Source organism: Pseudomonas sp. KBN10P06128 (assembly GCF_037574945.1).
Classification (GTDB): domain Bacteria; phylum Pseudomonadota; class Gammaproteobacteria; order Pseudomonadales; family Pseudomonadaceae; genus Pseudomonas; species Pseudomonas aeruginosa.
Genome location: NZ_JBBELR010000001.1, coordinates 1,418,244 through 1,475,914, shown reverse-complemented (window position 1 = coordinate 1,475,914; position 57,671 = coordinate 1,418,244). Strand labels below are relative to the sequence as shown.

General features: G+C 66.6%; 40 protein-coding genes, 2 tRNA genes and 3 rRNA genes (2 of these 45 cut by a window edge). 17 read left to right on the top strand and 28 right to left on the bottom strand.

All coding sequences use genetic code 11. The annotated features are described in order from the left end of the window. The 3 genes from vreR to vreA form a co-directional block, all read right to left on the bottom strand. A protein-coding gene (gene vreR / locus VQ065_RS06825) for an anti-sigma factor VreR (RefSeq protein ID WP_003106396.1) crosses the window boundary here: on the bottom strand, positions 1-434 show its start. 526 nt of this gene lie to the left of the window's left edge; only the first 434 of its 960 coding nucleotides appear in the window; the start codon lies at positions 432-434; the stop codon falls past the left edge of the window. A gap of 69 nt (positions 435-503) precedes the next feature. After that, positions 504-1,049 carry an RNA polymerase sigma factor VreI gene (gene vreI / locus VQ065_RS06820; RefSeq protein ID WP_003085329.1) on the bottom strand — a complete coding sequence of 182 codons (546 nt, stop codon included), beginning with the start codon at positions 1,047-1,049 and terminating at the stop codon, positions 504-506. Continuing rightward, the gene (vreA, locus tag VQ065_RS06815; RefSeq protein ID WP_009315209.1) at positions 1,046-1,762 is read right to left on the bottom strand and encodes a TonB-dependent outer membrane receptor VreA; all 717 of its coding nucleotides are present in this window, start codon (positions 1,760-1,762) and stop codon (positions 1,046-1,048) included. The genes vreI and vreA overlap by 4 nt, the downstream gene beginning before the upstream one ends. A gap of 165 nt (positions 1,763-1,927) precedes the next feature. Here vreA and VQ065_RS06810 point away from each other — a divergent pair, with 165 nt between their 5' ends. Beyond that, complete coding sequence (locus VQ065_RS06810; RefSeq protein WP_003085325.1) at positions 1,928-2,248, top strand: hypothetical protein; 321 nt, start codon at positions 1,928-1,930, stop codon at positions 2,246-2,248. 116 nt (positions 2,249-2,364) lie between these two features. Here the strand turns inward: VQ065_RS06810 and pigA are convergent, their stop codons facing one another. Beyond that, positions 2,365-2,961, bottom strand: coding sequence for a biliverdin-producing heme oxygenase PigA (gene pigA, locus VQ065_RS06805; RefSeq protein ID WP_003085321.1), 597 nt, complete (start codon positions 2,959-2,961; stop codon positions 2,365-2,367). Between the two features lie 251 nt (positions 2,962-3,212). Here pigA and imuA point away from each other — a divergent pair, with 251 nt between their 5' ends. From imuA to dnaE2, 3 genes are read left to right on the top strand one after another with little or no spacing between them, the layout of a single operon-like run. Then, on the top strand, positions 3,213-3,818 hold the full coding sequence (imuA, locus tag VQ065_RS06800; RefSeq protein WP_031627677.1) for a translesion DNA synthesis-associated protein ImuA: 606 nt from the start codon (positions 3,213-3,215) through the stop codon (positions 3,816-3,818). A gap of 7 nt (positions 3,819-3,825) precedes the next feature. Next, positions 3,826-5,241, top strand: coding sequence for a Y-family DNA polymerase (locus VQ065_RS06795; RefSeq protein ID WP_003085289.1), 1,416 nt, complete (start codon positions 3,826-3,828; stop codon positions 5,239-5,241). Further along, positions 5,217-8,312 carry an error-prone DNA polymerase gene (dnaE2, locus tag VQ065_RS06790; protein WP_023657756.1) on the top strand — a complete coding sequence of 1,032 codons (3,096 nt, stop codon included), beginning with the start codon at positions 5,217-5,219 and terminating at the stop codon, positions 8,310-8,312. The genes VQ065_RS06795 and dnaE2 overlap by 25 nt, the downstream gene beginning before the upstream one ends. Positions 8,313-8,666: 354 nt before the next feature. On the opposite strand, the gene rrf is transcribed toward dnaE2, so the two are convergent. From rrf to VQ065_RS06765, 5 genes are all read right to left on the bottom strand, one after another. Next, a 5S ribosomal RNA gene (gene rrf / locus VQ065_RS06785) occupies positions 8,667-8,782 on the bottom strand. Between the two features lie 143 nt (positions 8,783-8,925). After that, a 23S ribosomal RNA gene (locus VQ065_RS06780) occupies positions 8,926-11,816 on the bottom strand. Between the two features lie 225 nt (positions 11,817-12,041). Then, positions 12,042-12,117, bottom strand: a tRNA-Ala gene (locus VQ065_RS06775). A gap of 28 nt (positions 12,118-12,145) precedes the next feature. Continuing rightward, a tRNA-Ile gene (locus VQ065_RS06770) sits at positions 12,146-12,222 on the bottom strand. Between the two features lie 64 nt (positions 12,223-12,286). Next, positions 12,287-13,822 (bottom strand): 16S ribosomal RNA (locus tag VQ065_RS06765). The 16S, 23S and 5S rRNA genes sit together here with 2 tRNA genes alongside, the layout of an rRNA operon. A gap of 671 nt (positions 13,823-14,493) precedes the next feature. Here VQ065_RS06765 and VQ065_RS06760 point away from each other — a divergent pair. Both VQ065_RS06760 and VQ065_RS06755 read left to right on the top strand, forming a co-directional pair. Next, complete coding sequence (locus tag VQ065_RS06760) at positions 14,494-15,723, top strand: exonuclease SbcCD subunit D C-terminal domain-containing protein (RefSeq protein WP_014603579.1); 1,230 nt, start codon at positions 14,494-14,496, stop codon at positions 15,721-15,723. Between the two features lie 8 nt (positions 15,724-15,731). Further along, complete coding sequence (locus VQ065_RS06755) at positions 15,732-19,367, top strand: AAA family ATPase (RefSeq protein ID WP_003093775.1); 3,636 nt, start codon at positions 15,732-15,734, stop codon at positions 19,365-19,367. A 21-nt stretch (positions 19,368-19,388) separates the two neighbouring features. On the opposite strand, the gene recD is transcribed toward VQ065_RS06755, so the two are convergent. The 5 genes from recD to VQ065_RS06730 all read right to left on the bottom strand — a co-directional run bounded on the left by recD (position 19,389) and on the right by VQ065_RS06730 (position 30,527). Continuing rightward, positions 19,389-21,554 carry an exodeoxyribonuclease V subunit alpha gene (recD, locus tag VQ065_RS06750; protein ID WP_003093778.1) on the bottom strand — a complete coding sequence of 722 codons (2,166 nt, stop codon included), beginning with the start codon at positions 21,552-21,554 and terminating at the stop codon, positions 19,389-19,391. Beyond that, the gene (gene recB, locus VQ065_RS06745) at positions 21,551-25,288 is read right to left on the bottom strand and encodes an exodeoxyribonuclease V subunit beta (protein WP_003093781.1); all 3,738 of its coding nucleotides are present in this window, start codon (positions 25,286-25,288) and stop codon (positions 21,551-21,553) included. The genes recD and recB overlap by 4 nt, the downstream gene beginning before the upstream one ends. After that, entirely contained in the window at positions 25,285-28,800 is a 3,516-nt protein-coding gene (gene recC, locus VQ065_RS06740) for an exodeoxyribonuclease V subunit gamma (RefSeq protein ID WP_023098820.1), read from the bottom strand. The genes recB and recC overlap by 4 nt, the downstream gene beginning before the upstream one ends. A gap of 40 nt (positions 28,801-28,840) precedes the next feature. Further along, positions 28,841-29,524, bottom strand: coding sequence for a lipoate--protein ligase family protein (locus tag VQ065_RS06735; RefSeq protein ID WP_003110110.1), 684 nt, complete (start codon positions 29,522-29,524; stop codon positions 28,841-28,843). Positions 29,525-29,636: 112 nt separating this feature from the next. Further along, positions 29,637-30,527 (bottom strand): DMT family transporter, encoded by an 891-nt coding sequence (locus VQ065_RS06730; protein ID WP_003093799.1) that lies wholly within the window; start codon positions 30,525-30,527, stop codon positions 29,637-29,639. 99 nt (positions 30,528-30,626) lie between these two features. Here VQ065_RS06730 and VQ065_RS06725 point away from each other — a divergent pair, with 99 nt between their 5' ends. After that, positions 30,627-31,430: an AraC family transcriptional regulator gene (locus tag VQ065_RS06725; RefSeq protein WP_003093801.1), complete on the top strand. Its 804-nt coding sequence runs from the start codon at positions 30,627-30,629 to the stop codon at positions 31,428-31,430. A 54-nt stretch (positions 31,431-31,484) separates the two neighbouring features. Further along, positions 31,485-32,690 (top strand): chromate efflux transporter, encoded by a 1,206-nt coding sequence (gene chrA / locus VQ065_RS06720; RefSeq protein ID WP_003093803.1) that lies wholly within the window; start codon positions 31,485-31,487, stop codon positions 32,688-32,690. On the opposite strand, the gene VQ065_RS06715 is transcribed toward chrA, so the two are convergent. Next, a complete protein-coding gene (locus tag VQ065_RS06715; protein ID WP_003093807.1) occupies positions 32,687-34,303 on the bottom strand; it encodes a methyl-accepting chemotaxis protein in 1,617 nt (538 codons plus the stop codon). The genes chrA and VQ065_RS06715 overlap by 4 nt on opposite strands. 433 nt (positions 34,304-34,736) lie before the next feature. Between VQ065_RS06715 and VQ065_RS06710 the strand changes: the two genes are divergently transcribed. The 4 genes from VQ065_RS06710 (at position 34,737) to VQ065_RS06695 (ending at position 37,890) form a co-directional block, all read left to right on the top strand. Beyond that, positions 34,737-34,988, top strand: coding sequence for a hypothetical protein (locus VQ065_RS06710; protein ID WP_009315976.1), 252 nt, complete (start codon positions 34,737-34,739; stop codon positions 34,986-34,988). Between the two features lie 143 nt (positions 34,989-35,131). Further along, the gene (locus VQ065_RS06705) at positions 35,132-36,601 is read left to right on the top strand and encodes an inorganic phosphate transporter (RefSeq protein WP_003093821.1); all 1,470 of its coding nucleotides are present in this window, start codon (positions 35,132-35,134) and stop codon (positions 36,599-36,601) included. Positions 36,602-36,674: 73 nt separating this feature from the next. Further along, positions 36,675-37,073, top strand: a complete 399-nt coding sequence (locus VQ065_RS06700; protein WP_003092458.1) for a YbaY family lipoprotein — start codon at positions 36,675-36,677, stop codon at positions 37,071-37,073. Between the two features lie 136 nt (positions 37,074-37,209). Then, positions 37,210-37,890, top strand: a complete 681-nt coding sequence (locus VQ065_RS06695; RefSeq protein ID WP_003092461.1) for a DUF4197 domain-containing protein — start codon at positions 37,210-37,212, stop codon at positions 37,888-37,890. Between the two features lie 40 nt (positions 37,891-37,930). Here the strand turns inward: VQ065_RS06695 and mexK are convergent, their stop codons facing one another. Further along, on the bottom strand, positions 37,931-41,008 hold the full coding sequence (gene mexK / locus VQ065_RS06690) for a multidrug efflux RND transporter permease subunit MexK (RefSeq protein ID WP_003092464.1): 3,078 nt from the start codon (positions 41,006-41,008) through the stop codon (positions 37,931-37,933). 4 nt (positions 41,009-41,012) lie between these two features. After that, entirely contained in the window at positions 41,013-42,116 is a 1,104-nt protein-coding gene (mexJ, locus tag VQ065_RS06685; RefSeq protein ID WP_003092466.1) for a multidrug efflux RND transporter periplasmic adaptor subunit MexJ, read from the bottom strand. A 95-nt stretch (positions 42,117-42,211) separates the two neighbouring features. Here mexJ and mexL point away from each other — a divergent pair, with 95 nt between their 5' ends. Beyond that, entirely contained in the window at positions 42,212-42,850 is a 639-nt protein-coding gene (gene mexL / locus VQ065_RS06680; protein ID WP_003092468.1) for an efflux system transcriptional repressor MexL, read from the top strand. Between the two features lie 6 nt (positions 42,851-42,856). On the opposite strand, the gene VQ065_RS06675 is transcribed toward mexL, so the two are convergent. From VQ065_RS06675 to ppc, 9 genes are all read right to left on the bottom strand, one after another. Beyond that, entirely contained in the window at positions 42,857-44,134 is a 1,278-nt protein-coding gene (locus tag VQ065_RS06675) for a cytochrome P450 (RefSeq protein WP_003092470.1), read from the bottom strand. Between the two features lie 28 nt (positions 44,135-44,162). Then, positions 44,163-44,948, bottom strand: coding sequence for a class I SAM-dependent methyltransferase (locus VQ065_RS06670; RefSeq protein ID WP_003092472.1), 786 nt, complete (start codon positions 44,946-44,948; stop codon positions 44,163-44,165). Between the two features lie 55 nt (positions 44,949-45,003). Then, positions 45,004-45,699 (bottom strand): extensin-like domain-containing protein, encoded by a 696-nt coding sequence (locus VQ065_RS06665; RefSeq protein WP_003092475.1) that lies wholly within the window; start codon positions 45,697-45,699, stop codon positions 45,004-45,006. A 4-nt stretch (positions 45,700-45,703) separates the two neighbouring features. Further along, on the bottom strand, positions 45,704-46,528 hold the full coding sequence (locus VQ065_RS06660; protein ID WP_003129903.1) for an isocitrate lyase/PEP mutase family protein: 825 nt from the start codon (positions 46,526-46,528) through the stop codon (positions 45,704-45,706). Positions 46,529-46,599: 71 nt separating this feature from the next. Then, positions 46,600-47,466, bottom strand: a complete 867-nt coding sequence (locus tag VQ065_RS06655; RefSeq protein WP_003092480.1) for a DUF72 domain-containing protein — start codon at positions 47,464-47,466, stop codon at positions 46,600-46,602. A gap of 18 nt (positions 47,467-47,484) precedes the next feature. After that, complete coding sequence (locus VQ065_RS06650) at positions 47,485-47,832, bottom strand: hypothetical protein (RefSeq protein WP_003098661.1); 348 nt, start codon at positions 47,830-47,832, stop codon at positions 47,485-47,487. A gap of 73 nt (positions 47,833-47,905) precedes the next feature. Continuing rightward, positions 47,906-48,586 carry a tRNA (adenosine(37)-N6)-threonylcarbamoyltransferase complex dimerization subunit type 1 TsaB gene (gene tsaB, locus VQ065_RS06645; protein ID WP_003092483.1) on the bottom strand — a complete coding sequence of 227 codons (681 nt, stop codon included), beginning with the start codon at positions 48,584-48,586 and terminating at the stop codon, positions 47,906-47,908. A gap of 103 nt (positions 48,587-48,689) precedes the next feature. After that, positions 48,690-49,337, bottom strand: coding sequence for an adenylate kinase (gene adk / locus VQ065_RS06640; RefSeq protein WP_003092485.1), 648 nt, complete (start codon positions 49,335-49,337; stop codon positions 48,690-48,692). Positions 49,338-49,497: 160 nt separating this feature from the next. Continuing rightward, the gene (ppc, locus tag VQ065_RS06635) at positions 49,498-52,134 is read right to left on the bottom strand and encodes a phosphoenolpyruvate carboxylase (protein ID WP_003092487.1); all 2,637 of its coding nucleotides are present in this window, start codon (positions 52,132-52,134) and stop codon (positions 49,498-49,500) included. Between the two features lie 207 nt (positions 52,135-52,341). On the opposite strand from ppc, the gene VQ065_RS06630 reads away from it, so the two are divergent. Then, positions 52,342-52,686: a hypothetical protein gene (locus tag VQ065_RS06630; protein WP_003092488.1), complete on the top strand. Its 345-nt coding sequence runs from the start codon at positions 52,342-52,344 to the stop codon at positions 52,684-52,686. Between the two features lie 8 nt (positions 52,687-52,694). On the opposite strand, the gene cadR is transcribed toward VQ065_RS06630, so the two are convergent. After that, positions 52,695-53,165, bottom strand: coding sequence for a Cd(II)/Pb(II)-responsive transcriptional regulator (gene cadR / locus VQ065_RS06625; RefSeq protein WP_003092490.1), 471 nt, complete (start codon positions 53,163-53,165; stop codon positions 52,695-52,697). A gap of 113 nt (positions 53,166-53,278) precedes the next feature. Between cadR and VQ065_RS06620 the strand changes: the two genes are divergently transcribed. The 3 genes from VQ065_RS06620 to VQ065_RS06610 all read left to right on the top strand — a co-directional run bounded on the left by VQ065_RS06620 (position 53,279) and on the right by VQ065_RS06610 (position 57,141). Further along, a complete protein-coding gene (locus VQ065_RS06620; RefSeq protein ID WP_340080374.1) occupies positions 53,279-55,501 on the top strand; it encodes a heavy metal translocating P-type ATPase in 2,223 nt (740 codons plus the stop codon). Between the two features lie 401 nt (positions 55,502-55,902). Continuing rightward, a complete protein-coding gene (locus VQ065_RS06615; RefSeq protein ID WP_003092495.1) occupies positions 55,903-56,307 on the top strand; it encodes a DUF4398 domain-containing protein in 405 nt (134 codons plus the stop codon). A 48-nt stretch (positions 56,308-56,355) separates the two neighbouring features. Then, positions 56,356-57,141, top strand: a complete 786-nt coding sequence (locus VQ065_RS06610) for an OmpA family protein (protein ID WP_003092499.1) — start codon at positions 56,356-56,358, stop codon at positions 57,139-57,141. 74 nt (positions 57,142-57,215) lie between these two features. Here the strand turns inward: VQ065_RS06610 and VQ065_RS06605 are convergent, their stop codons facing one another. Then, positions 57,216-57,671, bottom strand: partial view of an O-acetyl-ADP-ribose deacetylase gene (locus VQ065_RS06605; protein WP_003092502.1) — the 3' portion only. It continues 66 nt past the right edge of the window; only the last 456 of its 522 coding nucleotides appear in the window; its start codon lies beyond the right edge, outside the window; it ends in the stop codon at positions 57,216-57,218.

Below are 57,671 nucleotides of genomic sequence, written 5' to 3'. Positions count from 1 at the left end.
CGCACGTTCAGGCGGGTGCGGGTGTTCATCTCGATCCGCGTCTCGCCGCTCACCTGCACCTGGCGTTGCTCGCCGACCGCCGTGACATAGTCGGCGCCGCCCAGGCCATGGTCGAGCAGCGACGGGCGCAAGACGAACAACGCCACCGAGGCGGCCAGCGCACCGCCGACGAACCAGCGACGACCGAAACGCCTCGGCGCGATCTGCGCCACGGCCGGCGGCTCCAGCGGCAGAGCGGCGGCACTGCCGAGTGCCTGCCAGAGATCGCGCGCCTCGACGAACGCTCGCAGGTGTTGCGGGCTGCGCGCACACCACTGGCGGAAGGCCCGCGCGTCGCCCTGGGTGACGCGTCCGGAGGTCAGGCTGATCACCCAGGCGTGCGCTTCGTGGCGAAGGTCGCCGGTTTCATCGGCGGCGGAGTCTGAGGCTGTCATGACTGTGCTGTACGGACACCGGAATGGCTCATGGGATGGATATGGCGGCGGTTTTCCACCTGCTTATGCTTATGACGGTTTTCCGGCCCCGGGACCGAACCTCTGGATGACTTTTCTTTCCAGGCGCTCCGCGCAGAACCACAGGGCGGCCTTGAGTTCCTTCTCCACGGTGCGGGTGGAAATGCCGAAGCGACGGGAGATTTCCGCATGCGGCGTCTCTTCCAGGCGCGAGGCGATGAGAATCTGCCGACGCCGCGCCGGCAGTTCGCAAAGCGCCTCCAGCAGGCGACGGATCTCGGCGTGACCGCCGACGATGCGCTCCGGGTCGAGGCCTTCGTCGGCCACCTGCAACAGCTCCGCCACCTCCTCCCCGGTGAGCAGGCGGGCGTCGCCCTCGCGGCGGTCGGCGGCAATGTTCAGGGCAATACGGAACAGGTAGGCCTGGGGCTTCTTGACCTCCAGGGCATCATCCAGCCGGTCGACTCTCAGGTAGGTTTCGTGCAGCACGTCGCACGCCAGGTCCTCGGAGCCCAGGCGCCGTTTCAGGCGCGCCTTGAAGTCGTCGTAGGAGGCGAGGAACAGCTTCACCATCGCGCTTTGCCGCGAATCGCTCATGACCCTCCCATTCCCTCCGTCAGCTTGCATTCCATGGCCTTGCCCGTCGTCTTCGGCAGCAACAGGATGGTCAGCGGCTGGGCCAGCGTAGCGGGCGTCGCCTGCATCACCCGCACGCCGCGCAGGCTTTCCACCAGGGCGCTGTCCCGCTGCGGGTCGCCGGTCGAGCCGAGCAGGCGACTGTGGCGAACCTCGCCGAAGCGACCGATCCAGAGTTGCAGCACCGCGCGATAGGTACCCGGACGAGTGCGCGGCGAGCGGCACAACTGTTCTTCCAGCGCCGCCTGGACCGCTCCCGCGTAGCGGCGATCCAGCGGCTGCTCGACCTTCGGCATCTCTGCCGGCAGCGGCGCAGCATTCCTGACGGCCTGCGCCGGCAGCAGGGTGAACGCTTCCTGGCTGGTGTAGCGCGCCATCAGGCCGGTTCCGCCGAGCAGTCGGGTCAGGGCGTCGCTGGCGGTGAAGCGCCCCTGCAAGCGGGCCGAGCGCCGTCCACGGGCCAGCTCGCCATCCACCAGAACCGCCATTCCCGTCACCCCGCTGTAGGTCACCAGCGCCGATGCCAGGCTCTGCGGAGGAATATCGAACGCGTGCACCGCCAGGCGCAACGGCGGCCTGCCGCCATCGCCCGGCACGGCGCCGGACGCCGGCAGCAGCATGCCGAGACCGAGCAACGACACTGCGCACGACCTTGCCACCCCGAGGATCGACATCAACGGATTCCAGTCCGAACTACCCGGTTCAGGCCAGATGGCCATCACCCAGGAGGGACATCCTGATGGCACTGTGTGACTGTGGTGTGACGGTACCTGCGGTGACATGTTTTCACCGATTGCCGTATAAGCGGGAAACCACCATCCCAGCGCGGGAGAATCGCCATGCACCGTTCATCGCAGGTTCTGCCGGCCCTGATCCTGGGCCTGGCCATGAACGCCACCCTGGCCGACGAGCCGACGCCGCCGGCGAACTGCATCAACACCGAGGTCAACGGCTACCAGGCTTTGTCCTATGAATGCCTGAGCCAGCAGATGACCGATCCTGACAGCGCGGCCAGGGCCCGCCGCGAACAGGAGCTGGATTCCGCCGCCATCGTCCGGCGTCCGCCAAACCAGCTCGGCCTGTACAACCAATCGGCGACGCGCATTCGCCTGGGCACCTCGTTCGGCAACTCAGTGGAAGCGCAGCGGCCGCCTCGCTAAGGGCCTCCGCAGGTCCGCGTTCCTGGCCGGCGGCGCAAGACAGAAAACCCCGGCAACCAGGCCGGGGCAATCGTCGTCGGCGAGGTTGGCCGCCGATCAATGGACAAGGAACGCCCTCAGGCGAAGGTGCGCTCCAGCAGGTCGCCGAAACGATTGAAGGCATCGCTGGCGCCCTTGGCGGCCAGGCGCTCTTCTTCCTCGTTCAGCTCGATGCCGTCGAGGATCGCCACGAAGCTCTTCCAGCCTTGCGCGCGGCCGCCTTCCGGCTCGGCCAGATGGCGGGCGCCGAAGTTCTCGTCGAGTTCGAGCGCGGCGGCTTTCTTGAACAGGAACGCAGCGCCCAGCTTCGAACCTTCGGAAACGAACAGCCAGCCCAGTGCCTCGGCCAGGCTCAGGTCGGCCTCGCGCACGCTCTGGTCGCCCTCCGGCACCGGATGGCCGAGGTCCGCCAGGTCTGCACGAGCGGCGTCGTCGCGGGCGCGGGAAGCCAGGCCGGGGAACAGGCGGGCCAGCGCTTCGTTGCGATAAAGCGGCTCCAGGTCATGCTGGAAGAGGTACTGGGCGGCGACGAAGCGGGCGAAATTGTCCCGGCTGGCGAAGGGTTCCTTGCTCTTCACCAGGCTCTCCAGGCGCTGGTGCGGCTCGTTGGTCAGCAGGTTGAGGCGTTGCGAACGCAGGTTTTGCCGAGTGGATTCAGGGGCCAGGGTATCCATAGGGGAATTCCTTTCGAGGGACGGAACGCACTGGGCCGACATAGCGTGCCCAGGATCAATAACGATTCTCAATTATATTCGTTATTGAATCTCAATGTCACAGGAAAGGATGCCGACCGACTGCCATTGACCAGAAAAGGACTACAGCAAATACTGTATTTACATACAGTGTTCGAGTTATTTCCTTGGCCTCCCTTTCATCCGTAGCCGACATCACCCCACCCGCAGCCGTCGCCGGACGAGGCAATGGCATAGCGCTGAGTGCTCTGCTCGACGCACGTAGGATCTGGAAAGGCCAGTCCGCCGTGCCGGCCGGCGCTTCCCTGCCCACCGGGCATGCGCGCCTGGACGCACTGCTGCCCGGCGGCGGTTGGCCGGAGCATGCCCTGAGCGAAATCCTCCATGCCCGCGACGGTGTCGGCGAACTGCAACTACTGATGCCGACCCTCGCTCGCCTGACCCAGGCGCAACGTCGCGTCGTACTGGTCGGCGCACCCTACGTACCCTATCCGCAGGCCTGGCTGGCCGCCGCGGTCGACCTGCGCCACCTGGTCCTCTTGCAGGCCAGCGGACGCGACGCCTTGTGGGCTGCCGAACAGTGCCTGCGCTCGGGCAGTTGCGCCGCTGTGCTGTGTTGGCCGCAACAGGCCGACGACCGCGCCCTGCGCCGCCTCCAGGTTGCCGCCGAAAGCGGTCAGGCCCTGGGTTTCGCCTATCGTCCCCTGCGCGAAGCGGTCAACCCTTCGCCGGCAGCGCTACGCCTATGCATCGAAACCCGCCCCCCACGCCTGCGCATCCTCAAGTGCCGGGGCGGCCTCGCGCCGGCGACCGCCCTGCCAGCCAGCGCCTGGCAATGAGGCGGCCATGCTCTGGGCTTGCATTCTCCTGCCGCAACTGGCCATGGACAGCGCGCTGCGTCAACGGAGCAATCCCGACGCACCGCTGGCGCTGCTCGGCGGCCCAGCGCAGCGCCGGCAGTTGCAGGCGGTCAACCCAGCGGCACGCGCGCTCGGCCTGAGGCCCGGTCAATCGCTGATCGCCGCCCAGGCCCTGAGCCGGGACTTCGCCACGGCGGAATACGACCTCGCCGCCGTGGAGCGCTGGCAGGCCTTCCTCGCCGCCTGGGCCTACGGTTTCAGCTCGCAGGTCAGCCTGCACTATCCGCGCGCGCTGCTGCTGGAAGTGCAGTCCAGCCTTGCCCTGTTCGGCCCCTGGCCACGCTTCGAGGCCCGCTTGCGCAAGGAACTCACGGCGCTGGGCTTCCGCCATCGCCTGTGCCTGGCGCCGAACCCGGTGGCGGCGAGGGTCCTGGCGAACAGCCACGACGGCCTGGCCATCGAGGACGAGACAGCGCTGCAACGCCAGTTGTCCGCCCTTCCGCTGGACCGCCTGGGACTCTCGCGGGAGCTGGCCGTCGCCCTCGGACGCATGGGACTGCGCCATCTGCGCCAGGTCCTCGAGTTGCCGCGCGCCGCCCTGGCCCGTCGCTTCCCGGCCGAACTGCTGTTGCACATCGACCGCCTCTGCGGCCGCAGCCCGCTGGCGCTGGAGCACTACCGGCCGCCGGACACCTTCGACCTGCGCATCGAACTCAATTTCGACGTGGAATCGCACCAGGCCCTGCTCTTCCCCCTGCGACGGCTGAGCGCCGATCTCGCCGCCTTTCTCGCCGGACGCGACAGCGGCGTGCAGCGCTTCACCCTGCATCTGGAGCATCACGGGCGCGCCGACAGCCAGGTCACGGTCGGCCTGCTCAGCGCCGAACGCGAGGCGGCCATGCTCTTCGAACTGACCCGCGGCCGTCTCGAACAGCTGCAACTGCCCGCCCCCGTGCATGCCGTGCGCCTGGAGGCCCGCGAGCTGCCTCCTTTCACGCCGCAGCACCGCGAACTGTTCGACGAGCGCCCACAGCAGTATCTCGGCTGGGAACAGTTGCGGGAACGCCTGCGCGCGCGGCTGGGCGACGAGGCGGTACAGGGCCTGAGCGCCGTCGCCGAACACCGTCCGGAGCGAAGCTGGCGGCCGCACAGCTGCGACAGGGCGCAATCGCCGGCAGCCTGCGGCCTCCGCCCCGGCTGGCTGCTGGCGGAGCCACGCCCCCTCGGCGAGGCCTTGCCCACCGTGCTGGCCGGCCCGGAGCGGATCGAGTCGGGCTGGTGGGATGGCGAAGACATCCGCCGCGACTATTATCTGGTGGAAACCCGCAGCGGACAACGTGCCTGGGTCTATCGCGAGGTCGGCAGCGAAGGGCCGCTGTGGCTGCATGGCTGGTTCGCATGAGCGCCTACGCCGAACTGCATTGCCTGTCCAACTTCAGTTTCCAGCGCGGCGCCTCCAGCGCCGCGGAACTCTTCGCCCGTGCAGCGCGCCTGGGCTATCGGGCCCTGGCGATCACCGACGAATGCAGCCTGGCCGGTATCGTGCGGGCCTGGCAGGCGGCGCGGGAGCATCAGGTACAACTGATCGTCGGCAGCGAAATCCGCCTCGAACAGGGGCCCAAGCTGGTCCTCCTGGCGGAGGACCTGGAGGGCTACCAGAACCTCTGTCGCCTCATCACCCGCGGCCGGCGACAAGCCGACAAGGGCCACTACCGGCTGCTGCGCGAAGACCTGCAACAGCCGCTCGCCGGCCTGTTGGCGATCTGGTTGCCGAACGACCATGAGGACGAGCAGGCTGCCTGGCTCCGCGAACGCTTCCCCCAGCGCCTTTGGCTGGGCGTCGAGTTGCATCGCGGCGCCGATGACGATGCCCGCCTGGACAAACTGCTCGCGCTCGCCTCGCATCTCCGGCTACCGCCCGTGGCCTGCGGCGACGTCCACATGCACGCCCGCGGCAGGCGAGCCCTGCAGGACTGCATGACAGCGATCCGCAACCATCTGCCGGTCAGCGAGGCCGGCGCCTATCTCTTCCCCAACGGGGAACGCCACCTGCGTACCCTGGAGGCCCTGCTGGGGATCTACCCGCAAGCCCTGCTGGCGGAAACCCTGAAGATCGCCGAACGCTGCCGGTTCGATCTGGAACAGCTGAAATACCAGTATCCACGCGAATTGGTACCGGCCGGACACGACCCGGCGTCATGGCTCCGCCATCTCACCGAACAGGGCATCGCCAGGCGCTGGCCGAACGGCGCGAGCGCCAAGGTCCGCAAGCAGATCGAGAGAGAACTCGAGCTGATCGCCGAACTGGGCTATGAAAGCTATTTCCTCACCGTGCAGGACATCGTCGCCTTCGCCCGGGGCCGAGAAATCCTTTGCCAGGGCCGCGGCTCGGCGGCCAATTCAGCAGTGTGCTTCGCCCTCGGCATCACTGAGTTGGACCCGGACCGGACCAACCTGCTGTTCGAGCGCTTCCTTTCCCGCGAGCGCAACGAACCACCGGACATCGACGTGGATTTCGAACACGAGCGCCGCGAGGAGGTCATCCAGTACGTTTTCACACGCTACGGACGCCAGCGCGCGGCGCTGACCGCGGTGGTCAGCACCTACCACGGCGCCGGCGCGGTGCGCGACGTAGCCAAGGCCCTGGGTCTGCCGCCCGAGCAGGTCGACGTCCTGGCCAACTGCTGCGGCCGCTGGAGCGACCAGGCCCCCAGCGCCGAACGCCTGGAAGAGGCCGGCTTCGATCCGCAGAGTCCGATCCTGCGCCGGGTGCTGGCCCTGACCGGCGAGTTGATCGGTTTTCCGCGCCACCTCTCGCAGCACCCCGGCGGCTTCGTCATCTCCGAGCAGCCATTGGACACCCTGGTCCCGGTGGAGAATGCGAGCATGGCCGAACGCACGGTGATCCAGTGGGACAAGGACGATCTCGACGCGGTCGGCCTGCTCAAGGTCGACGTCCTCGCCCTGGGCATGCTCAGCGCCCTGCGCCGCAGCTTCGACCTGATCCACGCGCTGCGCGGCGGCAAGCGGTTGAGCATCGCCAGTATCCCGAGCGAAGACCCGGCTACCTACGAAATGATCAGCCGCGCCGATACCATCGGCGTGTTCCAGATCGAGTCGCGCGCCCAGATGGCCATGCTGCCACGCCTGCGCCCGCAGAAGTTCTACGACCTGGTGATCCAGGTCGCCATCGTCCGCCCAGGGCCGATCCAGGGCGACATGGTGCATCCTTATCTGCGCCGGCGAAACGGAGAAGAGCCGGTGGCCTATCCGTCAGCCGAACTGGAGGAAGTCTTCGAACGAACCCTGGGCGTCCCGTTGTTCCAGGAACAGGTCATGGAACTGGCGATCGTCGCCGCCGACTACACACCGGGCGAGGCGGACGAACTGCGTCGCTCGATGGCCGCCTGGAAGCGTCATGGCGGCCTGGAACACCACCGCGAGCGGCTGACCCGGGGCATGCTCGCCAACGGCTACGAGGCCGACTTCGCAGCGCGCATCTTCGAGCAGATCAAAGGCTTCGGCAGCTACGGTTTCCCTGAATCCCACGCCGCCAGCTTCGCCCTGCTCACCTACGCCAGCAGTTGGCTGAAACGTCACGAGCCGGCGGCCTTCGCCTGCGCCTTGATAAACAGTTGGCCGATGGGCTTCTACAGCCCCGACCAGTTGCTCCAGGACGCCCGCCGCCACGCCCTGCAGACACGCCCGGTGGATGTCCGCCACAGCGGTTGGGATTGCAGCCTGGAGCCGTTCGGCCAGGCGCAACCGGCCATACGCCTTGGCCTGCGGATGATCCGAGGCTTTCGCGAGGAGGATGCCAGGCGTATCGAGCAGGTCCGGGAGGCCCAACCGTTCCTCGACGTGCACGATCTTGGCCGACGCGCCAGGCTCGACGCCCGGGCCCTGGAGTTGCTGGCCGATGCCGGCGCCCTGCGCGGTCTCGCCGGACACCGGCACAAGGCGCGCTGGGCCGTCGCCAGCGTCGAGCCGCAATTGCCGCTGTTCGCCGAAGGGACCGTCATCGAAGAGAGCACGGTCAGCCTGCCACTGCCTTCGCGCGGCGAGGAACTGCTGAGCGATTACGCTCTCCTCGGCACCACCCTCGGCCCGCATCCGCTGAAACTCTTGCGTGGAAAGCTCAAGGCCCGCCGCTGCCGCGACTCCCGCGAACTGGCGAAACTGGGACATGGGCGACCGATACGGGTCGCCGGCCTGGTGGTCGGCCGGCAGCGCCCACAGACCGCCAGCGGCATCACCTTCATCACCCTGGAAGACGAGTTCGGCATGGTCAACGTGGTGGTCCGACACGACCTTGCCGAACGGCAGAGGCGGCCATTCCTCGAGTCCCGGCTGCTGCAGGTGGAGGGCATCCTGGAGTCCTCCGGCGAGGTGCGCCACGTCATCGCCGGGCGCCTGCATGACCTGAGCCCTCTACTCACCGGCCTGGACGTCCGCAGCCGGGATTTCCATTGAGACAAAGAAAAAGGCAGCTCGAGAGACGAGCTGCCTTGGGATGGCCAACAGGGATGGCCACGAAGGGGGGAGCGCTCAAGATACTGTTTATTCATACAGTAAGTCAAGCGATTCCCTTCATCGGAAGCCACCTTTTGTCTTTCTCCTCGAAGCGAGGCTCTAACTCGCGGATCGGGATCGGTACGGCGAACGCAAGAGCGCCAGCGCCATGCGGATCCGCCCGGTCTCTCGCTACGCTAGACGCGAAAGAGGACATGCCAGGAGGGGTTCGGCAAGGTGAACAGGAAGCACGCCTTTTTCCGCGCGCAAAAGCAAAACCCCTGGTCATCGCTAACCAGGGGTTTTGGGATAGGAGCTTGACGATGACCTACTCTCACATGGGGAGACCCCACACTACCATCGGCGATGCGTCGTTTCACTTCTGAGTTCGGGAAGGGATCAGGTGGTTCCAACGCTCTATGATCGTCAAGCAATTCGGTTGGATATCCGTTCGCTTGGGCTTACGTTTATCCGAATTCAGGTATGTGATTTCAAGGTGTTTGCGGTTCATGCGAACTTTCGGTTCGTCGACTTCACCTTACAACACACAATCATCAGATTGTTTGGGTGTTATATGGTCAAGCCTCACGGGCAATTAGTACTGGTTAGCTCAACGCCTCACAACGCTTACACACCCAGCCTATCAACGTCGTAGTCTTCGACGGCCCTTCAGGGGAATCAAGTTCCCAGTGAGATCTCATCTTGAGGCAAGTTTCCCGCTTAGATGCTTTCAGCGGTTATCTTTTCCGAACATAGCTACCCGGCAATGCCACTGGCGTGACAACCGGAACACCAGAGGTTCGTCCACTCCGGTCCTCTCGTACTAGGAGCAGCCCCTCTCAAATCTCAAACGTCCACGGCAGATAGGGACCGAACTGTCTCACGACGTTCTAAACCCAGCTCGCGTACCACTTTAAATGGCGAACAGCCATACCCTTGGGACCGGCTTCAGCCCCAGGATGTGATGAGCCGACATCGAGGTGCCAAACACCGCCGTCGATATGAACTCTTGGGCGGTATCAGCCTGTTATCCCCGGAGTACCTTTTATCCGTTGAGCGATGGCCCTTCCATACAGAACCACCGGATCACTAAGACCTACTTTCGTACCTGCTCGACGTGTCTGTCTCGCAGTCAAGCGCGCTTTTGCCTTTATACTCTACGACCGATTTCCGACCGGTCTGAGCGCACCTTCGTACTCCTCCGTTACTCTTTAGGAGGAGACCGCCCCAGTCAAACTGCCCACCATACACTGTCCTCGATCCGGATTACGGACCAGAGTTAGAACCTCAAGCATGCCAGGGTGGTATTTCAAGGATGGCTCCACGCGAACTGGCGTCCACGCTTCAAAGCCTCCCACCTATCCTACACAAGCAGGCTCAAAGTCCAGTGCAAAGCTACAGTAAAGGTTCACGGGGTCTTTCCGTCTAGCCGCGGATACACTGCATCTTCACAGCGATTTCAATTTCACTGAGTCTCGGGTGGAGACAGCGCCGCCATCGTTACGCCATTCGTGCAGGTCGGAACTTACCCGACAAGGAATTTCGCTACCTTAGGACCGTTATAGTTACGGCCGCCGTTTACCGGGGCTTCGATCAAGAGCTTCGCTTGCGCTAACCCCATCAATTAACCTTCCGGCACCGGGCAGGCGTCACACCCTATACGTCCACTTTCGTGTTTGCAGAGTGCTGTGTTTTTAATAAACAGTCGCAGCGGCCTGGTATCTTCGACCAGCCAGAGCTTACGGAGTAAATCCTTCACCCTAGCCGGCGCACCTTCTCCCGAAGTTACGGTGCCATTTTGCCTAGTTCCTTCACCCGAGTTCTCTCAAGCGCCTTGGTATTCTCTACCCGACCACCTGTGTCGGTTTGGGGTACGGTTCCTGGTTACCTGAAGCTTAGAAGCTTTTCTTGGAAGCATGGCATCAACCACTTCGTCATCTAAAAGACGACTCGTCATCAGCTCTCGGCCTTGAAACCCCGGATTTACCTAAGATTTCAGCCTACCACCTTAAACTTGGACAACCAACGCCAAGCTGGCCTAGCCTTCTCCGTCCCTCCATCGCAGTAACCAGAAGTACAGGAATATTAACCTGTTTCCCATCGACTACGCTTTTCAGCCTCGCCTTAGGAACCGACTAACCCTGCGTCGATTAACGTTGCGCAGGAACCCTTGGTCTTTCGGCGTGGGTGTTTTTCACACCCATTGTCGTTACTCATGTCAGCATTCGCACTTCTGATACCTCCAGCAAGCTTCTCAACTCACCTTCACAGGCTTACAGAACGCTCCTCTACCGCGTCACTTACGTGACACCCGCAGCTTCGGTGTGTGGTTTGAGCCCCGTTACATCTTCCGCGCAGGCCGACTCGACTAGTGAGCTATTACGCTTTCTTTAAAGGGTGGCTGCTTCTAAGCCAACCTCCTAGCTGTCTAAGCCTTCCCACATCGTTTACCACTTAACCACAACTTTGGGACCTTAGCTGGCGGTCTGGGTTGTTTCCCTTTTCACGACGGACGTTAGCACCCGCCGTGTGTCTCCCATGCTCGGCACTTCTGGGTATTCGGAGTTTGCATCGGTTTGGTAAGTCGGGATGACCCCCTAGCCGAAACAGTGCTCTACCCCCCAGAGTGATACATGAGGCGCTACCTAAATAGCTTTCGAGGAGAACCAGCTATCTCCGAGCTTGATTAGCCTTTCACTCCGATCCACAAGTCATCCCCTACCTTTTCAACGGGAGTGGGTTCGGTCCTCCAGTCAGTGTTACCTAACCTTCAACCTGCTCATGGATAGATCGCCCGGTTTCGGGTCTATACCCAGCGACTAAACGCCCTATTAAGACTCGCTTTCGCTACGCCTACCCTATACGGTTAAGCTTGCCACTGAATATAAGTCGCTGACCCATTATACAAAAGGTACGCAGTCACCTAACAAGTAGGCTCCCACTGCTTGTACGCATACGGTTTCAGGTTCTATTTCACTCCCCTCTCCGGGGTTCTTTTCGCCTTTCCCTCACGGTACTGGTTCACTATCGGTCAGTCAGTAGTATTTAGCCTTGGAGGATGGTCCCCCCATGTTCAGACAAAGTTTCTCGTGCTCCGTCCTACTCGATTTCACTTCAAAGATCCTTTCGCGTACGGGGCTATCACCCACTATGGCCGCACTTTCCAGAGCGTTCCGCTAAAATCAATGAAGCTTAAGGGCTAATCCCCGTTCGCTCGCCACTACTAAGGGAATCTCGGTTGATTTCTTTTCCTCAGGGTACTTAGATGTTTCAGTTCCCCTGGTTCGCCTCTTGCACCTATGGATTCAGTACAAGATACCTAGGTTATCCTAGGTGGGTTCCCCCATTCAGAGATCTCCGGATCAAAGTCTGTTTGCCGACTCCCCGAAGCTTTTCGCAGGCTACCACGTCTTTCATCGCCTCTGACTGCCAAGGCATCCACCGTATGCGCTTCTTCACTTGACCATATAACCCCAAGCAATCTGGTTATACTGTGAAGACGACATTCGCCGAAAATTCGCGCTTGAACTCGCAAATTTTACCTTGACTTGAATGATCACCAGTGAAAGAGATCATTCAGTCTTACTTCTATCACATACCCGAATTTTTAAAGAACAGTTCTGGTGCAAAGACCAGAAATCAATGTTCATTCACGAACATTCATTTCTGAGCTTTCGACGATTGTTTGGATGGTGGAGCCAAGGAGGATCGAACTCCTGACCTCCTGCGTGCAAAGCAGGCGCTCTCCCAGCTGAGCTATGGCCCCGTATCGGATCACGCAGCACACCAACAATTGGTGGGTCTGGGCAGATTCGAACTGCCGACCTCACCCTTATCAGGGGTGCGCTCTAACCAACTGAGCTACAGACCCAATCGTCTAACCAGTGAATCAAGCAATTCGTGTGGGAGCTTATGAAGAAGCTGAGATCTTCGATTAAGGAGGTGATCCAGCCGCAGGTTCCCCTACGGCTACCTTGTTACGACTTCACCCCAGTCATGAATCACTCCGTGGTAACCGTCCCCCTTGCGGTTAGACTAGCTACTTCTGGAGCAACCCACTCCCATGGTGTGACGGGCGGTGTGTACAAGGCCCGGGAACGTATTCACCGTGACATTCTGATTCACGATTACTAGCGATTCCGACTTCACGCAGTCGAGTTGCAGACTGCGATCCGGACTACGATCGGTTTTATGGGATTAGCTCCACCTCGCGGCTTGGCAACCCTTTGTACCGACCATTGTAGCACGTGTGTAGCCCTGGCCGTAAGGGCCATGATGACTTGACGTCATCCCCACCTTCCTCCGGTTTGTCACCGGCAGTCTCCTTAGAGTGCCCACCCGAGGTGCTGGTAACTAAGGACAAGGGTTGCGCTCGTTACGGGACTTAACCCAACATCTCACGACACGAGCTGACGACAGCCATGCAGCACCTGTGTCTGAGTTCCCGAAGGCACCAATCCATCTCTGGAAAGTTCTCAGCATGTCAAGGCCAGGTAAGGTTCTTCGCGTTGCTTCGAATTAAACCACATGCTCCACCGCTTGTGCGGGCCCCCGTCAATTCATTTGAGTTTTAACCTTGCGGCCGTACTCCCCAGGCGGTCGACTTATCGCGTTAGCTGCGCCACTAAGATCTCAAGGATCCCAACGGCTAGTCGACATCGTTTACGGCGTGGACTACCAGGGTATCTAATCCTGTTTGCTCCCCACGCTTTCGCACCTCAGTGTCAGTATCAGTCCAGGTGGTCGCCTTCGCCACTGGTGTTCCTTCCTATATCTACGCATTTCACCGCTACACAGGAAATTCCACCACCCTCTACCGTACTCTAGCTCAGTAGTTTTGGATGCAGTTCCCAGGTTGAGCCCGGGGATTTCACATCCAACTTGCTGAACCACCTACGCGCGCTTTACGCCCAGTAATTCCGATTAACGCTTGCACCCTTCGTATTACCGCGGCTGCTGGCACGAAGTTAGCCGGTGCTTATTCTGTTGGTAACGTCAAAACAGCAAGGTATTAACTTACTGCCCTTCCTCCCAACTTAAAGTGCTTTACAATCCGAAGACCTTCTTCACACACGCGGCATGGCTGGATCAGGCTTTCGCCCATTGTCCAATATTCCCCACTGCTGCCTCCCGTAGGAGTCTGGACCGTGTCTCAGTTCCAGTGTGACTGATCATCCTCTCAGACCAGTTACGGATCGTCGCCTTGGTAGGCCTTTACCCCACCAACTAGCTAATCCGACCTAGGCTCATCTGATAGCGTGAGGTCCGAAGATCCCCCACTTTCTCCCTCAGGACGTATGCGGTATTAGCGCCCGTTTCCGGACGTTATCCCCCACTACCAGGCAGATTCCTAGGCATTACTCACCCGTCCGCCGCTGAATCCAGGAGCAAGCTCCCTTCATCCGCTCGACTTGCATGTGTTAGGCCTGCCGCCAGCGTTCAATCTGAGCCATGATCAAACTCTTCAGTTCAATACTGCTTGGGTTTTGAGAAAACCCTAAACTTGGCTCAGCAATCGCATTCTCTTAAAAAGAGATAAAACTCTCGAATTCACGAGTGTTACTTGCGTTGCTGATAATCTTGCGATCACCAGTCTTACATCACAAGCACCCACACGAATTGCTTGATTCGACTTGTTAAAGAGCAGTTGGTCAAGGCTTTCGTCTCAACCGAGGCCGCGCATTCTACAGCAACCTCTCGTTCCGTCAAGCGTTATTTTCGAAAATTTTCTTTTCTACTCAACCGCTTGCGCCGACCTTCAAACCATCTTCCGGTCAGCGGGAGGCGCATTCTACAGCGTTCAAATTCGCTGTCAAGCACCTCGATGAAGCTTCGTTTCGAGCCCCTTTCGGGACCGAACCGCTGCGGCGAACAACCTGCCGGAGCGCTTCACCACCCCTAGGGGAGAATCCGTAAATCCTTGATTTTCAAGCATTTACTCTTCGTCGTCGCCGGGAGTGGTGCGCATTATAGGGAGATAGAAATTGGCGTCAACACTTATTTGAAACTTTTTAACCCAAAGGTCAGGAAGCCCAGAGGACGCTCCATTCCTCCTTTATAGGCTGGCTTGCCCCGCCCTCTCCTTCTGTTGCCTCATATAAGGAATGCGAGCCACGGCTCCGCCGCTTTCGACGAGTGTTCCATGCGCCTCATACATACCTCCGACTGGCACCTGGGTCAGACCCTGCACGGCCAGGACCGCGATCATGAACACGCGCGCTTCCTCGACTGGCTGCTACGCCAGCTGGAAGAGCAGCGCGCCGATGTCCTGCTGATCGCGGGCGATATCTTCGACACGATCAATCCACCGCTCAAAGCCCAGGAGCGCCTCTACGACTTCATCGTCAGCGCCCATCGACGGCTGCCGCGGCTGGAGATCGTGATGATCGCAGGCAACCACGACTCCGGCGCGCGCATCGAACTGCCCGCTCCGCTGATGAAACGACTGAACGCCCATGCCATCGGCCGAATCGGCTGGATAGACGAAAGCCTCGATAGCGGTCGCCTGCTGCTGCCCCTGCACGACGCGGATGGCCAGGTCGCCGCCTGGTGCCTGGCCCTGCCCTTCCTGCGTCCCGCCGAAGTCACCGGAGGCGGGCTCGGCGACGATTACCTGGCCGGTATCCGCCAGGTGCACGAACGCCTGGTTGCCGCCGCGCACGCCCGTCGCACACCGGGACAGGCACTGGTCGCCGTCAGCCACGCACACATGGCCGGCGGCTCGGTTTCCGAAGACTCCGAGCGAAACCTGATCATCGGCAACGTCGAAGCGCTGCCCGCCAGCCTGTTTCCGGAGCAGATCGCCTACGTAGCCCTCGGTCATCTGCACAAGCCACAGAAAGTCGCCGGACAGGAGCGCATTCGCTATAGCGGCTCGCCGCTGCCGCTGTCCTTCGCCGAAGTGAACTATCGCCACCAGGTCCTCCTCGTCACCCTGGAAGGTGAGCGCCTGAAGGATGTACAGAGTCTCCTGGTGCCACGCGCGGTGGAACTGTTGCGCATCGGCCCCGCGCCTCTTGGCGAGGTGCTCGATCAAATCGGCGAACTGGCCGAGGCCGACCTGCTGAACGAACAGCGGCCCTGGCTGGAAGTCCGCGTCATGCTGGATCAGCCGCAACCAGACCTGCGCCAGCAGGTCGAGAGCGCCTTGCAGGGCAAGGCTTGTCGCCTGGTGCGCATCGCCAGCGAATACCAGCGCCGCGACGAAGAACAGGCGCCGCTGCTTGGGCTCGACCAACTCAACCCCCAGGAACTGTTCAGCCGCGCCTGGGAAAGCGCCTATGGCTCCGGCCCGGATGCGCAGGCGCTGGATGACTTCGCCAGCCTGCTGCAAAGCGTCGAACTGGCCACCGAAGAGCCCCCGGGGAAATAAGCCGCTCCATGAAGATTCTCGCCATCCGCCTGAAGAACCTTGCCTCCCTCGCTGGCGAGCAGGAAATCGACTTCACCCGCGAACCGCTGTCCAGCGCCGGCCTGTTCGCCATCACCGGCCCGACCGGCGCCGGCAAGAGCACCGTACTGGACGCCCTGTGCCTGGCCCTGTTCGGCAGCACGCCGCGGCTGGAAAGCACTTCGGCCAGCAGCAAGGTTCCCGATGGCCGGAACGAGCTGTCCAGCAACGACGAACGCAACCTGCTGCGTCGCGGTTGCGCCAGCGGCTACGCCGAAGTGGATTTCGTCGGCATCGACGGCCACCGCTATCGCGCCCGCTGGGAAACCCGGCGCTCCCGGGACAAGGCGGACGGCGCCTTGCAAAAGAGCCAGCAGAGCCTCCAGGACCTGGAGACCCAGCAAATGCTGGCAGCGAACAAGAAAAGCGAGTTCCGCGAACAGCTGGAGCAGAAGCTCGGCCTCAATTTCGCCCAGTTCACTCGCGCCGTGCTGCTGGCCCAGAGCGAATTCAGCGCCTTCCTCAAGGCCAGCGACAACGACCGCGGCGCATTGCTGGAGAAACTCACCGACACCGGCCTGTACAGCCAATTGAGCAAAGCCGCCTATCAGCGCGCCAGCCAGGCCGACGAGCAGCGCAAGCAACTCGAGCAACGCCTGGAAGGCAGCCTGCCGCTGGCCGAGCAGGCCCGGGCCGGGCTCGAGGCGACGCTGGAATCCCACGCCCAGGCGCGTCTCCAGGAGCAACAGGCCCTGCAGCACCTGGAAGGCCAGCAACAATGGTTCACCGAGGAGCAGCGGCTGCTGCAATCCTGCGAGCACGCACAAGGCCAACTGGCCGAGGCCAGGCAGGCCTGGGACGCCCTGGCGACGGAGCGGGAAACCCTGCAATGGCTGGAGCGCCTGGCTCCGGTTCGCGGACTGATCGAACGCCTGAAGCAACTCGAGCAGGAACTCCGGCACTCCGAGCAGCAGCAGCGGCAGCGCACCGAGCAGCAAGCCGCGGGCGCCGAGCGCTTGCAAGGATTGCAGGCCCGCGTGCAGGAGGCGCGCGAGCGCCAGGCCCAGGCCGACAACCATCTGCGTCAGGCCCAGGCGCCGTTGCGCGAGGCTTTCCAGCTGGAGAGCGAGGCCAGGCGCCTGGAGCGAACGCTGGCCGAGCGACAGGAACTCCATCGGCAATCGAACCAGCGCCACGCCCAGCAAAGCGACGCCGCTCGGCAACTGGATATGGAGCAGCAGCGCCATGTCGCGGAACAGGCGCAACTGCAGGCGGCATTGCGCGACAACCAGGCTCTCGCCGCGCTCGGCGACGCCTGGGCGACCCACCAGGGCCAGCTCGCCGCCTTCGTGCAACGTCGCCAGCGCGCGCTCGAAAGCCAGGCGCAGCTCCCCGAGCTGGAAAAATCCCTGGCCCAGGCCGGGGAACCGCTCGAACGCTTGCAGGCGCAATGGACCGCCCTCCATGGCAGCGAGCCGGACGACCTGGCGGCACGCCTGGACGAATTGCGCCGGCAGACCGATAGCCTGGAACGACAACAAGCGCTCCACAAGGAATGGCAACAGGCCCTCGACCAACGCACCGGCCTGGCTCGACGCCTGGGCGAACTCGACCAGCGTATGGTCGAGCAGGAGCAGGCATTGCTCGACCTGAAACGACAAGGCAGCCAATGCGCCGAGCAGGTGAAGGCGGCGGAGCAGGCCCTGCAGGTCACCCGCGAGTTGCTCCAGCGCCAGCGTCTGGCCCGCAGCGCCAGCGTCGAGCAACTGCGCGCCGGCCTGGTGGACGGCGAGGCCTGTCCGGTCTGCGGCAGCCAGGAGCATCCCTATCACCAGTCCGAGCAACTGCTCGCCGCGCTCGGTGAACACGACGACCAGGAGCAGGTCCGCGCCGAGCAGGCCCTCGAGCGGCTGCGACAGACCCTGGTCGGTATGCGCGAGGGCTATTCCAGCCAGCGGGAAAGACTCAACCAGCGTCGCCAGGAGCAGCAGGAACTGACCGGCCAACTGGCCGCGCTCGATCGGCAACTGGACCAATGGACGCTGCCGGAAGAACTGCGACTCCTGCAGCCATCCGCGCAGTTGGAGTGGCTGGCACAACGCCTGGACGAACTGGCTGGGCAGCGCCAGCAGTGCCAACGAGACTTCGACCGGCTGATCGCCCGCCAGCGCCAGACCCAGCAATTGCAGCAGGAACTGCGGGCCGCCGAGACGATCCTGCAACAGCGCCAGCAGGCGCTGACGGAACAACGGCAGCGCTACGAACATTTGCAGCAGCAGGTCGAGGAGGACAGCCAGCAATTGCGTCCATTGCTCTCCGACGAGCACTGGCAGCGCTGGCAGGCAGATCCGCTGCGGACTTTCCAGGCCCTCGGCGAGTCCATCGAGCAACGCCGGCAGCAACAGGCGCGGCTTCAGCAGGTCGAACAGCGTCTGCAGGAGCTCAAGCAGCGCTGCGATGAATCGAGCTGGCAACTGAAGCAAAGCGACGAGCAACGCAACGAAGCCCGCCAGGCAGAGGAAAGGGCCCAGGCGGAACTCGCCGAGCTGAACGGACGCCTCGGCGCTCACCTGGGCCAGCACGCCTGCGCCCAGGACTGGCAGCTATCGCTGGAGCACGCCGCGCAAGCGGCGCAGAGCGCCGTCGAGACGCTCCAGGCGCCCCTGGATTCGCTGCGCGAGGAACAACTGCGACTCGCCGAAGCCCTGGAACACCTGCAGCAGCAACGGCAGCGCCAACAGGATGAGTTCCAGCGCCTTCAGGCCGACTGGCAGGCCTGGCGCGAACGCCAGGACAACCTCGACGACAGCCACCTCGACGCCCTGCTCGGCCTTTCCGAGGAACAGGCGACGCAATGGCGGGAGCAATTGCAGCGACTGCAAGAGGAGATCACCCGCCAGCAGACACTGGAAGCAGAGCGCCAGGCGCAACTGCTCCAGCATCGCCGGCAGCGGCCGGAAACCGACCGCGAGGCGCTGGAAGACAACCTGCGGCAACAGCGCGAACGCCTGGCCACCAGCGAACAGGCCTACCTGGATACCTACAGCCAGTTGCAGGCCGACAACCAGCGCCGCGAGCAGAGCCAGGCGCTGCTTGCCGAGCTGGAGCGAGCCCGCGCCGAGTTCCGTAGATGGGGCCGCCTGAACGAACTGATCGGTTCGTCCAGCGGCGACAAGTTCCGCCGCATCGCCCAGGGCTACAACCTCGACCTGCTGGTGCAGCACAGCAACGTGCAGTTGCGCCAGTTGGCGCGGCGCTACCGCCTGCAGCGCGGCGGCAGCGAACTGGGCCTGCTGGTGGTGGACACCGAGATGGGCGACGAACTGCGCTCGGTGTATTCGCTCTCCGGCGGCGAGACCTTCCTGATTTCCCTGGCCCTGGCGCTCGGCCTGGCCTCGATGGCATCGAGCAAGCTGCGCATCGAGTCGCTGTTCATCGACGAAGGCTTCGGCAGCCTCGACCCGGAATCCCTGCAACTGGCGATGGATGCCCTGGACAACCTGCAGGCCCAGGGGCGCAAGGTGGCGGTGATTTCCCACGTCCAGGAAATGCACGAACGGATCCCGGTCCAGGTGCGGGTCCAGCGCGAGGGCAACGGCATGAGCAGCCTGAAGGTGGTCGGCTGAGCCGACCGCCCAGGCGGCACGTCAGAACGGCAGCTCGGTCTGTTCACCCGGAGCATGCGGCGGCTGCTCTTCCCTTTCCGGCCGCAGATGCAGCATCAGCCCGCTGAGCCGGCGCACCTTGCGCCGCACTGCTTCCTCGAACACCCCGGGCAGGCTTTCCACCAGGCTGAACCAGTCGCGGGCGCGGGTGATACCGGTGTACACCAGCTCCTTGGTCAGCACCGGGTTCAGCGCGTCCGGCAGGACCAGCGCGGTATGGGCGAACTCCGAACCCTGCGACTTGTGCACGGTCATGGCGAACACGGTGTCCACCTCGACCAGGCGGCTCGGCAGGACGAAGCGCACGCCGCCGCTACCGTCGTTGCGCGGGAAGGCCACGCGCAGCGCGAAGCGCAGGCTGCCGTCGTCGTTGCGCTCGGGCAGGCGCAGGGCGATGCCGATATCGCCGTTCATCAGCCCCAGGCTGTAGTCGTTGCGCGTCACCAGTACCGGCCGCCCCTCGTACCAGCCGTGATCGGCCTCGATCAGGCCAAGGCGCAGCAGTTCCGCCGCCACCCGCTGGTTCAGTCCTTCCACGCCCCATGGGCCGCGGCGCAGCGCGCAGAGCAGGCGGAAGGCGTCGAAAGCCGTCAGTACCGACTGCGCCCAGCGCTCCCAGGCGCCATCCTCCAGCGCCAGTCCGGCGGCCGGGCGGCCCTCGGCCAGGCGTTGCAGGTAGTGCCGGTAGCCGTACGGCGTGCCCGGCGCCTGCGGATGACCGTCGACGAACAGCCGGGCGAAGGCTGCATCGCGCTCCCCGCGCAGGCGCAGGTCGAAGAGGTCGGCGGGCGGACTGTCCAGCAGCGCGCGCGCGTCATCGGCCTGTTGCCGGTTGACCAGCCGCGCCAGGCGCCCGATCCCGCTGCTCGCGCCGAAGCGCCGGGAATGCCGCAGCATGACGGTCTGTTGCGCCAGCGGATGCGCCTGCGCCGAACCTTCGCGCAAGCCCTGCCAGGTTTCGCCGCTGACCCGCTGCAACCAGGCGCGGGTCTCGGCGCTGTACCAGCCCTCCTCGGCATCCCGGCAGAGATCGCCGAGCACCGCGCCGGCCTCTACCGAGGCCAACTGGTCCTTGTCGCCGAGCAGGATCAGGCGCGCCTGCGGCGGTAGCGCATCGAGCAGGCTGGCCATCATTTCCAGGTCGATCATCGAGGCCTCGTCCACCACCAGCACGTCCAGCGCCAAAGGGTTGTCCCGGTGGTGGCGGAAGTGCCGGGTATCCGGACGGCTGCCGAGCAGACGGTGCAGGGTAGTGACCTCGGCGGGGATCGCCTGCAACACGTCTTCCGCCAGCGGCAGGGCCCGGACCTGCTGGCCGATGGATTCGGAGAGACGCGCCGCGGCCTTGCCGGTGGGCGCCGCGAGGCGGATGCGCAGCGGCTGGCCGGCGACTACCGCCGGTGCCTGGAGCAGACCGAGCAGGCGCACCACGGTGGTGGTCTTGCCGGTACCGGGACCGCCGGTGATCAGGCTGAAATAGCCGCGGGCCGCCAGGGCACAGGCCAGCTTCTGCCAGTCGGTGACGCGCTGGCCGTCTTCCGTCGGCGCCTGCGCGAACAGCGCGGCCAGGCGCGGCGCCAGGTCTGCGGCCAGGGGCGCCTGCCGACCCAGGCGCTCGCGCAGGGCCAGGGCGATTTCCAGCTCGTGCCGCCAGTAACGACGCAGGTAGAGACGCTGAGCGCAAAGCACCAGCGGCGAGGTCGCCGTCTCGCTCGGCTCGGGATCGCCTGGGCGCTCGTCGACCACCTCCACCAGCGATGACGCCGCCAGGGCCTCGCGCCAGGCGTCGAGGCGCACGCCACGCAGCAGTTGCGACGGCAGCAGCACATCGCGGCCTTCGTCGCCTTCCGGCGGCAGCGACAGTGCCGCGTCAGGCGCGCCGAGGGTCGCCTCCAGGTCCAGGCAGACGTGCCCGTGGCCCAGTTGGTGGCTGGTCAGCGCCGCCGCCAGCAGCACCCGGGGATCGGCCTGCGGCTGCAACTCGACGAGGAAGGCGACGAACGCCCGGTCCAGCGCCCGTAGCCAGCCGCGCGCCACCCACAGGTCGAGCTGGCGCAGCAGGTCGTGGCGTGCCGCCAGCGGTTGCGCTACCTGGTCGTCGCGGCCATCGCGGACTTCGCCGGCCAGTTGCTTGAGGGTCGGATTCATCGCTCGGCTCCCGGCTGGCCGCTGAACAGCGCGTCCAGGCGTTCGATCAATTCCCGCGGCGGGCGCTCGAAGTGCAGGCCCTGGGTCGCCGCGCGGGCGCCGCGGAGGAACAGGTACACGGCGCCGCCCATGTGGCGGTCGTAGTCGTAGTCGGGCAGGCGCGCCTTCAACTGCCGGTGCAGGGCCAGCAGGTACAACACGTACTGCAGGTCATAACGGTTCTCCAGCACCGCGGCGGTCATCGCTTCCGGGCTGTAGGCGCCATCGTCGGCGCCCAGCCAGTTGGACTTGTAGTCGGCCACGTAGAAACGCCCCTGGTGCTCGAAGACCAGGTCGACGAAGCCCTTGAACATGCCGTTCAGCAGGGTCGGCGCCAGCGTCGGACGCGCCGCGCCGCCAAGGGTATGGCGCCGGACCAGGGCGTCGATCGCCTCGGCCTGGACCTGGTGGGTGGCGAACCAGAACTCCATTTCCACCTGGTAGGCGACCAGCCCGGCCAGGCTGGTTTCGCCACCGGGCCAGCGCAGCGGTTCGGCGAGATACTGTTCCAGCCACAGATCGAGCGGTTCGGCCCAGTCCTTCCAGCCCCGCAGGTCGCAGCGTCGCGCGACCAGTTCGCGGCGCCGCTGGGCATCGGCGCGCGCCACATCGAAGCCTTCGCGGCCGGCCCATTCGAGCAGCCCGTGGAGGAAGGTGCCGGGAGCCGGTCCGCGCGGGAAGCGATGCAGGTCGTCGCGCATCTCGCTGGCGTGCGCGACCGGCGGCTGTTCGGCGGAACGGCCTTCTTCGTGGAAGGTGGCTTCCTCGGCGCTGATCGGCTCCTGCGATTCGTCGCTCTCCAACGCCTCGTCATCGTCCAGCCCGGCGGAGGCCTGCAATTGCAGGCCGGAATAGCTGGCGACCCACCACTTCTCGCGGCTGCTGCGGCGGGTTTCGCGGGCCTGCCCAAGGCCCTGGCCGCGCCCTGCGACATAGCGTTCGGCGTCCGCCTCGGGGGCCGGCTCGACGACGATCTCCCGGCACTCGCCGCGCAGCGCGGCGAGGCATTGGCCGAGGCCATCGCTACCGATGGTCGCGCCGCCGGCAAGCAGGTAGCCCAGGGCCCCCTTGTGCAACTCCGGCGACTTACTGTTGCTCGCCACCAGCGGCGCGATGCCCAGCCACACCGAATGGCGAGCGCGGGTCAGGGCCACGTAGAGCAGGCGCATGTCTTCGCCGAGGCGCTCGTCGTTGGCCTGCTCGTAGGCCCGCGCAGCCTGCTCCTTGCGCCGCGCCAGCTCGATGACCCGCCCTGCAGCGCCATCCTCGTGGAAACTCGCCGGCGCGCCGCTGTTGCCGTCCAGCTCCCTCCAGCTGCAGATGAAGGGCAGCAGCACCAAGGGGTATTCCAGCCCCTTGGACTTGTGGATGGTCACCACCTTGATCAGGTCGGCGTCGCTTTCCAGGCGGAGGATCTCTTCGCTCCCCGGACTCTGCACCTGCTCGGCCAGATGGCGGATCAGCGCGTGCTCGCCGTCCAGCTCCACCGCCGCGCGCTGCAGCCACTCGGCCAGGTGCAGCAGGTTGGTCAGGCTGCGCTCGCCATCGGCGTGCCGCAGCAGGCGCGCCGGCAGTTCGAAGTCGGCGAGCAGGCGCCGCAGCATCGGCAATACGCCCTGGGCCTGCCAGGACCGGCGATAGTCGCGGAAGCGCAGGACCATCCGTTCCCAGAACAGTTCGTCCTGGTTCAATCGCTCCAGGGTCGCCCAGTCCAGGTGCAGGCTGCGGGTAGCCAGGGCGACCCGCAGCAGCGCATCGGCGCCGGGGTCGGCGCAGGCGCGCAGCCAATGCAGCAGGTCGGCGGCCTCCTGGCTGTCGAACACCGAGTCGCGGTCGGACAGGTAGACGCTGGCCAGACGCCGCGCCGCCAACGCGCTACGGATCGCCTCGGCCTCGGCGCGACCGCGGACGAGGATGGCGATATCCGCCGGGCGCAACGCCCGCCAGCCGCCCTGCTCGTCGGCGAAGCCGGCGCGGCCCAGGTCGGCCAGGCTCAGCCAGCGGCGGATGGCGCTGGCGCTGCGCTCGGCCATTTCCTGGCGATACGCCGCGGAGCCGAGCACGCCGGCTTCGGCGTCAAGGTTCCAGAACGTCATCGCCGGCGCCTCGGCACCGTCGATCAACAAACGTTCGGCGCGCCCCTGGGCGTCCACCGCATGGAACGGCACCGGGTTTTCCAGCCCCTCGCGGGCGAAACGGAAGGCGCCGCGCGGATGCTCTTCGGCGAAGGCGAAGCAGCGGTTGGCGGCCGCCACCATGGCGGCGGTCGAGCGGAAGTTCTTGCCGAGGGTGTAATGCCGCCCGCGAGTGGCCTCGCGGGCGCGCAGGTAGGTATGGATGTCGGCACCGCGGAAGGCGTAGATCGCCTGCTTGGGGTCGCCGATCATGAACAGGCCGGTCTCCCGCGCCTGGGGCTCGCCGGGATCGGCGGCGATCCGGTAGATACGCTCGAAGATCCGGTACTGCACCGGGTCGGTATCCTGGAACTCGTCGATCAGCGCCACCGGGAACTGCTCGCGGATCAATTGCGCCAGGCGCTCGCCACCAGGCCCCTGCAAGGCGCGGTCGAGGCGGCTGAGCAGGTCGTCGAAGCCGATCTCGGCACGCCGCTGCTTCTCGACCTCCAGTTCGCGCCCGACTTCGCCCAGCGCGTGCAACAACAGGTGGGGAGCGAGATCGGGACGCTCTTCCTGATGCGCGGCCCAGGCGTCGATGGCCCTTAGCGCGGCATGCTCGGGCGCCACGCGCTTGGCGGTGAGCTTGATCCGGGTCTGGCCGAACTTGCCCAGGTTGGCCGGCTGCTCGCCGCCCTCGCTCCAGTCCGCCAACGCTTGCAGCCAGGCGTCGAAGGTCTCGTCGCTGTCCTTGCCGCGATAGCTGTTGCCGTTCAGGTAGGGACGCAGGTCGCGCAGCAGCGCTTCCAGTTCGACGCGCGCTGCGCGCCAGACGGCGCGGGCCTGCGCGTCCAGTTGGTCGAGCTGGCGATACCAGTCGCCGCCCTGCTCCAGCAAGGCTGCCAGCGACTCGGGCGCACTCAGCGCCTGGTCGGCGTAGCGGAAGTCGGCGTCCTGCCGCGCCAGCAGCGGCTGCAAGGCCTTGCCCAGCGCCTCCGGCCCACTGTAGCAACTGGCCACGGCTTGCGCCGCCGGAGCCGTCAGGCCGTAGAAGTTGCGCCGCCAGTAGTCCCGCACCACTTCGGCGAGCAATTCGCTCTGGTCGGTTTCCAGGTTCTGGGTGAACAGGCTGCCGCTGTCGAAGGCGTGCTCGCGCAGCATCCGGTAGCACCAACTGTGGATGGTCGATACCGCGGCCTCGTCCATCCACTCCGCGGCCAGGCGCAGCAGGCGCGCGCAGCCCGGCCAGCGCTCGGCGGGATACTGTTGACGCAACGCGACCAGCAGGCCGTCGTGGCGCTCCTGCGGCTCGGCGAAACAACGCGCCGCTTCGCCCAGGCGGCTGCGGATACGCTCGCGGAGTTCCTGGGTCGCCGCATCGGTGAAGGTCACCACGAGGATTTCCGGCGGGCTCAGCGGCCGGCCGAAAGCGCTCTCGCCGCCATGGTCGAGGACCAGGCGTACGTATAGCAGGGCGATGGTGAACGTCTTGCCGGTACCGGCGCTGGCCTCGATCAGGCGGCTGCCGTGCAACGGGAAGTCCAGCGGATCGAGGGCCACGGGCATCTGCTGCTGGCTCATGCCTGCTCCTCCGCGCCACGCCCCAGGGCAGCCAGCAGCGGCGCGTAGAGCTGCTCGGCCCAGTGCGCGAACTCACCGCTGGCGAGCAGCCGGTCGAAGTCCGGATAGACCCGAGCCAGCGCCGGCGAGGCGTCCACCTCGCCCCCCATGCCGAACCCTCCCTCGTAGCGCTTGCGCGCCTCGCGCATGGCTTTCTCGGGCTCTGCGGCGCCACCACTGGCGAGCCAGGCGAAAGCGGTCCGGCAGGCCAGCGGCAACGGCTGGCGCATGCCCTGGCGCCAGGCGTCGATCAACTGGTCGAGGTACTCGCCGGCGCGCTCGCTCGGCAGCGGCGGAATCTCCAGGGTGCCGGTCTGGCTCACCAGCACGCTGCGCACCGGCTGGCCGAGACGTTGCAGGGCGAGGTGCTGCAACCAGTGGCGTACCAGGCTGTGCCACTTGAAGCTGCGCCCCTCATGGAGCTTGCCGCTGAGCAATTGCAGGCGCGCCAGGCGCCCGGAAGCGTCGCGACGCAAGCCGCCGAGCCAGTCCTCCAGCTCCAGCCCGGACGGATGGCGATGGCGCAACTCCTGCTGCTGCTCGACCGCCTCCGGCCAGCGCTCGATTTCCTGGCGGTAGCGCCAGAGCAGGTCGGGCAGCGGTTGCAGCAAATGGCGCGCGGAGAACTCGCCGAACGCCGCCAGCGGCAGGCGACCCTGTCGCCGCAGTCGCTCGACCTGGGCCTGCAACTGCACCGGCAGGCCCTCGGCATCCCAGTCTCGCTCGACCCAGCGCTTCATGCGTTCGGTCAGCTCGAATTGCAGCTTCCAGTTGTCCAGCGCGTCCAGTTCGAAAGGCTCTTCGTCGTTGCCGGTCAATTGCTCGTCGTCGAAGCGCACCTTGAGCCGCTGCTGGAAGAACGCATTCACCGGGTTGGCGAGGAACTCCGCCAGCGCTCGCAGCCCCAGCGCGCCCTCCAGCTCCAGCGGCGGCAGGGGCGCTTCGGCGTCGGGAGCGCCGATCTCGTCCTCGCGATGGACCTCGCGCCACTCGCGGGCGTAGGTGAACAGGCCATCGACGCCCTGCTCCGGCGCATCGTGAAAATACCGGCGGCTGAACGGCTGCAGCGGATGCTCCTGGGTCAGGGCACGCAGCAGCGCCTCGCCGTCGCCGTCCGAGTCCAGGCGCCAGCCGGCCGCCAGGTGATCGCGCAACTGGCCGATCAGCACCGAGGGCGGCCGCTCGCCATTGTCGCGGATACTCCGCCCCACCCAACTCACGTAGAGTTGCTCGCGCGCCGAGAGCAGCGCCTCGAGCAGCAGGTAGCGGTCGTCCTCGCGCCGCGAGCGGTCGCCGGGGCGGTAGTCGTTGCGCATCAGGTCGAAATCCAGCGGCGACTGCTGGCGGGGGTAGTCGCCATCGTTCATGCCAAGCAGGCAGACCAGCCGGAACGGGATCGCGCGCATCGGCATCAACGTGCAGAAACTCACCGCGCCAGCCAGGAAGCGCTGGTTCAGGCCGCCCTGGTCCAGGCCGCCGAGCCAGGCCTCGCGTATCACGCTGATCGGCAGCGGCTCGGCGAAGGCCGCACAGGCGCAGTGTTCCTGCCAGCGCTCGAGCAGTTGCAGGAGCTGGGTGAGGAGCAGTTCGTCGCGCTCGTCGGGGGCCTCGAAGAACACCGTGAGCAGGGCCTGCAGGCGCTCGCCCCACTGCGCCGGGGTGGCCGGTTCGGCCAGCTCCGCGTAGGCCACCTCGAGGCGCTCCAGCAGCACAGCCAGCGGGCCTGCCAGGGCGGCGTCCAGGCCACCGACCTCATCGTAGGGCTGGATGCCTTGCAGGGCCGCGCCTTCGCCGACCGCGTAGCCGAGCAGCATGCGCCGCAGACCGAAGCGCCAACTGTTGCCCTCCAGTCCCGCTGGCAGGCCGAGACGCTCGCGCTGCGCGGCATCCAGCCCCCAGCGCACGCCGGCGCCTTCGATCCAGCGGTGCAGGGTCGCCAGGTCGGCCTCGTCGACGCCGAAACGCCGGCGCAATGCCGGGACGTCCAGCAGGTCGAGGATCTCGCTCACGGCGAAACGGCTGTCGGGCAGTTTCAGCAGGTGCTCCAGGGCGATCAGCAGCGGCTCGCGACCGCGCTGTCCCTGGTCGGCCAGGGTATAGGGAATGAAGCGCTGGTCGTCGCGCGGCACCTGGCCGAACACCGCCTCGATGTGCGGTGCGTAGGCGTTGATGTCGGGGACCATGACGATCACGTCGCGCGGCTTCAGGCTCGGATCGGCGTTGAAGCGGGCGAGCAACTGGTCGTGGAGGATCTCCACTTCGCGCTGCGCGCTGTGGGCCACATGGAAGCGGATCGAGGCGTCGCTCCGCGGCGCCACCGGCGGCCAGTGCTCGCGGGTTTCCGCCAACGGGCGCAGTTCGAGGATATCGTCCTGCAACTGGCCGAGCAGCCCGTGCGGGGCCTCCTCGCTGAACAGGTCGATGCGCCCGCCGTTGACCTCGCCGAACAGGTTCCGATAGCTGTCCGGGTCGTCGTAGCTGTCGAGCAGGTTGATGTAGTCGCGGCCCTGCTTGCCCCAGGCCGCCAGCAACGGCTGGGCATGCTGGTGCTGGCGGTCCTCGTCGAGGTCGGCGGGGACGCCGGCGCGGCGCTGCTGGCGGCGGTACTCGTGGCGCAACAGGTCCTTGTCGGCGACGATGTCGGCCCAGTGGTGGCGACAGGGGTTGTGCACGCAGAGCAGCACCTGGCTGAACCTGGCCAGGGCGGCCAGCGCCTCGAGGGTCTGCGCCGGCATCGAGGAAATCCCGAACACCACCACTCGTCGCGGCAACGCGCGCGGCGCCGCGCTGGCGAAGCGCAGCGCCTCGATGAAGCGCCGGTGCACGCCGGAGCGGCTGCGGGCCAGGCTATCGGCACCGACGTCGGCGAGCAGCGCGCGCCACAATTCGGCCTGCCAGCGCTCGTCGGCACCGAGCGGGCGCGCCTGCCCGTTCGCCGTGCGCAACTGGTCGCGGCCCTGGCTCCAGTCGTCGAGCCAGTCGCCGCGATAGACCTGGTACTGGTCGAACAGGTCGGCCAGGCGCTCGGCCAGTTGATGACGCTTGCGCAGGTCGGCATCGTCGGCGAGGAAACGTTGCAGGGTGCGGAACTCGGGACGCTCCAGCAATCCGGGAAGCAGACGCATCAGGCGCCAGGTCAGCGGCGCCTTGTCCAGTTCGGAAACCTCGGGAATGCTTTCGCGGCCCAGCACCGCGCGATAGGCCTGCCAGAGGAACTGCGCCGGCAACTGCACCTCCAGCGCCGCGGCGATGCCGCCACCGCCGCCGCCGTCCTCGCGGGGATCTTCGGCCAATGCCAGCTTCAACCATTGGGCGATGCCGTTGCTGTGCACCAGGACCCGCTCGCTTTCCAGCGGCGCCAGCGGATAGCGGCGCATCCAGGAAACGGCGAGGTCGCGCAGGTCGTCCAGGCGATTGCCGTGGACGATCATGAATCCGGGCGTGAGGGCGGTGGTTCCCAAGGGTTCTGGCATCGGTACGGCTATTCCTGGCGCAAGGCTCTGGCGAAAGAGGTCAGGATCGGGCGGCGACGAAGCGTCGTTCCAGTTCGAGGCTGTCGGCCATGCGGAAATCGCTCCAGCGCTCGCTCAGGCCGAGATGGCTGTCCGCCTGGCAATCCGGGGCACTGGCGCAACGGCGGGTGAAGGTGTTGACCACCTCGACCATCTCCTCGCGCTCGGCGCCGACCAGCAGCGCCGCGTGCGCCAGCACCACCGGCCGGCCGGCGCCGTTGCGCCGCCAGCGTTGTGCGGTCCCGGCGAGCTTGCGCCCATCCAGGGTGACATTGTAGCGGCCGTCGCAGAAGGAACCGGCCACGGCGCCCACACCGGCGTCCAGGCCGCGCTCACGGAGCCAGTCGCAGATCGGCTGGCACAGCCGCAGGTAGGCGGTTTCGATACGGGTCTGCTCGTTGTCGCCGGGCCCCAGCGCATAGGACAGGGCGATGTTCAGCACGCCCGGCGATTGCGGCACCGGCTCGCCGCCGGTATCGCGCAGCAGCACCGGCCAGCCGCGTTCGGCGACCGCTGCGCTGGCCGGCGCGAATCCTTCCAGGCGCTCCATCCGGCGCGGCATGACCAGCGCCCGATCGCACGGCTGCCAGAGCAACAGGCCATGCTCGCGGGCACCGCCACACACCTCGTCGAGCAGGGCGCGCTCGGCGTCCAGCCCATCCTGCACGGAAAACACTTCGACCACGATTCTTCCTCTTCCAGGCTGGCACGGCTCGGCTCCCGCGCGGGGAGCGCTGCTTATGATAGCCAGTGGCGGCGCCTCCGTGCGCCGTAATCGCGAGGAAGTTGCCGGGAAATCAGCAGGTTGCCGAGCGCAGGCGGGCCGGGCGGCGCTGCCAGAACTCGGCCAGCAGGACCCCGGCCAGGGTCAGCGCGCCGCCGACCAGGTGATGGACGGTCAGGCGCTCGCCGAGCACCAGGGTGGCGATGCAGGCGGTGATGATCGGCAGCAGGTTGAAGAACAGCGCCATCCGGCTCGGCCCGAGACGGGCGACACCGTGCATCCAGGCCAGCGCGGCGACGATCGAGGCGAACAGCGCGGCGTACAGCACCAGCGGCAGGTTGGCGGCGTTCAGGCCGGTGCGCGGCGACAGCAGGTACAGCGGCAGCAGGGCGAGGATCGCCACCAGCACCTGCAGGTAGAGCAGTTGCATGGCCGGCAGCTTCAGGCTCCATTTCTTCAGCAGCACGCTGTACACCGCATAGGCCAGGGTGGCGACGATCATCATCGCGTCGCCGAGGTTCACTCCATGCTCCAGCAAAGCGCCGAGATGGCCCTGGGAGATCACCAGCACCACGCCGGCCAGCGACACCAGCGCGCCGAGCAGCGCCCCGGCGTTCAGCCGGTGGGCCAGGATGCTGCTGGCCAGGCCCAGCGACATCAGAGGCATCAGCGACAGGATGATGCCCATGTTGGTGGCGCTGGTCAGCGCCGCCGCGTAGTAGGCCAGGCTCTGGTAGACGGCCATGCCGAGCAGGCCGAGGACCACGAACTTGCCGAGGTTGGCGAGGATGTAGCGGCGGTTGCGCAGCACCGGGCCGAGCATGAAGGGCGTCAGCGCCAGGCCGACCAGCAGCCAGCGGAAGAAACCGATCTCGGCGGGCTGGATGATCCCCACGGCGAGCTTGTTGACGACGGTGTTGCCGGCCCAGATGAACACGGCCAGCAGGGGAAACAGGTATTGCATGAGGGTTCCGCACTATGAAAAAGGAATATGCGGCCATTCTGAGCCAGTCCGAATACAGACGTATAATGAATTCCAGACAAACCACCCGTAGGTTCGGACATGTCGACCACCACCCTGCTGCGCCTTCCCGATCTCCAGGGGCAGTCTTTCGACGTCTATTTCCGCTATGACGAGTTCGGCGCCGACACCCATTCGCCGCCGCACACCCACGCCTGGGGCCAGCTCAACTATGCAGCCCATGGCGTGATGCAGCTGGAGATCGACGGCCAGCGCTTCCTCTCGCCTCCGCAATACGCGGTATGGATACCACCGGAGCGGGTGCACAGCTGCTACAACAGCCAGGCCATCGTCTACCGCTCGCTGTACCTCTCCACCGAGCTGTCACGACGCCTGCCGGCGACACCCTGCACCCTGGCGATCAGCGCGATCCTCAAGGCGATCCTCTCGGACTTCGCCGAGCGCGGGGTCAACCTGCCGACCTCGGCGCAGGACCTGCGCCTGGCCCGGGTCGTCATGGACCAGCTGGAATGCGCCCAGCCCCACGACGACTACCTGCCCTACAGCCGTACCCCGGCGCTGCGCGAGGTGCTCGACGCACTGCAGGCCGAGCCGGGCGACAACCGCTCGCTGGCGCAATGGGCGCAGCAGGTGCACAGCACCGAGCGAACCCTGGCCCGACACTGCCAGCGCGAACTGGGCATGACCTTCGGCGAATGGCGCCAACGCCTGCGCTTCCTCGCGGCCATCGAGGCGCTGGAAGCCGGCAGGGGGATCCAGCAAATCGCCTTCGACCTCGGCTACAGCAGCCCCTCGGCGTTCATCTCGATGTTCCGCCGGCTGGCCGGCACCACGCCGGAACAATACCGCCTGGCCAGCCGCGCCCAGGACATGCCGATGCTGTAACCCGCCGTGCATGCGTTGCGGCTATGCTCGCAGCAGCCGCCATCCGGAGTTCGCATGCCAACCGCCAGCCGCCATCCCGACACTGCCCTCGCGGTGTTCCTCGCCTTTCTCAAGCTGGGCTGCAGCGCCTTCGGCGGGCCCATCGCCCACCTCGGCTATTTCCGCGACGAGTTCGTCCGCCGCCGCGGCTGGCTGAGCGAAAGCAGCTACGCCGACCTGGTCGCCCTCTGCCAGTTCCTCCCCGGCCCCGCCAGCAGCCAGGTTGGCATGGCCCTCGGCCTGGCCCGCGCCGGCTACCCCGGCGCCCTCGCCGCCTGGCTCGGTTTCACCCTGCCCTCGGCGCTGCTGCTGGTACTCTTCGCTCTCGGTCTGGGACGCTGGGGCGCGCTGTTGCCCGAGGGCGTGCTGCATGGCCTGAAGATCGCCGCGGTGGCGGTGGTGGCCCAGGCGGTCTGGGGCATGGGCCGCAGCCTGTGTCCGGATCGCCCGCGCCTGGCGCTGATGGCGCTGTCCTGCGCGAGCGTGCTGGCCTGGCCCACGGCCTGGGCCCAGGTCGCGGTGATCGCCGGTGCCGGCCTGGCCGGCCTCGCCCTGTTGAAGACGGAAGCCGGGGAAGGCCACGAGCGGCTGCCGATCGCCATTGGCTACCGCGGCGCGCTGCTGTTCCTCACCCTGTTCGCCGTGCTGCTGGTCTGCCTGCCGCTGGCCGCGCGCCTCTGGCCGGAACACTGGCTGCGCCTGCTCGATGCGTTCTACCGGGCCGGCTCGCTGGTGTTCGGCGGCGGCCATGTGGTGCTGCCGCTGCTACAGGCGGAAGTGGTGCCCAACGGCTGGGTCGACGGCGATACCTTCCTCGCCGGCTACGCGGCCGCCCAGGCGGTACCGGGCCCGCTCTTCACCTTCGCCGCGTTCCTCGGCGCAGCCTCGGGCCCGGCGCCGAACGGCTGGAGCGGCGCGCTGCTGTGCCTGCTGGCGATCTTCCTGCCGTCGTTCCTGCTGGTCGCCGGTGCCTTGCCATTCTGGGAACGCCTGCGCCACGAACGCCGGGTACGGGCAACGCTGGCCGGGGTCAACGCGGCGGTGGTCGGCCTGCTGCTGGCGGCGCTGTACCAGCCGCTCTGGACCGAAGGCATCCTGCGCCCGGCCGACTTCGCCCTGCTGCTCTTCGCCCTGCTGGCCCTGCTCGCCTGGAAGACGCCGCCCTGGCAAGTGGTGCTCGCCTGCGCCGTGGCCGGCGGCCTGATCGCCGCAGCCGGCTAGCCGTTCAAGGCCAGGCTCAGCCCCTGCGCCGCCGGCGCAGCCGCCTTGCCCGGCTCCGCGCCCTCCGGCCGATAGCCGAGGCGCAGGCCGCCCCAGTGCTTGCCGTGGATGAAGATCGGCACCGAAAGATCGTGCATCAGCTCGCCGGTGTCACGGGTGTAGGTCTGTAGCAACAGCGGCTGCTGGTGGCTGCCGCAGCGAATCCCGGTGCGGTCGTTGAACAGGCGCTTGCTGCGGCTGCGCAACGCGTCCGTCTGCGGGTCACCGCTGGGCGGATGGGCGAAGGCGCGATTGTGGGTGGGCACGTAGCCTTCGGGGGTACAGGCGATGGCGAACACCAGGTTGCGGTTGCGCTCCAGCAACTGCTCCTGGATGCCCGGCAGGACCTGGTCGGTGTAGCTGTCGAAGCGGGTCCGGTACTTGGTCGGCTGGGTATTGGGCAACGGCTGGTAGCTGCGGTCGAACAGGTCGTCGAGGTCGATGCGCCCGCTGCGCACGTCCTCCTCGAAGCGAGCGGCGATAGCCGCCGCGCCCTCCCGGGCGAGGTCGTAGACCGACTGGTGGTAGGCGTCCAGGCTGACCTCGGCGAGGCGCTCGCTGATCACCTCGGCCTGGTTCTCCAACTGGCTGGCGGCTTCGCCGAGACGCAAGGTCTGTTCCTCGCTGGCGCTGAGGTCGCCGCGCACTTGCTCGACCGCGGCGAACAGGCTGGCGAGTTGGCTGCGGTTGATCTCGGCGCCCTGGGCGATCTCGGTAATCTGGCTCTCCACCCCGGCCGCCAGTTCGGCAATGCCTTCCAGTTGCCGACCGGTCAGCTCGACCTGGCCGACCCCTTCGCCCAACTCTTCGGAAAGCTGGCGGATCTGCTCGACCACCTCGCTGGTCTGGCGCTGGATCTCGGCGACCATCTGGCCGACTTCCTCGGTGGCCTCGGCGGTACGTCCGGCCAGGCCGCGCACCTCTTCGGCAACCACCGCGAAGCCGCGCCCATGCTCGCCGGCGCGGGCCGCCTCGATGGCCGCGTTGAGGGCCAGCAGGTTGGTCTGGCTGGCGATGCCCTGGATCACCAGGGTGACCCGCTGGATGTCCTCGCTGCGCTGGTTCAGCGCCTCGATCGCCTCGCGGCTGGCGCCCATCCGCTCGCTGAGCCGATGCATGCGCTCGATGGTCGAGGCCAGCAGCACCTGGCCCTCGTCGCTGCCGGCGCGCGCCCGGGTGGCGGCGTCCATGGCCTGGCGCGCCAGATTGGAGGTGGCGCGCTCGGTGTGGATCATCACTTCGGCGCTGCCGACGATCTGTTCGGCGGCGTCGAGCTGGGATTGCAGCTTCTCCGCCAGGCGCTTCACCGAGAACGCCACGCCGGCGGCCGACAGGGCGTTCTGGCTGGTGTTATGGGACAGGTCGCGAGCCAGCCGGGCGATGTCGGGCTCGCCGACGGTCGCCACCGCCGTGCGGTTGCCGGGAAGCAGCCAGGGCAACCAGAGCAGCGCCACGCCGAGCGGCAGGGCCAGGTACAGCGGCAGCCAGCCATGCCGGGCGCCGACCAGCAGGAGAACCAGGGCCAGGCTCTGCAACAGGCAGACGAAGAGGATGCGGGAACGAGCGGGCTGCATGAGTAAATCTCCGGCCTCCGGGGCGTTGCGTCATGACCCTGGGGTCGGACGGGCGACGGCGGGGCTTCTTTATTTGACTTGTAGTCCGGTTTGTAGCCCGCCCCCGGAAGCGCCGCCATCGTTCCTTAGTGGTATGGCCAATGGCTGGCATTCGACTAGCGCAGGCCGCGACGAAAGGCGGAGAACACCCCGGACGCGTCGGCCAGGCCTTGATCCATGGGGGCTTCGCCGCATTTCCAGGGGTCGCTCGAAGAATTTCCGTCCTGCCGTCCGTCGGCCGACACCGTATGACAAGCCCGGAGCCCACGTTATAATTCCGCGCCCATTTACAGCCGGTAGCGGTCGACTAGACTCCCAACCGGCGCTGGCCGGACCCCGCTTCCGCCCAGCCTGGTCGCTATCGGGCCCGCTCTTTTTGGACTCAGGACCACCCGTGACGAAAGACGAATTGCGTGCCGCGCTGGCGCGCGAGGAACAGCGTTACAAGGACGTGTACGGCGGCGAAGTGACGCTTTATGCCGCCCAGCCGGAACCCGACCGCAAGCCCTGGCGCAAGCGCCCAACCGTTCAGGATCAGGCGTTCGACAGAGAACTGCAGAAGATCGAAGAAGAGCGTCTCAAGGCAGGGCAGGAAGCAGCGAACCCCATTCCATTTACCTCCAACCGACAGGAGAGCGACGGATAACGAAGCGTTTCAATCTGTTTCGTTTTTCCCGCAAAGCCCGATGCGACGGGGCGTTGCCCGCGACAATGGCAACCTTCCGGAGTTCCAGACGGATAAAAACGCATCTGGCATAATCGCCGCCCCGTCTCTGACCGGTTTCTCACATGTTCGATCTTTTCAGCGGGCTCGATGCCTGGGTGGGTATCAGCCTGGTGCTGGCCCTGGCCTTCGTCCTCACCTTCGAGTTCATCAACGGCTTCCACGACACTGCCAACGCGGTGGCCACCGTCATCTACACCAAAGCGATGTCCCCCTACCGGGCGGTGATGCTCTCCGGTGTGTTCAACTTCCTCGGCGTGCTGCTCGGCGGTGTCGGCGTAGCCTACGCCATCGTTCACCTGCTGCCGGTGGAACTGCTGATCAACGTGAACACCGGCCATGGCCTGGCGATGGTCTTCTCCCTGCTCGCCGCCGCCATCGCCTGGAACCTCGGCACCTGGTACTTCGGCATCCCGGCCTCCAGCTCGCACACCCTGATCGGCTCGATCCTCGGCGTCGGCCTGGCCAATGCGCTGATCACCGACGTGCCGCTGGCCGAAGGGATCAACTGGCAGAAGGCGATCGACATCGGCCTGTCGCTGATCTTCTCGCCGCTGGCCGGCTTCATGGTCGCCGCGCTGGTCCTGCTCGGACTGAAGTGGTGGCGTCCGCTGTCGAAGATGCACAAGACCCCGGAAACCCGTCGCGAACTCGACGAGAAGAAGCACCCGCCGTTCTGGAACCGCCTGGTGCTGGTGCTTTCCGCCATGGCGGTGAGCTTCGTCCATGGCTCCAACGACGGCCAGAAGGGTATCGGCCTGATCATGCTGGTACTGATCGGCATCGTCCCGGCCAAGTTCGTCCTCGACCTGAACAGCACCACCTACCAGATCGAGCGCACCCGCGACGCCGCCCTGCACCTCAGCCAGTTCTACCAGCGCCATACCGATACCCTCGGCGACATGCTGGCCCTGGGCAAGAGCAATGGCAGCGAGATGCCGCAGTTCTACCGCTGCGATCCGAAACAGACCGAGCCGACCATCAACGCGCTGCTCCGCGACCTGCGCGGCGTGCCCAGCTACAACGACCTGGACGCCGACGAGCGCGTGCAGGTGCGTCGCTACCTGCTGTGCCTGGACGACACCGCGAAGAAGGTCGGCAAGCTGTCCGACCTGCCGGCGCGGGAGAAGGCCGACCTCGAGAAGCTACGCAAGGACCTGACCGCGACCACCGAATACGCGCCGTTCTGGGTCATCATCGCGGTGGCCCTGGCTCTCGGCATCGGCACCATGGTCGGCTGGAAGCGCGTAGTGCTCACCGTCGGCGAGAAGATCGGCAAGCAGGGCATGACCTACGCCCAGGGCATGAGCGCGCAGATCACCGCCGCCGCCGCCATCGGCATGGCCAACATCTACAGCCTGCCGGTGTCCACCACCCATGTACTGTCCTCCGGCGTGGCCGGGACCATGGTGGCGAACAAGAGCGGCCTGCACGGCGGCACCGTGCGCAACATCCTGATGGCCTGGGTGCTCACCCTGCCGACTTCGATGGCGCTGTCCGCCGGCCTGTTCTGGCTAGCCTCGCAATTCATCTGAGCCGCCTCGCCGGTTGAAAAAAACGCCTGCTTGTCCGCAGGCGTTTTTTTGTTCCGTCTGAAAGGAGGCTCCCATGAAAAAACTGCCATTGCTGCTCGCCGCCAGCGTCCTCGCCGGCTGCGGTACCCAGCAATCGACTTCGAACGCCAGCTTCGATGGTGAGGTCTTCTACCGCGAGCGTATCGCCCTGCCGCCCTCGGCGCGCCTGAGCGTGAGCCTGGAAGACGTGTCCCTGGCCGACGCCCCGTCGGTGCAGTTGGCCAGCCAGACCCGCGAGATCACCAGCCAGGTGCCGCTGGCGTTCCACCTGGAGTACGACCCGAAGCAGGTCAAGCCGGGCCACAGCTACGCGGTGAGCGCGCGCATCGAGCTGAACGGCCGCTTGCTGTTCATCAACACCACCCGCCACTCGGTGAAACTCGACGGCAGCGACCCGCAGCCCTATCGCGTGCAGGTCGAATCGGCGCGCTGAAGCACACCGCGGCAAGCCGCCGGTGCGAACCGGCGGTTCCCTCCAGTACACTCCACCTCCTATTCGCTACCGGTTGCCGATCCACCTCACGACGAGCGGCCGGATACCCCGTACGTTCCACATCAAGGACGCTGTCATGTTCCGACTCACTGCCCTCTGCGCCGGCCTGCTGCTCTCGGCCAACGCCCTCGCCCTGTCCCTCGCCGACCTGTCGCAGAACGACGCCTCCAGCGGCCTGAAGGACGCCCTGACCCAGGGCGCGCAGATCGCCGTCCGCCAGCTTGGCCAGCCGGGCGGCTTCAACAACAACCCGGACGTGCGCATCGAACTGCCCGGCAAGCTGGGCAAGGCGGCGAAGCTGATGAAGCAGTTCGGCATGGGCGCCCAGGTCGACCAGCTCGAGGCGAGCATGAACCGCGCCGCCGAGGCTGCCGTGCCGCAGGCCCAGGGCCTGCTGGTGGAGGCGGTGAAGAAGATGACCGTGGCCGACGCCAAGGGCATCCTCAAGGGCGGTGACGACGCCGCCACCGAATACCTGGACAAGTCCAGCCGCGAACAGCTGCGCGCGAAGTTCCTGCCGATCGTCAAGCAGGCCACCGACGAGGTCGGCCTGGTCAAGCAGTACAACGCCTTCGCCAGCCAGGCGGCGACCCTTGGGGTGGTCGATGCGAAGAGCGCCAACGTCGAGGGCTATGTCACCGAACAGGCCCTCGACGGGCTCTTCGAGATGATCGCCAAGCAGGAGAAGAGCATCCGCCAGAACCCGGCGGCGGCCGCCACCGGCCTGGCCAAGAAGGTCTTCGGCGCGGCCAGGTGAGTCGACGGACGGGGCGCGATCGCCCCGTCCCCTTCTCCCGTCAGGCCCGCGCCTCGTCCTTCTTCACGCGGAACCAGGCGGCATAGAGCGCCGGCAGGAACAGCAGGGTGAGCACGGTGGCGACGATCAGCCCGCCCATGATCGCCACCGCCATCGGCCCGAAGAACACGCTGCGCGACAGCGGGATCATCGCCAGCACCGCCGCCAGCGCGGTCAGCACGATGGGCCGGAAACGCCGCACGGTAGCCTCGATGATGGCGTGCCAGCGATCCAGTCCATGGCTGATGTCCTGTTCGATCTGGTCCACCAGGATTACCGAGTTGCGCATGATCATGCCGGCCAGGGCGATGGTCCCGAGCATCGCCACGAAGCCGAACGGCTGGCGGAACAGCAGCAGGAACAGGGTCACGCCGATCAGGCCCAGCGGTGCGGTGAGGAATACCATCGCCATCCGCGAGAAGCTGCGCAACTGCACCATCAGCAGGCTCAACACCACCACGATGAACAGCGGCACGCCGGCGTTCACCGAACTCTGGCCCTTCGCCGCGTCCTCCACCGTGCCGCCCACCTCCAGCAGGTAGCCGTCCGGCAGCTCGGCGCGGATCGGTTCCAGGGTCGGGGCGATCTGCGCGACCAGGGTCGCCGGCAGCGAATCGTCGTAGATATCGGCGCGCACGGTGACCGTCGGCAGGCGGTTGCGGTGCCAGATGATGCCCTCTTCGAAGCCGTATTCGAGCGTAGCGATCTGCGACAGCGCCACGCTCCGGCCATTCTCGGTCGGCACCGCCAGGCTCGGCAGCAACGACAGGTCACGACGCTCCTGCTCGGTGCCGCGCAGGAGGATCTCGATCAGCTCGTTGTCTTCGCGGAAGAAGCTCACGTGCGAGCCGGTCAGCGCGCTCTGCAGGAACTGCGACAGGCTGGCGGTGCTCACCCCCAGGGCACGGGCGCGCTCCTGGTCGATGCTCAGGTACACCACCTTGCTCGGCTCTTCCCAATCCAGGTGCACATTCACCACGTGCGGGTTCTCGCGCATCTTGTCGGCGACCTTGCGCGCCAGTTCGCGAACCTGCGGGATGTCCTCGCCGGAAACCCGGAACTGCACCGGATAGCCCACCGGCGGCCCGTTCTCCAGGCGACTGATGCGGCTGCGCAGGTGCGGGAAGTCCTCGTTCATCCGCTCGATCAGCCACTTGCGCAGCGCCTCGCGGCTCTCCAGGTCCTTGGCCAGCACCACCACCTGGGCGAAGCTGGCCGCCGGCAATTGCTGGTCCAGCGGCAGGTAGAAGCGGGGCGAGCCGGTGCCGACGTAGGCCACGTAGTTGTCGATGCCGTCATGGCCCTGCAGCATTTTTTCCAGGCGCTGGACTTCCTCGCCGGTAGAGCGCAGTGAGGCGCCCTCCGCCAGCTTGATGTCCAGCAGCAGCTCCAGGCGCGCCGAGGGCGGGAAGAACTGCTGCGGCACCAGGCGGAACAGCAGCAGCGCGCCGACGAAGGCGGCGAGGGTCAGGACGATCACCGTCTTGCGGTAGCGCACGCACCACTCCACCAGACGCCGGAAGCGCTGGTAGAAGGCCGTAGCATAGGGATCGTAGCCATCGGCGCTGCCGCCGTGCTTCTGCGCGTGCAACCTGGCCAGGTCCGGCAGCAGCTTGGCCCCCAGGTAGGGAACGAAGACCACCGCGGCGAACCAGGAGACCACCAGGGCGATGGTCACCACCTGGAACAGCGAGCGGGTGTATTCGCCAGTGCCGGACTGCGCGGTGGCGATCGGCAGGAAGCCGGCGGCGGTGATCAGGGTGCCGGTGAGCATCGGGAAGGCGGTGCTGGTCCAGGCGAAGCTGGCCGCCTTGAGGCGGTCGTAGCCCTGCTCCATCTTCACCGCCATCATCTCCACCGCGATGATCGCGTCGTCCACCAGCAATCCCAGCGCCAGCACCAGGGCGCCGAGGGAAATCTTGTGCAGGCCGATGCCGAAGTAATGCATGGCGGCGAAGGTCATCGCCAGCACCAGCGGGATCGACAGCGCCACCACCAGGCCGGTGCGCAGGCCGAGGGAGAAGAAGCTCACCAGCAGGACGATCACCAGCGCCTCGGCCAGCACCCGGATGAACTCGCCGACCCCGGTACGTACCGCCGCCGGCTGGTCGGACACCTTGCGCAGTTCCAGTCCGGCCGGCAGCGACTGCTGCAGGCGGGCGAACTCGGTTTCCAGGGCCTTGCCCAGCACCAGGATGTCGCCGCCCGGCTTCATCGCTACCGCCAGGCCGATGGCGTCCTCGCCCATGAAGCGCATGCGCGGCGCCGGCGGATCGTTGAAGCCGCGGCGAACCTCGGCCACATCGCCGATGCGGAAGGTGCGGTCGCCGACGCGGATGGGGAAGTCGCGGATCTCCTCCACCGAATCGAAACGCCCGGAAACGCGCAATTGCACGCGGTCGCTGGCGGTCTCGAAGAACCCGGAGGAGGCCACCGCGTTCTGTTCCTCCAGCGCCTTCTGCACCGCCGCCAGGGGCAGGCCGAGGGTGGCCAGCTTGGTGTTGGACAGGTCGATCCAGATCTTCTCGTCCTGCAGGCCGATCAGTTCGACCTTGCCGACGTTCCTGATCCGCTGCAATTGCAGTTGCAGGCGGTCGGCATAGTCCTTCATCACCGCATAGTCGAAGCCCTTGCCGGTGAGCGCATAGATGTTGCCGTAGGTGGTGCCGAACTCGTCGTTGAAGAACGGGCCCTGGATGCTTTGCGGCAAGGTGGCGCGAATGTCGCTGATCTTCTTGCGGATCTGGTACCAGAGTTCGGGGATCTCGCTGGAATGGATGTCCTCGCGGGCCATGAAGGTCACCTGCGAGACGCCGGGGCGGGAGAAGGACACGATGCGATCGTAGTCGCCGGTTTCCATCAGCTTCTTCTCGATACGCTCGGTGACCTGCCGGGCCACCTCTTCGGCGCTGGCACCCGGCCAGTTGGTCTGCACCACCATGGCCTTGAAGGTGAACGGCGGGTCTTCGCTCTGCCCCAGCTTGCTGTAGGACAGCGCGCCAACCGCGCCAAGCAGGATCATCAGGTACAGGACGATCTGGCGATTCTGCAACGCCCAGGCGGAAAGGTTGAAGGACATGCGACTACTCCTTGGCCGCCAGTTTCACCGTGCGGTTGGCCCGGTCGATCGGACGCACCTGCTGCCCTTCGCGAAGCACCTGGACCCCGGTGGCCACCACCCAGTCGCCAGCCTTCAGGCCTTCGAGCACCGGCACACGGTCCTCGGCATAGGGACCGGTGCGCACCGGCTGCCGGCGCAGGGTCGAGCTGCCCGGTTCGACCACCCAGACGAACGCCTGGCCGGCCTCTGCGGTCAGCGCCGACAAGGGAACCGATAACGGCACCGCCTCGGCGGCGGCGACGTAGACCCGCGCGCTCTGGCCCAGTTCGGCCGGAGTCGCGCGGTCGTCGAAGGCCACCCGGGCGGCGAAGGTACGCGATTGCGGATCGGCCGCGGGCGAAAGCTCGCGGATATGCCCGGCAAAGCGTCTGTCGCGTTGCGACCAGAGTTCGACCGACACCGGCTGGCCGATGCGGAAACGTTCGAAGCTGTGTTCCGGCAGGCCGATCAGCACCTCGCGCTCGCCGTCGGCGGCCAGGCTGAAGACCGTCTGCCCGGCCGCCACCACCTGGCCCACCTCGACGCGCCGGCTGGCGATCACGCCATCCTGGGGCGAGCGCAGCACGGCGTAGCCGGCCTGGTTGTCGGCGACGTTGAATTCGGCGCGGATCTGCTTCAAGCGCGCCTCGCCGGCGCGGTAGCTGTTCTGGATGTTCTCGAACTGGGAATGGCTGACCAGGTTGCGGTCGAGCAAGGTGCGGTAGCGCCGGTACTCGGCGCGCACGGTCTGCAGGTTGGCCTCGGCGGCACTGACCTGGGCCCGCGCCGCCTCCAGTTGCAGGCGCACGTCCTGGGGATCGAGTTCGGCCAGGGGCTGGTCCTTCTTCACCCGCTCGCCGACTTCCACCAGCCGGCGGATGACCTTGCCGCCGATGCGGAAGGCCAGCTCCGGCTCGTGGCGGGCGCGGATCTCGCCGGGAAAGGCCTGGCTCACCTCCCCCGCCGGCTGGGGCTGGACGACGATCGCCGGACGCGCCGCGGCTGGCGGCGGCGTGCCGTTGCCGCAGGCGGCGAGGAACAGGGAGGAAAACAGGGACAGGGCGACGAGCGGGATATGGCGGTACATGTGACACCTTCCGCAAACTGCGTTCGAGTTCTTATACTGGGCGGTATAGTAAAAATACAGAACCCATCAGTCCAGTATTTCAATTGTATAAGCGCATGTCAGAATCCACCTCCTCCGTCGGTCCCGGCCGGCCCAAGGACCCGGCCAAACGGGAAGCCATTCTCGAGGCGGCCAAGCGCCTGTTCCTCTGCAACGGCTACGACGGCAGCAGCATGGAAGCCATCGCCTCGGAAGCCGGCGTTTCCAAGCTCACCGTCTACAGCCACTTCACCGACAAGGAAACCCTGTTCAGCGAAGCGGTGAAGGCCAAGTGCGCCGAGCAGCTTCCCGCCCTGTACTTCCAGCTGGCCGAAGGCGCGCCGCTGGAAAAGGTCCTGCTGAATATCGCCCGCGGCTTCCACCGGCTGATCAACAGCCACGAGGCGATCGCCCTGACCCGCCTGATGGCCGCGCAGGCCGGGCAGAACCCCAAGCTTTCCGAGCTGTTCTTCGAGGCCGGGCCGAAGCAGGTGATCGACGAGATGGAACGCCTCCTCGAGCAGGCCCGCCGCAGCGGCAAGCTGGCGTTCCCGGACGCGCGCCACGCCGCCGAACACTTCTTCATGCTGGTCAAGGGCTGCGCCAATTACCGTCTGTTGATCGGCTGCGCCGAACCGCTGGACGAGGCCGAAGGCGAGCGGCACGTGGAAGAAGTGGTGGCGCTGTTCCTGCGCGCCTTCGCCGCGGGCGGCTGAGGCAGTTCAGGCGCGACGTCGGAAACGCACCCGCGCTCGCTGCGGACGCAGCGAAAACCAGCCGCGCGGCGCCAGGTCGCCGTCGTGCATGATGTCCCAGTGCTCGACCCAGTAGGCCAGCGCCGCCGCCAGATCGATCATCGCCATCGCGGTGCCGGGGCAGGCGCGGTCGCCGAGGCCGAAGGGGAAGTAGGCGCCGCGCGGCCAGCGCGCCGGTTCGAGGAAGCGCTCGGGACGGAACTCCAGCGGCGCCTCGAACCAACGGGGATCGCGCTGGGTGATCCAGCTCGAGACCATGGTCACGTCGCCGCGCTTCAGCCGCTGGCCGAACACCTCGATGTCCGCCGTCACCTGCCGCGGCGCCAGGCCGTAGGCCGGCGGGTACAGGCGCAGGCACTCCTGCAGGACCGCCCTGAGCAGCGCGCAATCGCGCAGGTCGGCGACCGAGCGGATCGCCGTCCAATTCACTCCCGCCAGCTCGGCGCGTAGCCCCGCGAGCAACTCGGGACGCTGGGCCAGCAGCAACAGGCTCCAGGTCAGGGTCACGCCGGTGGACTGGTGGGACGCCATGAGCAGGGTGCAGAGTTCATCGCGCAGGTCCGCCAGCGGCCGCGGCGAGCGCTCCGCCACCTCGCCCACCGCCTCGCGCAACTGGCCCAGCGCCCAGCGCTTGCGCGGGCACAGTTTGCTCGGGAACCAGTGGCCCAGCGGCAGGCCGGTGCTCATTTCCAGCAATGCCACCCGCGACAGCAGGCGCACCGCCTTGGCGATCCGATAGGCCGACGGTTGCAGGTCGACGTCGAACAGCGCGTGACCGCTGAGGGTGACGCTGAACGCAGCCATTTCCAGGTCGAGGTCGTATTCGCGCCCCTCCTCCACCCGCTCGCCCCACTCCGCGGCCAGGCGGCGAACCTCGCTGGCCGGCGGCGGCGCCAGGTGCGGCCGTACCTCCTTGCGCCGGGCCTGGGCGGGGGCGCCCTCGCGCATCATGAAGCTGCGCCCGTTCCACTGTTTCAGCATGCACAGCGCCGGCTGCCAGCGTTGCAGGTCATCGCGGCGATCGACCATCAATTCCTGCACCGCCTGCGGATGGAACAGGCACCAGAGGCGCTGCGGGCCCATGCGGGCGACCGCGAGGTCCGGCTGCGCGACGTGCATCTTCTGCAACCAGGCCAGCGGATCGCGCTGCATCTCCAGCCAGTGGCGGGCGCCGGCACGCCCGTCGTTGGCCCAGGGCAGGTGCGCCAGGCGCCGGCGAATCGGACAATCGATGGTCTGCTGCATGCTCGCCGCCTCCCTGCGGTGTCGACACTCAGCCCTTGCCCAGGGCCTTCTTCGGGTAGATGTCGTAGCGGCTGGACTTGCCTTCCAGGCTATAGCCGGGCTTGGGCCCTTCGATGATCGGCGCCTTGCGCGGGCGCTTCGCCACCACCCGGTGGCTGGCCAGGGCCAGGGCCGCCTGCAACAGCGCCGGAGCGTCGAGATCGTCGCCCACCAGCGGCCGGAACAGACGCATTTCCTTCTTCACCAATGCGCTCTTGTCGCGATGGGGAAACATCGGGTCGAGGTAGACCACCTGCGGCGCCTCGCCGTCCCAGGCGCGCATCAGGTCCGCCGAGTTGCCGCCGAGCAGACGCATCCGCGCGGCGATCGGCGCCACGTCGGGATCGCGCCCGGCGCGCTCCAGGCCATCCTCGAGCAGGGCGGCGATCAGCGGCTGGCGCTCGACCAGGGTTACCTCGCAACCCAGGCTGGCGAGGACGAACCCATCCCGGCCCAGGCCGGCCGTGGCATCCAGGACGCGCGGGCGGATGCCTGGCTGGACGCCGACCGCCTTGGCGATCATCTGCCCGCTGCCGCCGCCGAACTTGCGCCGGTGGGCGCTGGCGCCTTCGACGAAATCGACCCGCACCGGACCGGGGGAATCCGCCCCCAGTTGCAAGACCTGCAAGCCCTGCTCGCCGACCTGCACGGCGAACTCCGCCTCGTCGTCCGCCGCCAACGGCAGGCCGAGCCGCTCCGCCCAGCGCCGCGCAGCCTCGGCGCAATCGGCGGACAGGGCTTGGACATGCAGGCGAGGAGCGGCGGAATCGGTCATGGTCGGGCAATCGTCGTGGAAAGCGCGGATTTTGCCAGAGTTGGCCCGCGCGCGCTCACCGGCAGACCTTCCATAGGCCCATGTCGAGGTGGAAGTGATCCCGGTGGGCGGCATTGTAGTCGGGCCCCAGCACCGCATTGAAACTGGCGCAGGCGCCGTCCCGCACGCGGCGCAGGAAGCGCCCGTCGGCGCCCTGGTCGGCCCAGTCCGTGGCCAGGCGGATTCGCCTCCCGCCGGCCAGGCGGAAGCCGCTGATGTCCAGGGCATTGGCCGAAGCATGCTGGCTGCGCCGGCCGTTCTCGCGGTTGTAGACGTTGCGGCAGGCGAAGCTGCCGATATGCTCGACCCGCGTCAGCGGCTGGCCATAGATATCCAGGGCTGCCGGTTGCAGCACGTGGCGCTCGAACAATGCATAGCTCACTGCCAACGGGCAACTGGCGAGGAAGCTGCTGCTCAACTCCAATGCCGCCCCACGCACGCGCAGGCTGTTGCTCAACGGGCAGGTAGCCGATGGCGGATCGTCGGCGACCCGCTGGTAGCGCAGTTGCGAGGTGGCCAGGGCGGCGTCACAGAGGCTCCGGTCGTCGGCCAGCCGCCATAGCTTGTAGCGGGTCAGCAGGTTCGGCGGTTCGCGCACGTCCAGCGGCAGCCAGGGATTCCAGCGCGCCGGCAGATCGAGCCACTGGTAGCGCAGGGCGCCGACGGCCCCCGCCAGCAGCAGCAATGGCAGCAACCAGGCCAGGCGGCGCACGGGTTCAGCGGAACAGGTCGTTGATACGGTCGAAAGGCATCGCCGCACGGGTCGCTTCCAGGTCGCGCCGCGCCAGCGCCTGCGCCGCCTCATGGAAAGCGCCGAAGGCGACCCGGGCAAGGTTCGAGCCCAGGCTCACGCGCTTGACGCCGAGGGCTTCCAGCTCGTCCAGCGACAGCTCCAGGCGCGGCGAACCGACCAGTACGTTGACCGGCTTCGGTGCCACCGCTTCGAGCACCGCGACGATCTGTTCGCGGCGGTTCAAGCCAGGCGCGTAGAGCACATCGGCGCCGGCATCGGCATAGGCGCGCAGGCGCCGCAGGGTGTCGTCGAGATCCTCGCGACCATGCAGGAAATTCTCCGCGCGGGCGCAGAGGGTGAACGGGAATGGCAACGCACGGGCCGCCTCGACCGCGGCAGCGACCCGCTCCAGCGCGGCGGAGAACTCATAGATGGGCTGTCCGGCGCGCCCGCTGGCATCCTCGATGGAACCACCGACCAGGCCGGCCTCGGCGGCCAGGCGGATGGTCGTGGCGCAGTCTTGCGGAGCATCGCCGTAGCCGTTTTCCAGGTCGGCGGCGACCGGCAGATCGGTGGCGGCGACGATCGCCCGGGCGTTTTCCAGCGCCTCGGTCCGGCTCACCGCGCCTTCCGCATCGCGCCGGCCCAGAGAGAACGCCAGGCCGGCGCTGGTAGTGGCAAGGGCGTCGAAGCCGAGGCTGGCGAGCATCTTCGCCGAACCGGCATCCCAGGGATTGGGCAGGACCAGCATGCCGGGCCCCTGGTGCAGATCGCGGAAACGTTCGGCGCGTTGGCGTTGGCTGGTCATGGCGGCGGGCTCCGTGGCGGGGAAAGGACTCCCTAGCCTAGGCGCAGGCCGGCGGAGCGTCGAGCACCGGCTCAGAGCAGGCCCAGTTGCTCCACTTCCGGGGCCGGGATCGGCTCGGGTAGCGTCGGCAAGCCTGGCAGCCGCTGGCGCAGCAGGGCATGGAAACGCTGGGCCTGCTGGGCCGCCAGGTGATTGTCGGGGGTATGCAGGAATACGTATGGAGTCAGGCCGGCCTCGATCCAGTCGGCCACCTTGTCGACCCAAGGCAAAAGGAACACCTCGTTGGCCGGCAGGTCGGGACCGCCGATGAAACGCACCTGCGGCGTATCGCTGAAGGCCGCCGGACGGATCGGCAGGCGCGGCTTCTTCGATTGGGCGTGGAGCACCGCCGGATCGTCCGAACGGCAACTGAACAGCGCCCGCGAATCCAGGCAGATGCGCTCCACGCCACGCTCGCGCAGGTGGCGGTTGAGCAGGCGCTCGTCCTCGCCTTTATCGAAGAACGCCGGGTGGCGTACTTCCACGGCAATCCGCCGCGGACTCAGCTCATCGAGGAAATACAGCAGTTCGCCCAGGCGCTGCGGGGTGAACGCCGCCGACAGTTGCAGCCACAGCGGGCTGACCCTTTCGCCAAGCGGCGCCAGCAGCTCGAGGAAGTCGCCGGCGGCCCCGAGCCGTTCGCGCAGGTCGCCTTCGTGACTGATATCGCGGGGAAACTTGGCACAGAAGCGGAACCCCGCCGGCATCGTCTCGGCCCAGCGCCGCACGGTTTCCGCCGAAGGCCGGGCATAGAAGGTGGTATTGCCCTCGACCGCGTTGAAGATGCCGCCGTAGTGTCCGAGGTAGTCGGCGGAACGCAATTCGCGCGGATAGAAGCTGCCGCGCCAGGCCGCCTCGTTCCAGGATGGACAACCGAGGAAATAAGGAAGGGAAACCACGGGAGCGCGCAGAGCCGCTCAGGCGTAGAGGTCGAGGCCGAGGACATCCTCGGCGCCGGCGTCGATGTTGAGGCTGGCGGTGGAGTTGTAGCTGGCCAGGGCCATCGCCGCATGGCTGCTTACCGGGCGCTGGAACGCCAGCAGGTCGCGGGCGCTCACCGGCAGGCTGTCGCCGCCCGCCGAACTGGCCTGGACCTTGCGCGCCTGCGGCGCCTGCTCGAAGCCCTGGCTGCCGGAAACCGGCGCCGGCTGCTCGCGCCGCGCCTCGACCTCGCGCTGCACGTCGCGATACGGCGTGACCGCGGAGCCCGGTCGGGCGCTGCGCTCCAGCGGCAACGAAGAGGAAGAAAGTCCGTCGATACGCATGATCAAAACCCGGGGAAGTCTCCACACTCTAGCCAGCCCCGAAAGGCTTGGCAATTACCGCTGCGCGGCATTTTCAGGGCGCTTTTTTCGGCGTCGCCACGTTGTCGCGCAGGTACACCGGCAGCGCCTGTTCCGCCTCCACGCCTTCGCCGCGCGCCCAGGCGAAGCCGGCCAGGCTGAGCAAGTCCTCGGCATGCGGCAGCAGGCTCGCGTCCAGCGCGGCCGGGCGCTGCGGCATGCGCTCGACGTAGCCCCAGCCGGTGCCGGCGCCGAACCAGTCCGCGGCAGCGGCGTCCCACGGTACGGCGACCCGCTCGGGCGGCAGTACCGCTTCGCTGCCGGCCAGGCGCATCTCGCCCTGTTGCAACTGGTAGCAACCCCAGTAGACCTCGTCCATCCGCGCGTCGATGGCCGCGGCGACCCGCTCCGCACCCTGCTCGCGGTAGGCCCGCTGGGCCAGGATCGCCAGGTCGGAGACCGCCAGTACCGGGCGCTGCAGGGCGAAGGCCAGGCCTTGGACCACGCCGATGGCGATGCGCACGCCGGTGAAGGCGCCCGGACCGCGCCCGAAGGCGATGGCGTCCACCGCGGACAGGGCGACGCCGGCCTCGTCGAGCAGGTCGCGGACCATCGGCAGCAGGCGCTGGGCGTGCAGGCGCGGGATCACCTCGTAGTGACTGAGCGCCCGCCCCTCGTGGAGCAGGGCGACGGAGCAGGCTTCGGTGGAGGTATCCAGGGCCAACAGAGTGGACATCGACGGTTCCGCGTGGTGAAAAAGACGCCGATTGTACCAGCCTTCGCCGCCCCGGAAACGCCGACGGCCCGCAAGCGGGCCGTCGGTGCTACAGCGCTGCGGATCAGCTCAGGGCCGAAAGCACTTTCGCGGTGATCTGCTCGACCGAGCCGACGCCGGCGATGCTGTGGTATTTCGGGGTGCCTTCGGCGGCCGACAGCTTCTGGTAGAAGTCGACCAGCGGCTTGGTCTGCGAATGGTAGACCGACAGGCGGTGACGCACGGTCTCTTCCTTGTCGTCCTCGCGCTGGATCAGCTCTTCGCCGGTAACGTCGTCCTTGCCGGCGACCTTCGGCGGGTTGTGCTCGGTGTGGTACACGCGGCCGGAGGCCGGATGCACGCGACGACCGGCGATACGCGACACGATCTCCTCGTCGTCGACGGCGATCTCGACCACATGGTCGATGGTCACGCCGGCGTCCTTCAGCGCTTCGGCTTGCGGGATGGTCCGCGGGAAGCCGTCGAACAGGAAGCCCTTGGCGCAATCGGCCTCGGTGATGCGTTCCTTGATCAGGGCGATGATGATGTCGTCGGATACCAGGCCGCCGCTGTCCATCACGCCTTTCACCTGCTGGCCGAGCGGGCTGCCGGCCTTGACTGCGGCGCGCAGCATGTCGCCGGTGGAGATCTGCGGAATGCCGAACTTCTCGGTGATGAACCGTGCCTGGGTGCCTTTGCCGGCACCGGGTGCCCCGAGCAGAATCACACGCATCGATATGCTCCTTAGAATTGGTAAGCGAAAGTCTGGATCCGCCTCGTGGGGCCAATCTCGTATTTGCAGGAAACGGCACTGTATGGCGCCGAAAAGGCTGTCCAAGATACACAGCGCCCCCCCACCGCACAAGACACCGAAAGTTGCCCCCCGCCTTCCCTCATCCGGTGTTGCGCAGTCCGGCGGCGACCCCCGCGACCGTCACCAGCAGCGCCTGCTCCAGGCCGCCGCAGGCGTCGCCCCGGCAGCGCCGCGAACGGGCCAGAAGCTCAGCCTGGAGCAGGTGCAGCGGGTCTAGATAGCTGTTGCGCACGCTGATCGACTCGCGGGTCTCGCTGGCGTGGGCGAGCAGCAGCGACTGCCCGGTCAGTCCCAGCACCACGCGCACCGCCTGCGACAATAGGTCGCGTAAACGACGCCCCAGCGGACGCAGCTCGAGCGGCACTAGACGTTCGTCGTAGAGCCGCGCGATATCCGCGTCGGCCTTGGCCAGGACCATTTCCAGCATGTCGATGCGGGTGGTGAAGAACGGCCATTGCTCGCGCATCTGCCCGAGCAGCGCGCCCTCGCCACGCTCGATGGCGTTCAGCAAGGCGGTCTCCCAGCCAAGCCATGCCGGCAGCATCAGGCGCGTCTGGGTCCAGGCGAAGATCCAGGGAATCGCCCGCAGGCTCTCCACCCCGCCTTCGCGGCGCTTGGCCGGGCGGCTGCCCAGCGGCAGACGGCCCAGTTCCTGCTCGGGCGTGGCCAGGCGGAAATACTCGACGAACTGCGGATCGTCGCGCACCACCCTGCGGTAGGCCAGCAGCGCGTCCTTCGCCAGGCGGTCCATCTGCGCGCGCCAGGCCGGCTCGGGAGCCGGCGGCGGCATCAGGGTCGCCTCCAGCACTGCGGCGAGGTAGAGATTGAGGTTCTGTTCGGCGATGTCCGGCAAGCCGAACTTGAAGCGGATCATCTCGCCCTGTTCGGTGACCCGGAAGCGCCCGGCCACCGAACCCGGTGGCTGCGACAGGATCGCCGCGTGGGCCGGCCCGCCGCCGCGGCCGACGGTGCCGCCGCGGCCATGGAAGAGCAGCAGCTCGACCTCGTGCTGGCGGCAGATATCCACCAGTTTCTCCTGCGCCCGGTACTGCGCCCAGGCCGCCGTGAGAGTACCGGCGTCCTTGGCCGAATCGGAGTAGCCGATCATCACTTCCTGCACCCCGGAGAGCCGCGAACGGTAGCCCGGCAGCGTCAGCAGGCGCTCCATGCAGGGGCCGGCGTTGTCCAGGTCGTCGAGGGTCTCGAACAGCGGCACCACGCGCATCGGCCAGTCGACGCCGCTTTCCTTGAGCAGTAGTTGCACTGCCAGCACGTCGGACGGCTGGCCGGCCATCGAGATCACGTAGGAACCCAGCGACGCCGGTGGCGCGGCGGCGATCGCCCGACAGGTGGCGAGCACCTCGGCGGTATCCGCCGAAGGCTGGTAGTGCGCCGGCAGCAGGGGGCGGCGGCTGTTCAGTTCCTCGAGAAGGAATTCCAGGCGGGTCTTCTCGTCCCACTCGTCGTAGCTGCCCAGCTCCAGGTACTCGGTGATCTCGCTCAGCGCGGCGGCATGGCGGGCCGAGTCCTGGCGCACGTCCAGGCGTACCAGGAACAGGCCGAAGGTGGCGGCGCGGCGCAGGCAGTCGAGCAACGCGCCATCGGCGATCACGCCCATGCCGCAGGCGTGCAGCGACTCGTGGCACAGTTGCAGCGGCTCGACCAGGTCGCGGTTGTGCTCCAGGACGCCCTCCGCGGCCGGCACCTCGCCGGCCAGGGCCTGGTGGGTCCAGTTGCGGGTCACGCGCAGGCGCTCGCGCAATTGCTTGAGCAGGGCGCGATAGGGCTCGGCGCTATCGCCGACCCGCGCCAGCAGCTGCGGCGAGGCCTGCTGCATGGACAGCTCGGCGGCCAGTCGGTCGATATCGCGCAGGTACAGGTCGGCGGCCATCCAGCGCGCCAGCAGCAGGACCTCGCGGGTCACGCTGGCGGTGACGTTGGGATTGCCGTCGCGGTCGCCCCCCATCCAGGACGCGAAGCGCAGCGGCGCGGCGGTCAACGGCAGGCGTTCGCCGGTGCTGCGCAGGAGTACCTCGTCGACGTGCCGAAGGACGTTCGGCAAGGCCTGCCAGAGAGAATGCTCGATCACCGCGAAGCCCCATTTCGCCTCGTCCACCGGGGTCGGCCGGACCTTGCGGATCTCGTCGGTATGCCAGGCCTCGGCCACCAGCCGCTGCAGGCGCTGCTGGATGCGACTGCGCTCCTCCGGCAGCAGGTCGGCATGGTCCTTGGCCGCCAGCTGCGCGGTGATCGCATCGTATTTCTGGATCAGCGTGCGCCGCGCCACCTCGGTGGGATGGGCGGTCAGCACCAGTTCGATCTCCAGCCCGGCGAGCTGGCGAGCCAGTTGCCCGGGGGCATGCCCGGCGTCCTTGAGACGCCCCAGCAGCTCTTCCAGCACCAGGTTCTCGAAGGGTTCCGGCTCGTTCGGCCGGCGCCGGCGGATACGGTGGTATTGCTCGGCGATATTGGCCAGGTTGAGGAACTGGTTGAAGGCCCGCGCCACCGGCAGCAGTTCGTCTTCCTCGAGCCCGTCGAGGGTGGCGGTGAGCTGCTGGGCGCCCTCCGCGGAACCGCGGCGGGCAGCCTTGGCGCCCTTGCGGATCAGCTCGATCTTGTCGAGGAACCGCGGGCCGTACTGCTCGCGGATGGTGTCGCCGAGCAATTCGCCCAGTTGGTGGACGTCCTCGCGCAGGCGCGCATCGATTTCCGGCATGACCTGTCTCCACTGCGGGTGGGAAACCAGCTTGGCTCAGGCGCCCCCGCGCTTACAAGCCCGCAGGGTGCCAGTACGGCGCCGCCGGGCCGGAAGCGAGGCTGCCGGCGCCGATCGGGTCTAGTCTGAAGGAAGTGCCCGCACCGAGGCACGGCCCCACGAGGGCACCCCCAACACGCCCGCCACGACCGGGCTGAAGAGGTCAGCATGAAGATCCGTGAGCTTGTCCGCCATTGGGAACACACCGCCAAGGGCCGCATGGCCCGCAACCACTACAGCATCCCGCTGGACGTCGAAAGCGCAGCGCGCCTCGCCGCGCTGCACGAGATGTATCCGCGGCGCAGCGTCGAGGAACTACTGGGCGAGCTGGTCGGCGCCGCCCTGGAAGAACTGGAGGCGAGCTTTCCCTACGTGAAGGGGAGTCAGGTGGTGGCCACCGACGAACAGGGCGATCCGCTCTATGAGGATGTCGGCCCTACCCCACGCTTCCTGTCGCTCTCGCGCAAGTACCTGCACGAACTGGTCGCGCAACAAGACACCTCCAGTCACTGAGCGCGACTTCAGCCATGCCGGCGGTGCACGCCGGGAACGTGCATGTGCCCGGCCTCGGCGCATTCCTCGGGGATAGGCGACAGCGGCGCGGGCTGCTCCAGTTCGCGGAGGATGCCGCAGGCCTGGCTGTTGCCGGCGACCGTACAGCGTGAGCCGAGATCCTGCAGTTGCTCGCGCAATGCCTGGAGTTCGGCGATGCGCACCTCGACGTGATGCAGGTGCTCGTCGATCAGCCGGTTGGCGGTGCCGCAATCCGCCTCAGGACGGTCGCGCAACGCCAGCAGGGTACGGATTTCCTCCTGGGTCATGTCCAGCGAGCGGCAGTGACGGATGAACGACAGGCGCTCGACGTGCGCCAGGGTGTATTGCCGATAGTTGCCTTCGCTACGCGCGGGCTCGGGCAACAGTCCTTCGCGCTCGTAGTAGCGGATGGTCTCCACCGGGCAACCGGTTCTCTTCGCCAGCTCACCGATCTTCATGCCAACCCTCCTCCAATCGCCGACGCGGCTACCCGAATTGGCAGTACCGCTTGACTCTGTAGTTGCTACAGGGTGTGCAATCGCACCCAACACGTCAAACGGGAATTGTTTCCATGAGCCACGAACACGCCGACACTTGCTGTCACGGTCACGGTCACGGACATGATCATGGGCACCGCCACGCGCCTCGCCCGGCGGTGGCCGCCATCGGAACCCTGGCCGGCAACGCCGAGTTGCGCTGGAGCGACCTGCGCATCGAAGCGATGGACTGCCCGACCGAGGAACGCCTGATCCGCGACGCCCTCGGTCGCCAGCCGGCAGTGGAGTCGCTGGAATTCAACCTGATGCAGCGCCTGCTGCGCGTCCAGCATCGCTTCGACAGCGTCGAGCCGCTGCAGAAGCTGATCGCCGGCCTCGGCATGCAAGCGGTGCCGCTGGATGCCGGCGAAAATACCGACGGCCCCTCGCAAGCGCCGGCGAAACCCTGGTGGCCGCTGGCCCTGGCCGGCGCGATGGCGCTGGCCTCGGAGATCGTCGAATGGTTCGGCCTGGCGCCGGACTGGGTGGTCGCCGGCCTCGCCCTGCTGGCCATCCTCGGCGCCGGCCTGCCGACCTACTGCAAGGGCTGGATCGCCCTGAAGAACCGCAACCTGAACATCAACGCCCTGATGAGCATCGCCGTGACCGGCGCCGTGCTCATCGGCCAGTGGCCGGAAGCGGCGATGGTCAGCGTGCTGTTCGCCATCGCCGAGCTGATCGAGGCGAAGTCCCTGGATCGCGCGCGCAACGCCATCCGCGGCCTGCTGCAACTGGCTCCGGAACAGGCCACGGTACTGGTCGGCGGCGAATGGAAGGAGCTGCCGGCCAAGCAAGTGGAACTGGAAGCCACCGTGCGCGTGAAGCCCGGCGAACGCATCGCCCTCGACGGCGAGGTGACCAGCGGCCGCTCCAGCGTCAACCAGGCGCCGATCACCGGCGAAAGCCTGCCGGTGGAGAAGGAGGTCGGCGAGCCGGTGTTCGCCGGCAGCATCAACGGCGAGGGCGCGCTGGAGTACCGCGTCACCCGCCGCGCCGACGACAGCACCCTGGCCCGGATCATCCACGCCGTGGAGGAAGCCCAGGGTTCCCGCGCACCGACCCAGCGTTTCGTCGACAGTTTCGCCCGCGTCTACACCCCGGTGGTATTCCTCATCGCCCTCGCCACCGCGGTGCTACCGCCGCTGCTGTTCGGCGGCGCCTGGCTGGACTGGATCTACCGCGCCCTGGTGCTGCTGGTGATCGCTTGTCCCTGCGCGCTGGTGATCTCCACCCCGGTGACCATCGTCAGCGGCCTTTCCGCCGCGGCGCGCCTGGGCATCCTGATCAAGGGCGGGGTGTTCCTCGAACTCGGGCGCAAGCTGTCCTGGGTCGCCCTCGACAAGACCGGCACCATCACCCATGGCAAACCGCAACAGACCGACTACCTGCCGATCGCGGAGGCTGACGGGACGGATGCGCGCCTGCTCGCCGCCAGCCTGGCCGCGCGTTCCGACCACCCGGTATCGCGCGCCGTGGCCAACGCAGCGGAAGAGGACGGCCTTGCCCTGGGCGTGGTCGAGGACCTCGCCGCCCTGCCGGGACGAGGCGTCAGCGGACGCATCGACGGCGTCCTCTACCACCTCGGCAACCATCGCCTGGTGGAGGAACTGGGCCTCTGCTCGCCGGCCCTGGAAGAGCGCCTGGACGCCCTGGAGCGCCAGGGCAAGACGGTCATCGCGCTGTGCGATCCGCAGCGCGTGCGGGCCCTCTTCGCCGTCGCCGACGGGGTCAAGGACAGCAGCCGCGAGGCGATCCGCGAGCTGCACGCGCTGGACGTGAAGACCCTGATGCTCACCGGCGACAACCCGCACACCGCAGCCGCCATCGCTGCCCAGGTAGGCATCGACGCAGCTCGCGGCAACCTCCTGCCGGAAGACAAGCTGCGTGAAGTGGAAGCGCGCCAGGCCGACGGCTCGCGGGTCGGCATGGTCGGCGACGGGATCAACGACGCGCCGGCCCTGGCCCGCGCCGACATCGGCTTCGCCATGGGCGCGGCGGGCACCGACACGGCCATCGAGACCGCCGGCGTCGCGCTGATGGACGACGACTTGCGCAAGTTGCCGCAATTCGTCCGGCTGTCGCGCACCACCCACGCGATCCTGGTCCAGAACATCACCCTGGCCCTGGGCATCAAGGCGGTGTTCCTCGCCCTTACCCTGGCAGGCGAAGGCACCCTGTGGATGGCGGTATTCGCCGACATGGGCGCCAGCCTGCTGGTGGTGTTCAACGGTCTGCGACTGTTGCGCAAGCGTTTCTGAAAGGCCCCACTGGCCTCCTCCAGCCCCACTTAGGTGGGGCTTTTTTCTGCCCTGGGAAAAGCACAAGCAGGCGATGGCGTACCTGCTGGGAACGCTGCCGTGGTTGCCCGCTTCACGGTCGAAAGCCCCGTACGACGGGCTTTCATGACGAGCGACGGCGTTCCGCGACCACGCCGGAAGCCGACTGTTCAGTCAGAAAATTTCAGATTTTTTTTTGAACCCCTGAACGAGCGGGGGAGTCACTAAAAGTACATGGCCAATCGCCAAGCCCCTGAAACAGAGGCCTGGCAGAGGCTTGCTCAGTGAGCAGGAAGAAAAGACCGGAGGGCCGGAAACGCGCCCACGGTAATGGCCAGAGATGAAAGCCAAGGAATCAGCATCCCTGTCAGAGGAAATTTCCCATGGAGCAAAAAGCGATGAGCAAGCAACACACCGGTTCCCTGCGTGGCCTCAAGCTGGCCCTGCTGGCCGTAGGCAGCAGCCTGGTCCTGGCCGGCTGCGCCGGCAACCCGCCGACCGAGCAGTTCGCCGTGACCGAGTCCGCGGTGAATAACGCGGTGAGCGCCGGCGGCCCGGAATATGCCCCGGTCGAGATGAAGTCCGCTCAGGACAAGCTGAGCCAGGCGCGCATCGCCATGAACGACAAGGAATACGACCAGGCCAAGCGCCTGGCGCAGCAGGCCGAGTGGGACGCCCGGGTCGCCGAGCGCAAGACCCAGGCCGCCAAGGCGCAGAAAGCCGTGAAGGATGCCCAGCAGGGCGTCATGGAACTGCGTGAGGAAGGCATGCGCGATACGCAGCACTAAGCCGGATTCCGCCCTTCTTTCGTCGATTCGTGATTAAGGATGACCCCTATGCGTAAGTACATTGCCCTCCCCGCCGTATCCCTGCTGGCCCTGGCGCTGGCCGCCTGCTCCACGCCGCCGAACGCCAACCTGGAACAGGCCCGCAGCAACTTCTCCGCGCTGCAGTCGCAGCCCGACGCGACCAAGGTCGCGGCCCTGGAAACCAAGGACGCCGGCGACTGGCTGGCCAAGGCCGACAAGGCCTACCAGGATGGCGAAGACCAGCGCGACGTGGACCAACTGGCCTACCTGACCAACCAGCGCATCGAATTGGCCAAGCAGACCATCGTCCTGCGCAATGCCGAGGCGCAGTTGCAGAACGCCTCCGCCCAGCGCGCCCAGGCCCGCCTCGACGCGCGCACCGCGCAACTGGACAAGCTGCGTAGCCAACTGAATGCCAAGCAGACCTCGCGCGGCACCATGGTGACTTTCGGCGACGTGCTGTTCGATCTCGACAAGTCCGACCTGAAGCCCGGCGCCATGCGCAACATCCAGCAACTGGCCGAGTTCCTCCAGCAGAACCCGGAGCGCCAGGTGATCGTAGAGGGCTACACCGATAGCACCGGTTCCGCCAACTACAACCAGCGCCTGTCCGAGCGTCGTGCCGACTCGGTGCGCATGGCCCTGCTCAGCCGCGGCATCAGCCCGGAACGCGTAGCCACCCGTGGCTACGGCAAGGAATATCCGGTGGCCAGCAACGGCACCAGCTCCGGCCGTGCCATGAACCGTCGGGTGGAAGTCACCATTTCCAACGACGCCAAGCCGGTCGCGCCACGCTCCTCCGTCAGCGGCTGATAAGCCCTACGGAAGCCCAAAAGCCCCGCCATCCGGCGGGGCTTTTTCATGGGCGGGGCTTGGCTTTCCAGGTATCAGCGGGCCACAGGCCGCTCGCCGAGCAAGCGCTGGTAGCGCTCGGCCATCGAGCTATCGAAGGCAACCAGGACGATTTCCTCCAGGCTGCTGTGCGCCGGGCGTTGCCGGCAGACCTCTTCGACGGCGATGGCCGCGGCCTGCTCCAAGGGATAGCCGTAGATGCCGCAGCTGATGGCGGGGAACGCGACGCTGGCCGCCCCGGCCTGCTCGGCCAGCGCCAGGCTGCGCCGGTAGCAGCTGGCCAGCAGCTCCGCTTCGCCGTTGTCACCGCCGCGCCAGACCGGGCCGACGGTGTGGATCACGTGGGCCGCCGGCAGACGGAACCCACGGGTGATCTTCGCCTCGCCGGTCTTGCAACCGTGCAGCAGGCGGCAGGCCGCCACCAGTTCGGCACCGGCGGCGCGGTGGATGGCGCCGTCGACCCCGCCCCCACCGAGCAGCGAGGAGTTCGC

What these genes read in the sequence shown, in the direction of transcription:
- ppc (WP_003092487.1), bottom strand. Translation starts at nt 52,134, where the DNA reads ATGCCGGAAATCGATGCGCGCCTGCGCGAGGACGTCCACCAACTGGGC.
- vreA (WP_009315209.1), bottom strand. Translation starts at nt 1,762, where the DNA reads ATGTCGATCCTCGGGGTGGCAAGGTCGTGCGCAGTGTCGTTGCTCGGT.
- VQ065_RS06610 (WP_003092499.1), top strand. Translation starts at nt 56,356, where the DNA reads ATGCGTAAGTACATTGCCCTCCCCGCCGTATCCCTGCTGGCCCTGGCG.
- VQ065_RS06730 (WP_003093799.1), bottom strand. Translation starts at nt 30,527, where the DNA reads ATGCAATACCTGTTTCCCCTGCTGGCCGTGTTCATCTGGGCCGGCAAC.
- VQ065_RS06660 (WP_003129903.1), bottom strand. Translation starts at nt 46,528, where the DNA reads ATGACCAGCCAACGCCAACGCGCCGAACGTTTCCGCGATCTGCACCAG.
- VQ065_RS06620 (WP_340080374.1), top strand. Translation starts at nt 53,279, where the DNA reads ATGAGCCACGAACACGCCGACACTTGCTGTCACGGTCACGGTCACGGA.
- cadR (WP_003092490.1), bottom strand. Translation starts at nt 53,165, where the DNA reads ATGAAGATCGGTGAGCTGGCGAAGAGAACCGGTTGCCCGGTGGAGACC.
- VQ065_RS06725 (WP_003093801.1), top strand. Translation starts at nt 30,627, where the DNA reads ATGTCGACCACCACCCTGCTGCGCCTTCCCGATCTCCAGGGGCAGTCT.
- recB (WP_003093781.1), bottom strand. Translation starts at nt 25,288, where the DNA reads ATGAGCCAGCAGCAGATGCCCGTGGCCCTCGATCCGCTGGACTTCCCG.
- mexL (WP_003092468.1), top strand. Translation starts at nt 42,212, where the DNA reads ATGTCAGAATCCACCTCCTCCGTCGGTCCCGGCCGGCCCAAGGACCCG.
- chrA (WP_003093803.1), top strand. Translation starts at nt 31,485, where the DNA reads ATGCCAACCGCCAGCCGCCATCCCGACACTGCCCTCGCGGTGTTCCTC.
- VQ065_RS06615 (WP_003092495.1), top strand. Translation starts at nt 55,903, where the DNA reads ATGGAGCAAAAAGCGATGAGCAAGCAACACACCGGTTCCCTGCGTGGC.
- mexK (WP_003092464.1), bottom strand. Translation starts at nt 41,008, where the DNA reads ATGTCCTTCAACCTTTCCGCCTGGGCGTTGCAGAATCGCCAGATCGTC.
- VQ065_RS06715 (WP_003093807.1), bottom strand. Translation starts at nt 34,303, where the DNA reads ATGCAGCCCGCTCGTTCCCGCATCCTCTTCGTCTGCCTGTTGCAGAGC.
- VQ065_RS06700 (WP_003092458.1), top strand. Translation starts at nt 36,675, where the DNA reads ATGAAAAAACTGCCATTGCTGCTCGCCGCCAGCGTCCTCGCCGGCTGC.
- vreI (WP_003085329.1), bottom strand. Translation starts at nt 1,049, where the DNA reads ATGAGCGATTCGCGGCAAAGCGCGATGGTGAAGCTGTTCCTCGCCTCC.
- recC (WP_023098820.1), bottom strand. Translation starts at nt 28,800, where the DNA reads ATGCCAGAACCCTTGGGAACCACCGCCCTCACGCCCGGATTCATGATC.
- VQ065_RS06695 (WP_003092461.1), top strand. Translation starts at nt 37,210, where the DNA reads ATGTTCCGACTCACTGCCCTCTGCGCCGGCCTGCTGCTCTCGGCCAAC.
- tsaB (WP_003092483.1), bottom strand. Translation starts at nt 48,586, where the DNA reads ATGTCCACTCTGTTGGCCCTGGATACCTCCACCGAAGCCTGCTCCGTC.
- VQ065_RS06670 (WP_003092472.1), bottom strand. Translation starts at nt 44,948, where the DNA reads ATGACCGATTCCGCCGCTCCTCGCCTGCATGTCCAAGCCCTGTCCGCC.
- VQ065_RS06810 (WP_003085325.1), top strand. Translation starts at nt 1,928, where the DNA reads ATGCACCGTTCATCGCAGGTTCTGCCGGCCCTGATCCTGGGCCTGGCC.
- VQ065_RS06630 (WP_003092488.1), top strand. Translation starts at nt 52,342, where the DNA reads ATGAAGATCCGTGAGCTTGTCCGCCATTGGGAACACACCGCCAAGGGC.
- VQ065_RS06760 (WP_014603579.1), top strand. Translation starts at nt 14,494, where the DNA reads ATGCGCCTCATACATACCTCCGACTGGCACCTGGGTCAGACCCTGCAC.
- mexJ (WP_003092466.1), bottom strand. Translation starts at nt 42,116, where the DNA reads ATGTACCGCCATATCCCGCTCGTCGCCCTGTCCCTGTTTTCCTCCCTG.
- pigA (WP_003085321.1), bottom strand. Translation starts at nt 2,961, where the DNA reads ATGGATACCCTGGCCCCTGAATCCACTCGGCAAAACCTGCGTTCGCAA.
- recD (WP_003093778.1), bottom strand. Translation starts at nt 21,554, where the DNA reads ATGAATCCGACCCTCAAGCAACTGGCCGGCGAAGTCCGCGATGGCCGC.
- adk (WP_003092485.1), bottom strand. Translation starts at nt 49,337, where the DNA reads ATGCGTGTGATTCTGCTCGGGGCACCCGGTGCCGGCAAAGGCACCCAG.
- VQ065_RS06705 (WP_003093821.1), top strand. Translation starts at nt 35,132, where the DNA reads ATGTTCGATCTTTTCAGCGGGCTCGATGCCTGGGTGGGTATCAGCCTG.
- VQ065_RS06675 (WP_003092470.1), bottom strand. Translation starts at nt 44,134, where the DNA reads ATGCAGCAGACCATCGATTGTCCGATTCGCCGGCGCCTGGCGCACCTG.
- VQ065_RS06755 (WP_003093775.1), top strand. Translation starts at nt 15,732, where the DNA reads ATGAAGATTCTCGCCATCCGCCTGAAGAACCTTGCCTCCCTCGCTGGC.
- VQ065_RS06795 (WP_003085289.1), top strand. Translation starts at nt 3,826, where the DNA reads ATGCTCTGGGCTTGCATTCTCCTGCCGCAACTGGCCATGGACAGCGCG.
- VQ065_RS06650 (WP_003098661.1), bottom strand. Translation starts at nt 47,832, where the DNA reads ATGCGTATCGACGGACTTTCTTCCTCTTCGTTGCCGCTGGAGCGCAGC.